This window comes from Aureispira sp. CCB-QB1 (genome assembly GCF_000724545.1).
GTDB lineage: Bacteria > Bacteroidota > Bacteroidia > Chitinophagales > Saprospiraceae > Aureispira.
Genome location: NZ_JHBV01000033.1, coordinates 1 through 57,671 on the forward strand (window position 1 = coordinate 1; position 57,671 = coordinate 57,671).

Annotated in this window: 51 protein-coding genes, 1 pseudogene and 1 riboswitch (1 of these 53 running past the window's edge); of the genes and pseudogenes, 30 read left to right on the forward strand and 22 right to left on the reverse strand. The window is 35.5% G+C overall.

The genetic code is table 11. The features are described 5' to 3' along the window. The first annotated feature begins 644 nt into the window (after positions 1-644). The 3 genes from CG11_RS17695 to CG11_RS17705 all read left to right on the forward strand — a co-directional run bounded on the left by CG11_RS17695 (position 645) and on the right by CG11_RS17705 (position 4,198). Complete coding sequence (locus CG11_RS17695; protein WP_156039818.1) at positions 645-2,048, forward strand: DUF5685 family protein; 1,404 nt, start codon at positions 645-647, stop codon at positions 2,046-2,048. Between the two features lie 157 nt (positions 2,049-2,205). Further along, positions 2,206-2,964 (forward strand): hypothetical protein, encoded by a 759-nt coding sequence (locus CG11_RS17700; RefSeq protein ID WP_156039819.1) that lies wholly within the window; start codon positions 2,206-2,208, stop codon positions 2,962-2,964. A 334-nt stretch (positions 2,965-3,298) separates the two neighbouring features. Beyond that, positions 3,299-4,198, forward strand: a complete 900-nt coding sequence (locus CG11_RS17705; protein ID WP_052598170.1) for a mevalonate kinase — start codon at positions 3,299-3,301, stop codon at positions 4,196-4,198. 60 nt (positions 4,199-4,258) lie between these two features. On the opposite strand, the gene CG11_RS17710 is transcribed toward CG11_RS17705, so the two are convergent. The 5 genes from CG11_RS17710 to CG11_RS17730 form a co-directional block, all read right to left on the reverse strand. Further along, positions 4,259-5,581: an ABC transporter permease gene (locus CG11_RS17710; protein WP_052598171.1), complete on the reverse strand. Its 1,323-nt coding sequence runs from the start codon at positions 5,579-5,581 to the stop codon at positions 4,259-4,261. Continuing rightward, positions 5,574-6,479: an ABC transporter ATP-binding protein gene (locus CG11_RS17715; protein WP_052598172.1), complete on the reverse strand. Its 906-nt coding sequence runs from the start codon at positions 6,477-6,479 to the stop codon at positions 5,574-5,576. Before CG11_RS17715 ends, CG11_RS17710 begins: the two co-directional genes overlap by 8 nt. A gap of 367 nt (positions 6,480-6,846) precedes the next feature. Then, positions 6,847-7,170, reverse strand: coding sequence for a DUF3817 domain-containing protein (locus tag CG11_RS17720; protein ID WP_052598173.1), 324 nt, complete (start codon positions 7,168-7,170; stop codon positions 6,847-6,849). A gap of 2 nt (positions 7,171-7,172) precedes the next feature. Then, on the reverse strand, positions 7,173-7,688 hold the full coding sequence (locus CG11_RS17725; RefSeq protein WP_197043880.1) for a hypothetical protein: 516 nt from the start codon (positions 7,686-7,688) through the stop codon (positions 7,173-7,175). Positions 7,689-7,936: 248 nt separating this feature from the next. Continuing rightward, entirely contained in the window at positions 7,937-8,704 is a 768-nt protein-coding gene (locus CG11_RS17730; RefSeq protein WP_052598174.1) for a leucine-rich repeat domain-containing protein, read from the reverse strand. A 556-nt stretch (positions 8,705-9,260) separates the two neighbouring features. Here CG11_RS17730 and CG11_RS17735 point away from each other — a divergent pair. Both CG11_RS17735 and CG11_RS17740 read left to right on the forward strand, forming a co-directional pair. After that, positions 9,261-11,135, forward strand: coding sequence for a leucine-rich repeat domain-containing protein (locus CG11_RS17735; RefSeq protein WP_052598175.1), 1,875 nt, complete (start codon positions 9,261-9,263; stop codon positions 11,133-11,135). Between the two features lie 150 nt (positions 11,136-11,285). After that, positions 11,286-12,263 (forward strand): MbnP family protein, encoded by a 978-nt coding sequence (locus CG11_RS17740; protein ID WP_156039820.1) that lies wholly within the window; start codon positions 11,286-11,288, stop codon positions 12,261-12,263. A gap of 71 nt (positions 12,264-12,334) precedes the next feature. Here CG11_RS17740 and CG11_RS17745 read toward each other — a convergent pair whose 3' ends face one another. From CG11_RS17745 to CG11_RS17760, 4 genes are all read right to left on the reverse strand, one after another. Then, positions 12,335-12,724 carry a hypothetical protein gene (locus CG11_RS17745; RefSeq protein WP_052598177.1) on the reverse strand — a complete coding sequence of 130 codons (390 nt, stop codon included), beginning with the start codon at positions 12,722-12,724 and terminating at the stop codon, positions 12,335-12,337. A 107-nt stretch (positions 12,725-12,831) separates the two neighbouring features. Further along, positions 12,832-13,749 (reverse strand): hypothetical protein, encoded by a 918-nt coding sequence (locus CG11_RS17750; protein ID WP_052598178.1) that lies wholly within the window; start codon positions 13,747-13,749, stop codon positions 12,832-12,834. Positions 13,750-14,083: 334 nt separating this feature from the next. Continuing rightward, entirely contained in the window at positions 14,084-14,479 is a 396-nt protein-coding gene (locus CG11_RS17755; RefSeq protein WP_052598179.1) for a hypothetical protein, read from the reverse strand. Positions 14,480-14,684: 205 nt separating this feature from the next. Beyond that, on the reverse strand, positions 14,685-16,214 hold the full coding sequence (locus tag CG11_RS17760) for an oligosaccharide flippase family protein (protein WP_052598180.1): 1,530 nt from the start codon (positions 16,212-16,214) through the stop codon (positions 14,685-14,687). Between the two features lie 262 nt (positions 16,215-16,476). On the opposite strand from CG11_RS17760, the gene CG11_RS17765 reads away from it, so the two are divergent. The 3 genes from CG11_RS17765 to CG11_RS17775 are packed head-to-tail and all read left to right on the forward strand — an operon-like array spanning position 16,477 to position 19,209. After that, the gene (locus tag CG11_RS17765) at positions 16,477-17,040 is read left to right on the forward strand and encodes an RNA polymerase sigma factor (RefSeq protein ID WP_052598181.1); all 564 of its coding nucleotides are present in this window, start codon (positions 16,477-16,479) and stop codon (positions 17,038-17,040) included. 6 nt (positions 17,041-17,046) lie between these two features. Continuing rightward, positions 17,047-18,483: a hypothetical protein gene (locus CG11_RS17770; protein ID WP_052598182.1), complete on the forward strand. Its 1,437-nt coding sequence runs from the start codon at positions 17,047-17,049 to the stop codon at positions 18,481-18,483. A 39-nt stretch (positions 18,484-18,522) separates the two neighbouring features. Continuing rightward, the gene (locus CG11_RS17775) at positions 18,523-19,209 is read left to right on the forward strand and encodes an OmpA family protein (RefSeq protein WP_063833143.1); all 687 of its coding nucleotides are present in this window, start codon (positions 18,523-18,525) and stop codon (positions 19,207-19,209) included. Positions 19,210-19,269: 60 nt separating this feature from the next. Here the strand turns inward: CG11_RS17775 and CG11_RS17780 are convergent, their stop codons facing one another. Together CG11_RS17780 and CG11_RS17785 are read right to left on the reverse strand one after the other, a co-directional pair. Then, entirely contained in the window at positions 19,270-20,181 is a 912-nt protein-coding gene (locus tag CG11_RS17780; RefSeq protein WP_052598184.1) for a hypothetical protein, read from the reverse strand. Between the two features lie 12 nt (positions 20,182-20,193). After that, positions 20,194-21,651 (reverse strand): hypothetical protein, encoded by a 1,458-nt coding sequence (locus CG11_RS17785; protein ID WP_052598185.1) that lies wholly within the window; start codon positions 21,649-21,651, stop codon positions 20,194-20,196. Between the two features lie 275 nt (positions 21,652-21,926). On the opposite strand from CG11_RS17785, the gene CG11_RS17790 reads away from it, so the two are divergent. From CG11_RS17790 to CG11_RS17845, 13 genes and pseudogenes are all read left to right on the forward strand, one after another. Then, complete coding sequence (locus CG11_RS17790; protein WP_156039821.1) at positions 21,927-22,535, forward strand: hypothetical protein; 609 nt, start codon at positions 21,927-21,929, stop codon at positions 22,533-22,535. Between the two features lie 151 nt (positions 22,536-22,686). Next, positions 22,687-23,526: a zinc transporter ZupT gene (gene zupT, locus CG11_RS17795; protein ID WP_052598187.1), complete on the forward strand. Its 840-nt coding sequence runs from the start codon at positions 22,687-22,689 to the stop codon at positions 23,524-23,526. Between the two features lie 96 nt (positions 23,527-23,622). Further along, a complete protein-coding gene (recR, locus tag CG11_RS17800) occupies positions 23,623-24,228 on the forward strand; it encodes a recombination mediator RecR (protein WP_052598188.1) in 606 nt (201 codons plus the stop codon). Positions 24,229-24,838: 610 nt separating this feature from the next. Then, complete coding sequence (locus CG11_RS17805) at positions 24,839-26,392, forward strand: YifB family Mg chelatase-like AAA ATPase (protein ID WP_052598189.1); 1,554 nt, start codon at positions 24,839-24,841, stop codon at positions 26,390-26,392. Between the two features lie 285 nt (positions 26,393-26,677). Next, complete coding sequence (locus CG11_RS17810) at positions 26,678-27,481, forward strand: enoyl-ACP reductase (RefSeq protein ID WP_052598190.1); 804 nt, start codon at positions 26,678-26,680, stop codon at positions 27,479-27,481. 255 nt (positions 27,482-27,736) lie between these two features. Beyond that, entirely contained in the window at positions 27,737-28,210 is a 474-nt protein-coding gene (locus CG11_RS17815) for a hypothetical protein (RefSeq protein ID WP_052598191.1), read from the forward strand. Between the two features lie 20 nt (positions 28,211-28,230). Next, positions 28,231-29,592: a hypothetical protein gene (locus CG11_RS17820; protein WP_156039822.1), complete on the forward strand. Its 1,362-nt coding sequence runs from the start codon at positions 28,231-28,233 to the stop codon at positions 29,590-29,592. Between the two features lie 107 nt (positions 29,593-29,699). Next, positions 29,700-30,524 (forward strand): glycosyltransferase family 2 protein, encoded by an 825-nt coding sequence (locus CG11_RS17825; protein WP_081909591.1) that lies wholly within the window; start codon positions 29,700-29,702, stop codon positions 30,522-30,524. A 151-nt stretch (positions 30,525-30,675) separates the two neighbouring features. Beyond that, a riboswitch (SAM riboswitch) is annotated at positions 30,676-30,760 on the forward strand. A 271-nt stretch (positions 30,761-31,031) separates the two neighbouring features. Beyond that, positions 31,032-31,412: pseudogene (locus CG11_RS31060) on the forward strand (OsmC family protein); the annotation flags it as partial. A gap of 78 nt (positions 31,413-31,490) precedes the next feature. After that, entirely contained in the window at positions 31,491-32,642 is a 1,152-nt protein-coding gene (locus CG11_RS17830) for a PLP-dependent aspartate aminotransferase family protein (RefSeq protein ID WP_368667161.1), read from the forward strand. A gap of 5 nt (positions 32,643-32,647) precedes the next feature. Next, a complete protein-coding gene (metX, locus tag CG11_RS17835) occupies positions 32,648-33,688 on the forward strand; it encodes a homoserine O-acetyltransferase (RefSeq protein ID WP_052598193.1) in 1,041 nt (346 codons plus the stop codon). A gap of 19 nt (positions 33,689-33,707) precedes the next feature. Next, positions 33,708-34,826 (forward strand): tetratricopeptide repeat protein, encoded by a 1,119-nt coding sequence (locus CG11_RS17840; protein WP_052598194.1) that lies wholly within the window; start codon positions 33,708-33,710, stop codon positions 34,824-34,826. Positions 34,827-34,969: 143 nt separating this feature from the next. After that, positions 34,970-35,836, forward strand: a complete 867-nt coding sequence (locus CG11_RS17845) for a hypothetical protein (protein WP_052598195.1) — start codon at positions 34,970-34,972, stop codon at positions 35,834-35,836. A 61-nt stretch (positions 35,837-35,897) separates the two neighbouring features. On the opposite strand, the gene CG11_RS17850 is transcribed toward CG11_RS17845, so the two are convergent. Next, a complete protein-coding gene (locus CG11_RS17850; RefSeq protein ID WP_052598196.1) occupies positions 35,898-36,332 on the reverse strand; it encodes a nuclear transport factor 2 family protein in 435 nt (144 codons plus the stop codon). Between the two features lie 191 nt (positions 36,333-36,523). Further along, positions 36,524-36,964 (reverse strand): MarR family winged helix-turn-helix transcriptional regulator, encoded by a 441-nt coding sequence (locus tag CG11_RS17855; protein ID WP_052598197.1) that lies wholly within the window; start codon positions 36,962-36,964, stop codon positions 36,524-36,526. A gap of 375 nt (positions 36,965-37,339) precedes the next feature. Here CG11_RS17855 and CG11_RS17860 point away from each other — a divergent pair, with 375 nt between their 5' ends. Next, positions 37,340-38,587, forward strand: coding sequence for an ABC transporter permease (locus tag CG11_RS17860; protein ID WP_052598198.1), 1,248 nt, complete (start codon positions 37,340-37,342; stop codon positions 38,585-38,587). Between the two features lie 65 nt (positions 38,588-38,652). Beyond that, positions 38,653-39,894, forward strand: coding sequence for an HlyD family secretion protein (locus CG11_RS17865; protein WP_052598199.1), 1,242 nt, complete (start codon positions 38,653-38,655; stop codon positions 39,892-39,894). A gap of 114 nt (positions 39,895-40,008) precedes the next feature. Here the strand turns inward: CG11_RS17865 and CG11_RS17870 are convergent, their stop codons facing one another. From CG11_RS17870 to CG11_RS17880, 3 genes are all read right to left on the reverse strand, one after another. Further along, entirely contained in the window at positions 40,009-40,509 is a 501-nt protein-coding gene (locus tag CG11_RS17870; RefSeq protein ID WP_052598200.1) for a hypothetical protein, read from the reverse strand. 20 nt (positions 40,510-40,529) lie between these two features. Next, entirely contained in the window at positions 40,530-41,555 is a 1,026-nt protein-coding gene (locus CG11_RS17875) for a bifunctional oligoribonuclease/PAP phosphatase NrnA (protein WP_052598201.1), read from the reverse strand. An 84-nt stretch (positions 41,556-41,639) separates the two neighbouring features. Further along, positions 41,640-42,125 (reverse strand): DUF6495 family protein, encoded by a 486-nt coding sequence (locus tag CG11_RS17880; protein WP_052598202.1) that lies wholly within the window; start codon positions 42,123-42,125, stop codon positions 41,640-41,642. A 383-nt stretch (positions 42,126-42,508) separates the two neighbouring features. Here CG11_RS17880 and CG11_RS17885 point away from each other — a divergent pair, with 383 nt between their 5' ends. Then, positions 42,509-42,931: a hypothetical protein gene (locus tag CG11_RS17885; RefSeq protein ID WP_052598203.1), complete on the forward strand. Its 423-nt coding sequence runs from the start codon at positions 42,509-42,511 to the stop codon at positions 42,929-42,931. A gap of 5 nt (positions 42,932-42,936) precedes the next feature. Here CG11_RS17885 and CG11_RS17890 read toward each other — a convergent pair whose 3' ends face one another. After that, positions 42,937-43,395: a hypothetical protein gene (locus CG11_RS17890; protein ID WP_052598204.1), complete on the reverse strand. Its 459-nt coding sequence runs from the start codon at positions 43,393-43,395 to the stop codon at positions 42,937-42,939. A 4-nt stretch (positions 43,396-43,399) separates the two neighbouring features. Next, positions 43,400-44,863, reverse strand: coding sequence for a hypothetical protein (locus CG11_RS17895; protein WP_052598205.1), 1,464 nt, complete (start codon positions 44,861-44,863; stop codon positions 43,400-43,402). A 355-nt stretch (positions 44,864-45,218) separates the two neighbouring features. On the opposite strand from CG11_RS17895, the gene CG11_RS17900 reads away from it, so the two are divergent. Continuing rightward, positions 45,219-47,624, forward strand: coding sequence for a T9SS type A sorting domain-containing protein (locus CG11_RS17900; RefSeq protein ID WP_052598206.1), 2,406 nt, complete (start codon positions 45,219-45,221; stop codon positions 47,622-47,624). Between the two features lie 117 nt (positions 47,625-47,741). Here CG11_RS17900 and CG11_RS17905 read toward each other — a convergent pair whose 3' ends face one another. Then, on the reverse strand, positions 47,742-49,175 hold the full coding sequence (locus tag CG11_RS17905) for a GH1 family beta-glucosidase (RefSeq protein ID WP_081909593.1): 1,434 nt from the start codon (positions 49,173-49,175) through the stop codon (positions 47,742-47,744). 172 nt (positions 49,176-49,347) lie between these two features. After that, positions 49,348-51,414, reverse strand: a complete 2,067-nt coding sequence (locus CG11_RS17910) for a DUF3857 domain-containing protein (RefSeq protein ID WP_052598207.1) — start codon at positions 51,412-51,414, stop codon at positions 49,348-49,350. An 837-nt stretch (positions 51,415-52,251) separates the two neighbouring features. Here CG11_RS17910 and CG11_RS17915 point away from each other — a divergent pair. The 4 genes from CG11_RS17915 to CG11_RS17930 all read left to right on the forward strand — a co-directional run bounded on the left by CG11_RS17915 (position 52,252) and on the right by CG11_RS17930 (position 56,245). Continuing rightward, entirely contained in the window at positions 52,252-53,151 is a 900-nt protein-coding gene (locus CG11_RS17915) for a ParB/RepB/Spo0J family partition protein (RefSeq protein ID WP_052598208.1), read from the forward strand. Between the two features lie 421 nt (positions 53,152-53,572). Beyond that, the gene (locus CG11_RS17920; RefSeq protein ID WP_052598209.1) at positions 53,573-54,166 is read left to right on the forward strand and encodes a M48 family metallopeptidase; all 594 of its coding nucleotides are present in this window, start codon (positions 53,573-53,575) and stop codon (positions 54,164-54,166) included. A gap of 254 nt (positions 54,167-54,420) precedes the next feature. After that, positions 54,421-55,779, forward strand: coding sequence for an NAD(P)/FAD-dependent oxidoreductase (locus tag CG11_RS17925; protein ID WP_052598210.1), 1,359 nt, complete (start codon positions 54,421-54,423; stop codon positions 55,777-55,779). 34 nt (positions 55,780-55,813) lie between these two features. Further along, complete coding sequence (locus CG11_RS17930) at positions 55,814-56,245, forward strand: nucleoside deaminase (protein ID WP_052598211.1); 432 nt, start codon at positions 55,814-55,816, stop codon at positions 56,243-56,245. An 81-nt stretch (positions 56,246-56,326) separates the two neighbouring features. Here the strand turns inward: CG11_RS17930 and CG11_RS17935 are convergent, their stop codons facing one another. Both CG11_RS17935 and CG11_RS17940 read right to left on the reverse strand, forming a co-directional pair. Continuing rightward, positions 56,327-56,623 (reverse strand): putative quinol monooxygenase, encoded by a 297-nt coding sequence (locus tag CG11_RS17935; RefSeq protein ID WP_052598212.1) that lies wholly within the window; start codon positions 56,621-56,623, stop codon positions 56,327-56,329. Positions 56,624-56,791: 168 nt separating this feature from the next. Beyond that, positions 56,792-57,391: a nitroreductase family protein gene (locus tag CG11_RS17940; protein ID WP_052598213.1), complete on the reverse strand. Its 600-nt coding sequence runs from the start codon at positions 57,389-57,391 to the stop codon at positions 56,792-56,794. A gap of 117 nt (positions 57,392-57,508) precedes the next feature. Here CG11_RS17940 and CG11_RS17945 point away from each other — a divergent pair, with 117 nt between their 5' ends. Continuing rightward, a protein-coding gene (locus CG11_RS17945; RefSeq protein ID WP_052598214.1) for a helix-turn-helix domain-containing protein crosses the window boundary here: on the forward strand, positions 57,509-57,671 show its 5' end (the start). Its footprint extends 194 nt past the window's final position; the window shows 163 of its 357 coding nt (coding positions 1-163); its start codon is at positions 57,509-57,511; the stop codon falls past the right edge of the window.

Sequence of the window (57,671 nt, forward strand, 5' to 3'; positions counted from 1 at the left end):
CCTAATTATCCTGTCGTTTCAAATATCTTTTTCTGTTTCTTTCGAAACTTTTTTATCCGCTCTTTCGTTAAGCGGTTGCAAATCTCTAACTTTATTTCCAAACCACCAAATATTTTTTAAACTTTTTTAAAAATTATTTTTCTGTAGGTTTTTCTTAGCGTTTTCAATTTTGCTGTGCTTCTCTTTTGAAGCGGTTGCAAATCTCTAACTTTATTTCCAAACCACCAAATATTTTCTAAACTTTTTTAAAAATTATTTTTCTGTAGGTTTTCATTGTTTTCAATTGCCAATGCCTCTCTTTCGAAGCGGTTGCAAAGGTGCAATGTTTTTCCTTTACTTCCAAATTTGAGGTGTTTTTTTTAGCGTTTTTTTTAAACTTTTTTCTTTCTCCCAACTCTCTCTAATTAACCACCAATTAAAACACAAACACAATCAACATCTTATAAAATCATTCCTTTTTCTGGGACATTTATTTTTTTTCAAAAAAATCATCTCCAAGTTGGGTTAGACCATAGAATATAAAGCAAAAATACGCTCTATTACAATAAAAAAAATTGAAAGTGGCCTCTATATACACAGTCCTAACACAATATTTAGTATTTTCATTATCTCCTATTTGCTTAATATACTAATACCGATTTGCTATGTTTGGACTCATGCATCCCCAAAATACGTGTTCAACGAAAAAAAATAATTCCAATTATTTGTACCATCGCAGGCATTATTGTGGTACTTGTAAAGCTATTGGCAAAAATTATAATCAACAAAGTCGGTTAATGCTGAATTGGGATACTGTTTTTTTATCTGAGCTATTATCACAATTAGAACATGAAAATTTTAAATCATGGAGCGATCGTTTAAAAACAGTGAATACTTGTTTTTCTATACCAAAAGAAAAACTCCCTTTTTCTTTAGAGTATGCCGCAACTGTTTCTGTTTTATTAGGAACGTTAAAGATTAATGACAATAATCAAGATGAGCCAGCTCTAAAGTGGAAATTTGCTCAATGCCTTTATACTTCTTCGCAAAAGAAAGTTCTTTTACAATTTGAGCACTGGGGTATTGATACTATATATATACAAAGCATAATTCAACAGCAATACCAAAGAGAGCGCAAAAAAATACAATTTAAACATTTGCATTCTTGTTTAAACTATTATGCAGAGGCTACTGCTAAAATAACAGCTTACCTTTTTCAACAAGGAGGACTTCGACTGCAACAAAAAACAGACTTATATCAATTAGGTTATTCTTTTGGTCAACTCATCTACATCTTAGATGCCTTTGAAGATTATGAAAAAGATGTTTTTAAAGACCAGTTTAATCCTTTGATAAAATACTTTGGGTCCTTCAATCAGTTAGACGAATCAAATTTAGAGTCTGTCCGATCTATTTTATTAGATATACAAGCAGAAATAGACACACATCTTCAACAACTCAGTATAACAGCAGAGGCAATATCTATTTATAAAGATAGATTAGCATCTAACCTTGCGCTTCGGTTGTATCAAGAACGACGTATTCCTAAAACGATTAATGACCAAATTGCTTTAAGGTGGAATGAGGCAAAGATTTTTGCTAACCAAATTACATGTCAACCCAAAACTTGGTTGCGCCAACTAAACTACTATGTGATTGTCTTGGCTGTGTTTGCGAATCCACAAACAAAAACATATTTGCCTCAAGAGGGTAAATTACAGATTGTGGGCTGGACCTTGTTGATGACAACTATCTTAGCAAGTATTGGTATCGCAGGAGTTGTTAGAAGAGATAGAAAAAAACAAAAGGATCAAAAACGTAAAGAAAAAAGGATTAAGCGTCTAAAAAGAAAAATAAAAAATCTATTTCGTAAAAAGGATTGTTGGTCGGACTGCTGTAGCAATTGTTGCAATCAATGTTGTAGTGATTCTTGTAGTAACTGTTGTGGTGATTGTTGCGAATGGATGTGCCAAGAAGATAACTTAATGATTACAGTAATTCTGCTTATATCTATTGTAGCAATCACCACCATTATCATTCTTATCTTATTCTTCTTGGGGCTACTTTAATATAGTATGACCACCTACTTCCATCTTATTCATTAACCTCTCTACAAATATTAAACTATAAAACAGTTAAAGCAACTTTATTCGCCAATTGAGTTCTTATCATATCTATCTATCCCCCGTCTATAAGTATTCTATTGTTCACAATTAAAAAATACTAATGATGAAAAACTTTGGTTTTATATTTATTTTAATCGTCCTATTCAACGCAGCATGCAAAACAAACTCTACCAATACTCAAAATACACCATCGGAAGCTAGCGATTTTGGAACTGCTGCCTATTATCAAAAATATCAACGAAATATTGATCGCTTGTATCATATGCTTCAAGGAACATTTATCTGTTACTCTCAATCGACAGAGAAAGAAGCTAAGTTGATTCCTTGGAAAGTAAACAATCAGCAAGATAGTGTTATTACTTATTCGGTTCCAATAAAAGAGCCTGCAAAAGATGGATATTGGTTAATTTGTTACCAATTTATAACTAGTTTGCCTGATGAGCCTATATATTGTGCTGTACAAAAAATTACTCCTGTAGATCGAGATACGTTTTTATCTGAATTTTTTGACTCGCCAGCAGAGATTAAATTAACTAAAATGATTAAAGATTTAAAAACGGTAGAGCAATCTATTGATTTAGAACAGCTAACACCTATTGATGAGGTTGTTACTTATTATAGAGAAAAAATCACCTTTTTTAAAGGCTTTTCTAACATTTATAAAGATCACCAAAATCAAAACTTGACCTATAGACAAGAAAACTATGAAGTTCATCCAGAAAACACCCAGTTTGCTACCCGATACTTTAAAGATATAAATGGAGATACTACTATTAATAAAGCATCCAATATTGCCATCGAGATTAGAACTTCCAAACCTGTTTCCGAAATGATTGACCAAACGTTGTTAGGCAAGTAACAAACAGTATGGCACGAAGCATCATTTTTAGTTTTGCTGATTTACTTAAATTTAGTAGTTAGCTACGCTGCTACTTCGTGGTCGTTGCTTTTTTACTTTTTCACAAAAAAGATAAAAAAGCACATTTATATTAGTTTGATAATCATTTTTTTTTTTAACACAAAACACAATAAATACACAACTTATTAATTATCAAACTAATAAAGTTTAGCTTCGCTGCTACTGCGTGGTTTCAACGAACTATTGCAAATTAAAAGCACTTGTGCTTTAGGTTCTAAATTTTCTTTTGATCATTAAATCATTATTACTCAAAACAATCAAATATTTTCACTATATGCCCAACCTTAGTTATCCATCTAAAGTACTTTTATTCGGTGAATATACTATTATTCAAAACTCTGCTGCATTGGCTATTCCCTATGCTCACTACCAAAGCTACTGGAGTGATCACCCTTTGTCTAAAGATTGGGAGAATACAATTAAACCTGCTTTTTCAAAACAAAGTTTGCAAAAAATAGCCGTAGATCTTCAATCTCTTCAATATCCGTTGTTGAACTTAAAACAATTCAAAGAAGATTTAAAAAATGGGCTTTGGCTCTGTACAAATTCTCCGATGGGATATGGACTCGGAAGTTCGGGAACTGTTTGTGCTGCTATTTATGACCGCTACGCTATCCACAAAACCACAAATTTGCAATTACTAAAACAAGAATTAGCTTGCTTAGAACATAGTTTTCATGGCAAGAGCTCTGGAATAGATCCCTTAATTGCATACAACAAACGCCCCTTGTGGGTGCATTCTGATGCCTCCATTGAATCTGTCGAATTGCCATCTTTGCAGAAACTAACTTTTTTCTTAATCGATACTCAACTACCAAGAGTTTCTACACCACTCATTCATTTTTTTGTCGAATCTTGTAAAAATGCTTCTTTTGAAAATGCATTTGTACAGCCTACCAGTCGTGCTGTTGATGATGCGATTCACGCCCTAATGACCAATAATTCTAGCTCCTTAATGCAGGCAATTCATTTGATTTCTAAATTACAGTTCGCCTACCTACCACCAATGATTCCAGAAAGCATGCACGCACTTTGGAAAAAAGGATTAGCATCGAATGAATTTTATTTAAAAATTTGTGGTGCTGGCGGAGGTGGTTTTATGTTGGGAGTTACTCGAAATTGGGAAGCAGTAAAGCAACATTTTCATTCGTTTAAAACATTACAATTGCTCTAATACAACCAAAGCATTCTCCAGTTGGGGAATGCTTTGGTCATTATAATTAATGTTCTATTGTTAATCTTTACGAAACATCCACTTCATAAAGTCCTTTACCGTCGTTTTCTTTCCATACATTAAAATACCAATTCGATAAATACGCCCTGATACCCAAGTAAAAAAGATCCCTGTTAATACTAATATGACTGAGGATATAACAACTTGATATATTGGAGGATCAAAAACAACTCGCACAGGCATCACTACAGGAGCAAAAAATGGAAACATAGAAGCCCATACTCCAAGTGAACTAGTTGGGTTTTGAACTACAGCAGAACCAATATATAATGCAATAATAATTGGAACTGAAATTACAAGCATCAATGACTGCCCTTCTCCCCAATCATCGCCCATTGCAGCTCCTACCGCAGCAAATAATGACGCATACAAAAGGTACCCAGCTAGAAAGAAAACCAAGAAAACTACAATTATATAAGCATAATCAAAGTTTTGTAACTCTTGCCAAATAGCCATTATTTCTGTTGTATCACCAACGGGACTTGCTGTTGATGTAGTCATGCTTTCTTGAAGTTCTTGCAATTTTCCTGCAAACAAGAGTCCCACACCAAGATATAAAAGTGGTAATGTGATTGCCCATATTGCAAATTGAGTTAATCCCACTGCTCCAACCCCTATAATTTTACCTAACATTAACTGGAATGGCTTAACTGAAGAAATTAGAACCTCTACAATTCGATTAGTTTTTTCTTCCATTACAGAACGCATAACCATATTACCATAGATAAAAATAACTGAGTAAATCAATATCATCATAATTCCCCCAAGTACAGTTGCGATTCTTGCTCTATAAATAGAAACCTCTTCATCAGAAGATTTCATATTCGTTGGAATTACATTAATATCTGTTTTCAATCGCTTCAAAGTCAGCTCATCGACTTCCAACTGACGCATTTTGAGCTTTTTGATCCTTTGTTCAATCCCTTCTTTAATGTTTTTTTCTACATTAATTCCTAAGCTTTCATTAGAATAATATTCAACTTTGAAGTTTGTTGTCATACTATCTAATGATTGTTCAGGAACAAAAACAATTCCTTTATAACCATCCTTTTCAAAACTTTCTTTAAGTATTTCTAATTTCTTTTGTGGATACTTGTACATAACCAGACCATCTCTTAGCTTTCCTTTTTCTTTAATTTCTAAGATATTGCTAGGATCTAGTAGAGCCACTTTCTGCGTATCCTGTCCAGAAGACATGATAAATATTAATGCCACCCAAGAAATAACAAATCCAATGGGAGCAAATATAGTTGTCAATATAAAGGTCTTTTTCTTTACTCTTGACAAATACTCTCTTCCTATAATTAACCAAAGCTTACTCATCTGACTTCCCTCCTACTATTTTGATAAAGATTTCGTTTAAGGTTGGTAATATTTCATTAAAAGCCGTTACAACTGTTCCGTGATGCAACAAGTATTTTAAGAAATTATTGGCATGTTCCACATCTCTTAGTTTGACAACAACTTGCCCCATGTCTTTGGATATAATGGTCACATGTTCTTCTATTTGTTCGGGCAAAGCACCTCGATAGTTTACTTGGAACAAGAACTCTTTGAACTGTTCTTTGATAGATGCAACAGAACCGCTCAGTACATTGGTACCTTTATTAATCAAAACGATATGTTCGCAAATTTGCTCGACTTGCTCCATTCGGTGGGTTGAAAACAAAATAGTCGTGCCATTTTTATGCAATTCGTCAATTTCATCCCGAATTAAGTTGGCATTCACAGGATCCAAACCAGAAAAAGGCTCATCCAAAATCAATAATTTAGGCTTGTGAATGACGGTCGTAATAAATTGAATTTTTTGTTGCATTCCTTTCGAAAGCTCTTCAACCTTTTTGTTGCGCCAGTCCTGAATATTGAATTTTTCTAACCAGTAATCCAATTGGTTTTTAGCTTCTTTCTTGGTCAATCCCTTGAGACGAGCAAGATAGGTAATCTGCTCTTCTACTTTCATTTTTTTGTACAGACCTCTTTCTTCAGCCATATAGCCAATTTGGGCGGGGTGTGTATTGTTTAAGGGTTCTCCTCTAAATAAAATGGTTCCAGAATCTGCTCTGGTTATTGTAGTAATAATACGAATCAAAGAGGTTTTTCCTGCACCATTAGGTCCTAACAAGCCAAAAATTTTGCCTTCAGGGATTTCAAAAGAAATATTGTTGCAAGCGACATGCTCTTGATACGTTTTTCGGACATCTTTTAGTTCTAAAACGTTCACTGAGAAAGTTGTTGTTCGATTATAAATTCAATAGTAGATAAATCTTCATTCAATCTATCTTATTTAATTACAAATGTAAAAGTTCTAACTACAATCTCATGCATTTAGTTTCTAAATTCCATTAATAATCTTGTTTTTTAGATCAAAAACTATTTCAAATGATACCAATTCTTGTTAAAATAAGAACCGTTTTGAAAAAAACTTCTAAAAGGATAACCTTTTTTTAATGCCTGTATCTAAAAGTAATAAAGGGTAATGCATATAAAAAATCAGGAAGATAGTTACCCTGTTTTTTTGATTTTTAATAGAAAGAAGTGTCCTTATTTTTAAACAATCTTTGTAACACTTTATTGAGAGCTAACCAACATCAAACTTTACTTTCTTCTTTTTGAATTTTTTTCAAAATCTTATGATCGATGTAAAATGTTCCAAAAGGAATAATACAAGCAATGAGTACTTTCCATATTATTTGGGTAAACTTCCAACTTTGTTCTATTGCTACATTTAGGGTACTCATGACAAATAGCAAAAATAAAGCTCCGTGAATAGGTCCTATAAATTGAGAACCTTCTGGAATATCCCATAGATATTTTAAAGGAACAGCAATAAAAACTAAAAAAAGTAAGGAACTTCCTTCTAAAAGTGCCAATAATCTCAATCGTCCGATAGGACTAGATAAATATTTATTCATAATTAAAATGGTCTGAAATATGGTCGATTTGCAAAGGGGGAAAACGGCCAAGGAATTGCTAAAAATAAAATAATAAGGGCAATTGTAAACCAAACAAGCATGGTTTTGAACTTTTCTCGATCTACTTTTTTTCGTTTGGTTAAAGCAGAACCAATTGTTATCAATACAATCGCTACAAACATAGCGACAGCGTGATACAACCCAAAGAATAAGCACTCTACACTTTTTAATGCTTCTCCTGTATTTTTCATAAAATGCAGTGCAATTGGACTTTTAAAATACAACAACATCCCAACAATAAGTTGTATATGGGCAATCGTCGCTGTCCAATGACGAATAGAATTGTAACTTTCTGAAAATGCTTTTTTTTGCGTATATCCATAAGTCGCCATCAAAATTGCTATGACTAGAGATACAACAACAAAATAACGAGTGGCAGAGTGTACTCCTAAAAGTATTGCATACATACCTAAGTTTTTGTCAGTCAGAATAATGGAGTACAAAAACAAAGTTTTCATGGATGGTCTTTTACGACTTACTTTGTTCTACTACTCAGAATAACAAGTGCAAATTTGTACATTTATCTAATAGCATTCCAGTACTTTTTATGCCTTTATTGACATTAATCTGTCATTTTTCTAACATACGGAAATAGCTTTTGCACAAGACTTGTACTCCAACAGCATATAACTTGCTCAATATAAAAAAGTTAGTAGCCCAAGTGGTCGTTCAAAGAAAATAGCCTTACTCTTTTGTGCTTACTCGCTTAAATATGAATGACGGTATTGGGAAGAATGTTTCGAACTTTCTCTTGTTCAGATTTGTTTAAAGGGTTCTGGCTTAAATATAGAATTTTTAAGTTTTGCAAGACGCTCAAAGCACCAGGTAAACGTTTGATATTGTTCTCGGAGAGATCAAGAATCTCCAAGTTTTCTAACATACATAACTCCATGGGAACTTCACTTAAAGCATTGCCACGCAAAATCAGTTTTTTGAGCTTGTCTAAACGAATCAATCCATTGGGCAAATTGTCAATTTGATTGTCAATTAAGGAAAGTATTTCTAACTTTGGTAATTCTAGAATACAGATTGGAAATTCATTCAAACCACTTCCAACTAAGGATAGTTCTATTATATTTTTTAAATTACTGACTTCTTTGGGGATATGGTTTAGTGTATTATAGTTGATAATTAACCGTTCTAGTTGGGTTAAATCACCTATTGCCTTGGGCAAATCTGATAAGGTACAGTGACTTATAGATAGTACTTCTAAGTTTTTGAGCAGATTTAAGTTTTCTGGTAAATTAGCAATTGGTTGATAACGGAACTCTATTCTTTTTATTAATTCCAGCAATTCCGTCCAGTTATTTTTTAAGCTGCGTAATAAATATTGTGGTTGTGCACTGATCACTTCTGCTAACTCATAGCTAGATATAACACCTAAACTTTCTAACAATTGGAATCCGAGTTCATGATTCGTTTCATCCTCACTTTTTAACAAAGCAATAATTGCTTTATAGTCTAAATTAGACATGACTTACTTTTAAGGGTGGTATATAATTTGAGCATAAATTTATACCATAAATAGTTTGATTTTTATTTTTTAATTGCTAAATACCAAACACTCAATAGGTTTCATTTTTCGCAATACATTTTGGCATCACATAAGCAATAAATTTACTTATTTTGTGTCGATTTTTTCACCTTTTTAAGTTCTTTTTAAAAAAAATTATAAACCAAAGAAAAAAAAAATAGTTTTTATCGTATGGACATTTATCAAACAATACAAAAATTCCAAAATAAGTTTTCTCAGATGGTTGTGCTCTCTCCATAAAACCGCATTTATTACACACTCCATTAGAAATATGACCAAACATTCTAAATTCATTTAATAAAAAAAGATAATATTATTTGAATCCCATACCCCCACTTTTTGCAACAATTGTGTCAACTCCCTTTTTTAGGCACAATCACATCGTAAAAAGAATGGTCTCTTCAATGTATAATAATGTTATCAACTAGATTGGCTTTGCAAAATAGTATGATACACGCTTTTTTTGTTGATCTATGACCTCAATAAAATTACTGATATGAGTATCGAAACAGAACAATATTTGCGTCTAAAGAATAAAATATATAGTGACCTAAGCACTAAACATTTTTCAATCAATTACTGGGAGAAACTAAGAGAAATCCCAAGTGAAATCAACTTATTACAACAATTAGAAACTTTAAGCATTTACAGAAACAAGTCTATCAAGAAATATCCTGCGGAATTGGCAGATTTGCCCAACCTAAAGCACATCTCTTTAAGATTTAATAATCTAAAACAAATTCCAACCGTTTTTAGGGAACTAAACCAATTAGAAACTTTGGTACTGTCCAACAATCGCTTCTTGGCTTCTACCCAATGGGATTATTTGTCCAATATGCAGGCCTTAGAAGTGTTGGACCTGAGCTACTCCTTACAAAATTTATCTATCTTACCTCCCGAAATTGGTAATTTACATAATTTAAGGGAATTGAATATTTCAGGCAACAAATTGAAAGAGCTACCTAGCAGCCTAAAAAACCTGACTAAGTTAGAAAAGCTGCACTGCGAACTAAATGATTTTGAGTCTTTTCCAAGTGTATTAGTGGAGCTTCCTCAACTAAAGGAGCTTCAAATTTCTGCTAAGTCCTTAGAAGGGTTGCCACAAGAAGTTCTACAACTACAACACATTACGTCCCTTAAATTTACGGCTAAAAGCAATACAAAAACAGCCTATATTTTTCCATTTGAGCGATTACTTAAGAACATTAAAAACTACCAATTTAGCCCTGAATTGCAACGATTCTTTTTGGATGTCATTCGAGGTAGTCTTCTTATCAAAGATCTTGACAACAAACAATTACTAACCTTACTGAATTGCGCTATTCCTGAATATACCAATCAGGCTTTAGAAGAAATTGACATCCGCATCAATAACAACCAATTTAGTTCCTTTTCGTTCCCTACGGCTAACGACCGATTGGTTATCAAGGGCAAAACAAAAGGAAAAGTATCTGAATTAAAATCTAGGGTGGCACAACACGCTATTCAAACAGGTGTCAAGATTAATCGATCTACGACGCACCTTCTTATTGGAAGTATGCCTGGTGATATTTATGACCAAATAGAAGCCTACAATATTGCTCTAATCACAGAACAAAGTTTAGTAAAATACCTCAATCAACTTGAGCAACCTTATTTATTGGCCTCTACAGAAGTTACGGATCTTGACAATATTCGGCAACTGCTGCACAGTGATCAGACCGAAAATATTTTGTTGGCATTAGAAATGTTGAAAAGTGGTGGCGTTCCTGAAGAACTGTTAACAGAACTATTTTTGATTTATAAATTGACTAGAGTTCAAAAAATCAAACGTGTCATTTATCAAATCGTTGGTCAATATGCTCCATTGTCTTTTGTAACAGCCATCAAAAGTCGCAAACCAATTGGTCCATTAATTTCCGAAACAGCTCGATCAACGAACTTGGAATACTATTGCAAGACAGGTGCCTTAGATAAAAAATATATTGCTTTTTATTTACTCAAAAAAGGCGGTTATGGTCATTTGTTTGCCTTATTTAATTTGGATACCGAAGACAAAATGGCTTATTTTGAACAAGCTTTGCAAGATGGTCATTTATCCTTGTCTAGTTTGGAACTGACACAATTACCCGATGACTTAGGGGCAATTAAAGGGTTGACGCATTTGGATATTTCGTATAACAAATTCACGGAAATCCCCCCCCAACTATTTAAGTGTCAAGAATTGACACATTTGTACATTAGAGGATTGCATGAGATTCACAAAAAACCTGAAGATCTTTGGAAAATCCCTAATTTAGAAGTTGTCTATGTGGGTTACAACAATAAGTGGGTTGGTGCTGACAATACCAGTAGTGTTGTTATAAATGGAAAAACAATAGTAGGTCGATAAGCAATTGTCACTTAATTCTCTTTCGGATTGAGACAATTCAAAATGGGTAGTTTCTTGATTTTCACGGATAAAAAAGTTAAAGTTTGGCATGACCGTATTATTTTTTGTATCTTTAAAATAGTACAAAAAACTTGCAAAATTTTATTCACGATGCTCAACAAACTACTCTTCCTCTTTTTTCTCTGTTCTTATTGGAGTTTGCAGGCTCAAACCGATGTAGAATTACAAATTCAACATAAATTCGGAAAATCAAACTATATTCCTAATCAACCTTATGTTGATGATGAAAACCGAGTTATTTTAATCAATAGAATTCAGTACTATTTATCTAATATAGAATTAGTATTCGATGGCGGACAATCCACGCTTATCAATCGGCAACATTTGTTAATGGATGGTGAAACGAGTATATACAACCTAGGAACCGTTACTCCTGAAATACAACAGCTAGAAGCAATGCACCTTAATTTGGGTGTTGATCCTGCACTAAACAATACAAGACCTATCCACCATCCCGTTGGACATCCTTTGGCAGACAATGCTATGTATTCGAATGATCAACAAAGTTATATTTTTGTTGCAATAGAAGGTATGATTGACTCTGATGGCGATCAAATTCCAGACAAGCCATTTAGCTTTCGAGCGACCGGTGATCCATTGTTTCGTGACTTATCCATACAAGCATCTACGAGTCGAAATGGCAATAGCCTAAAGATAAATTTAGTTGCCAATATTTCTAACTGGCTAAAGGAAATTGATCTAGAGTTGGTGGGCAATCAAGAAAATGGACATACCGACAATGAAAAATTATGTGATAACACAGACGATCATAAGGTTTTCTACAATGTTGCTACGACCAGTGTTACAACCTTGGTTTCTCCTCAAAATCAAATTAATATTGACTCTAGGCTTTCAACTGCTCCTACCATTTACTACGATTTTTATACCTTAGAACAACTGGATATGACAATTACTAATGTCAATGGCACCTATTTTATTCAACGTTCTAACCTAGATCCTCAAGGAGATTTTTATATGGACAGCGATTTAGCCGCAGGGATTTATATCGTTATTTTTACTACTCCTAAGGGGATTCGTCAATGCAAACGTTTTGTCATTAGAAATTAAATAATTCTTGCTAAAAAACAGGGGCTTTCCATAAAAGAGAGCCCCTGTTTTTATTTGAATAATCTGCTAGATTAAGGGTTTACTTCAAAATTAACTGCGTGGGTAGCTGATTCTCCCGAATGATTGGATGCCGTTGCTGTGATTGTAAACAAACTGTGTGTTCCTACAGACAAAGTAATCGTGCTATCAACCGTGTAAGAAGTCTCATGCGTATGCCCACTCAAATTCAAAACGGCTGTATTTTTATTCTTGTCCCATACCTCAACCGAGTAAGTATGTAATTCTGTCGGGTCTGTAAAAGTCACCTTAACATTTAAGTCATCTCCATTATTCATTACAGTCCCTTCTAAAGGATTGTTGATTGTTGCAGTTACTGTTTCTTGGATTTCAGGTTCTTTCTCACAAGAGCTAAAAGTGATTCCCATTGTAACTAAAGTAAATAAAATTAGTACGCTTTTCATTGTTTTGATTTTTTAAATAATATTACTCCATTGAAACCACGCAGTAGCAGCACAGCTAACTAAAAGCAAAGCGCTCGCGCAGTAAAAACTAAAAAAGCAACAGAGTATTAAAATAAATAATTGATATTGGCTGAAAATCTAGGCTTCGCTTGCACCAAACCATCTGATAAGTTTTGCCAAGTAGGTTGCTGATAATTGATTCCCACTTGAATTTTTTTATAATATACCTCTATTCCAACAGTAGCAATTAATTGATTGCCTCCCGTATTAATTCGCTTATAGCCATTTTTTAGATTATAATTCGCATGCTCAAAGGCAAGTCCTAGTTGGGGCATAATTCCCCACTCTGTATTTTTCACCTTGTGCAAGAAAAAAGCTGTTGCTGCTGTCATTAGTTGGTTTCCAAACTTGTATGTATGGGCATTGGGCAAATTAATTTTATAGGTAGCGTTTACATTTACTCCCCAACGTTTGTAGCGCATGGTATATACTGCCATTGTCAGAAAATCAACCGATCCAGTTCCTAATTGTAAGCTTGGGGTTAGCAATTCTCCTTGCATATCGGTTCGTTGAAAACTCCCTGTTGGTACTTTGACTCCTCCTCCTACTAATAGATTGTGTTTAAGGTCCTTTTCGGCGACAAAGCTTGTATTATAAATATTGTACAATGCAATAACGGATATGTCTCCCAAACCGATTAAATGATTTGCTTCCTCTGGAGCAATTCGGACATTATAACTCAAAGGAACAAAAGCTAGAATTTGTACGCGTCTATGCGGATAAAAACGCCCCATTAATTCCAATGAATGAAAGTGTTCTCTCGAAAAAGCATTGATGCCTTCTCCTTCATGTCCTAAATCTGAACTAAAAGAGCTCAAACGCCATCGAAGTCCTATAAAATTCTTATGATATTGAGGCAACATTCCACTATAATATCCACCAACACCACAACCACAAATATCGCAAGCTATTACTGAAACGCTAAGCCCCATCCACAAGCTGAATAGTATTAAAATATTCTTCATAATATAATCTTTGCAATAGTTCGCTTCTATTGTATATCACATTAACTTCTAGTGATGCCAAGACGTGTTGCTCATAGACAACAACACTTCTCCCCTATTAGGTTAACCTAATAGATGATTACGCTAGAAATCCTAAATAGAAAATAGGCTTGATATAACTTGCAGAAACTGGCGAACTATCAATTTTTATAAATTATAGTCAACTAGACATACGACATAGAAGTTCCTTTATAGATTATAGCATTAGCTACTTTTTCTATGAAAGAAAAAATAAACTACACGCTAACCTAGGTATACTCACATAAGCTACATCGCATGAAATTATGGTTCGTGTCTAAAATTGTGGCGGATGAAAAAGCGCCCTTATCATTTGGTGGGTATAATGAAAGGAATAATTAAAAATAGGTGCTTCTTCCATCTGAATGGAGAGGTGTTTTTTAGGTATAAAAAAAGGTGCCTGTATTGCTTGAAAGAATAAAACAGGGACTTTCAGCTCTTCTAAATTAGGCATAGGATGCTGTTGGTCGGTATGGTTTTCTTTTTGAGCAATGGATAACACTTCTTTGAGATGACATTTTCCATTACACTCTAAAACAGGCGTATTTCTATTCTCGCAGAGATGCTGAATAATATAATCTTTATTTAAGGTAAAGTAGGTATAAATCAGCCCTTGATGTACAGTTTGTACACCTATTATTATTATAAATAAAAGAGCTAATAATTGACGCATTATATTTTCTTTGTTATTAGAAGCTCGAAGGTATCATTTTCGCGAAGGTTATACAAGTTAATAGGTCGCTTATTTTTTAGTTTTTTAGCCCGCTACACTTGTAAAAATGCAAGCTAAGTTGGTAAAAACATAAACTACATGAGTACTGCACAGTTGATAATCAGCCTTTCAAGATTCCCAACACTTAAAAGCTATCATGATAATTTTATTCTGAGGGAACTTGTTTCAACATAAGTTTGATTCTCGTTCCATCAACAAGCCATATTACTCCTAAATAAACCAACATTAAAGTACTACTTACAAGATAAGAGACCAAGCTATTGGGAACTAGATATGGTGCAATTGTCCATGCATACAGCATATAAATGACGACTACGGTGACAATGTATCCTAGCATACGAAAAATTGGGTAGGGAATTGGATAGTGTTTTTGCCCCAACGTATAAGCTAACACAACCATTGTCGCATAGCAAAATAGGGTTGCCCAAGCAGATCCTAAGTATCCAGGATGTCCCAATTGCATCATAAAAGGAATCAATAAAATATTGCCCAAAATAGTAACACTAGCTCCAATAACAGCTATCATTCCTCCATAACGAGTTTGGTCACTCAACTTGAACCAAATTGCCAGATTGTAATACAAACCCAAGCATAAATTAGCTAATAAAAGGACAGGAACAATCATCAAGCCTTCTCGATAATTGGAGGCAACAAAAAATTGTACAATATCCATAAAAAGCATGATTCCCAAAAAGCCAATCGTTCCGATTAAGGTAAAAAGGAAAGCGATATTGGCATATAATAATTTAGAATAGGCTTTATCTGCATTTCGGAAAAAGAATGGTTCAGCAGCATAATTAAAAGCTTGGGTAAACAGGTTCATGAAAATAGCAATTTTATAACAGGCTCCATAAACTCCGAGTTGTTCCAAGACGTCCTTACTATCTCCCACCAAAAGCGCTTTGAGTAAAATTCGATCCAATACTTCATTGATAATACCTGCAAATCCTGCCAAAACTAATGGCATTGAGTAGATAAGCATCCTTCTTAATAAAGCAGCGTCAAATACTGCTGTGGCTTCTTTTCCTTCTTCTGTTTTAGTTTTGTACCAATAGGTGGGCAATAAGAGTAAAAAAGTAGCTCCACTCGCTAACAAATTAGCTAAAAATACGTATCCTATCCCCATAGTTGGGTCAAAATATTGTGGAAAATAATTGGGCAAGAGATACAAAAAGAAAAATACAAATCCTAAATGTATCAACAAGTTGGTCAACTTAACAAGGGCAAATTTTAATGCTTTTCCTTCTAGTCGAAGCATCGCAAATGGAATGGCAACCAATGCATCAAACCCTAAGATAAAAGCAAACCATACAATGTAGTTGCTATGGTCTGGATACCCTAATTGAGTAGCAATGGGGTTAGATAGTGCCACCAACAACAATACAAAGATACTGGTTGTGCCAACTACCGTAGATGTAGCTGTTTTGTAAGCTGTCGCCCGATCTTCCTTTTTAGAACCAAATCGAAAAAAAGCTGTTTCCATTCGATAGGTAAACACAATCATTAAGAAAGCTGCCCAAGCGTATACATCTGTTTGAATGCCCATTTGAGCACGATCATCATTGAAAATATGCGTCAAAAATGGAGTCAAAAAAACAAATGTAAGCAAACGTCCTAGAATGCTACTAAGCCCATATAAAGCTGTTTCACCTGCTAATTTTTTAAGTAGGGACACGTTTTGTAATTGAAAATAAAAAAAACTATTTTAGTAAGAGTGGCTCAAAGATACATCAAGCTTTTAGAATTTACAATACTGCTCAAAATCGATTTATTAATTGGTTGATAATTTATAAAAAGCGGGATAGAACATCCTTTTCAAAATATTTTCTAAGCAAATTTTAAAATAATCGTTATCTTAATAAGGTTACTTTTAAAATTTAAGCCCATTAAAGAAGTAAATATCTAAACCGAATTCGAACAAACAACTTGGGTACTTTATGTCCAAATATTCTAATATACTGACGCAACTTAGGTCTGGAGACAACAAAAAGGCAATTGCTGTTTTGTATCAATCCTTTCCGATGATACGCAAATTAATTTGCAATAATGGAGGCAATGATGCCGATGCACAAGATGTCTTTCAAGATGCCTTGCTCGTGCTTTATCGAAATGCTCAAAAACCAGAGTTTGAATTAACTTGTGCTCCTAGCACGTATTTATATAGTGTTGCGCGTTTTCTGTGGAAAGATTTGCTCAAAAAACGAAATAAAGAAGTTTCGTTGGAATACGATACACGAGACCAAGCTGCCTTAGAATCCGATTTAGAACTTTACCAAGAACAAAATAATAAATCATCCCAACTGGCTTCTGTATTGCGACAACTTGGCGATAAATGCAAGTTATTATTACAAGCCTATTATTACAAAAAAATGTCGATGAAGGAAATTGCTCAAACCTTTGAGTACAGCAGTGTTAATAGTGCCAAAACACAAAAATACAAATGCATTGAGCGAGCAAAAAAAATTGCTAGCAACCAGCTTCCATCAACATCTAAACTGTAAAAAGCGATGCGCCAAGAGTTACAAAACATAGAATATATTGAACGCTACCTAGAAAATGGTCTTTCTAGTATAGAAAAACGTAAGTTTGAACAGCATATGAATGAGGACGAGGGGTTCAAGCAAGCTGTCAATCTGCAACGTCAAATCATTAATCAGCTAAAAGAAGAGGCTTTTCTCTCTGATGTCGCGAATTATCACCAAGAGTTTATTCAACATCATACCAAGCCAAAACGCTTTTCGCCTTGGTGGATCATACTGCCAATCCTTTGCTTAATTAGTATTCCTATTGTTTGGTATAATTTGCCTCCGCAAGAAACAAAATCGGTGGCTATTGTAAAAGAAGTTAAAAACACACCAATCAAAGCAACTAAGGCGGAGGCTGCTCCTGCTCAACTTAAAGCTTTTCAAACTGCTTTTGTTACCAAAAAAATAAGTGCCCGAAAAGGTGCTACCATTCAGCTAAAAGCATCCAAATCGACCTTGCACATCCCTAAAAATGCGGTGGTAGATAAGAATGGAGTGCCTGTCAAAGGTGCTTATGAAGTGCAATACCGAGAACTAAGAGATCGCGTTGACATGGCTTTTTCTGGATTGCCTATGAACTACAAGAACCAAGCTACTGCCGAGGGCGTTAACTCTTTTGGCATCTTAGAAGTTCGTGCTTTTAAAGATGGTGAAGAGCTTCAAATAGCACCTGGCAAAGCTTTAAGTTTAGACTATGAAGTCAACAAACGAGCTAAAAATTTGGATTTGTATTATTTGGATGAGACCAATCAAACATGGGAATCTACCTCTGAGGTTGTAGACCTTCCCAAACGTGGTGCTTATACAGAAGAATTTGATAGCATTGCTTACAAAGCTGCGGTAATTGCACACAATGAAAAATTTAAGAATATGGGACTAAAAGATGGTGTGGAACGTGACAAAGATGCGTTTAACCTACAAACTACCTTGATCCCTGAAGGAATGAAAAAATTAGAAAAAGAGGAACGTCCCGATCCTAACAAATACATTGTTAAACACTACAAAAATCCAAGGCTGGTCGAGGATTTGCGCCTAAACTCTTTTGGCGTTTATAATTGTGGTAAAAAATATAAAATTAAAAACCAAATTGCCGTCTCAGCAGATTATACCGACTTAGAACAAATTGCTATAGACAATGCGCACACATTGTCTATCATTGATATAAATTATAACGCTGCTTATAGTTTTAAACCTGAACAATTTATTTGTAATAGTAAGGCAAATAATGTCTTTTTGTTATGGTCTAAAGAAGGCAAACTTTATGCTTTTGTCAAAAGAGCTACTGTAAAAATGAATACAGGAGATTATTCTTTTCAAATGGAAGATTTGTCGGATAAAATTAAAAATACTGCGGACTTAAAACGCTATCTAAAATTCGTAGAACAAAAAACAAAAGAAACTGTAACTAAAATAGAATAAGTGCATTATACAGAGGAACATAATATAAAAATCCTCCGTATGAAATATGTATTTAGTATTCTTTGCCTCTTCTCTATGTGTAGAGTTGTAGCGCAAACCGTAGACAGTTTAGTTCCTACAGAAGATCAGGCCTTATTATCCGTGATTGTTCTGGACATGGAAGAAAACCCAAGACCTAAAGATAAAATTATCTTTCAAGGTAAACATTCTCAATTAACCTTTGAAGGCATCGCCGACCTTCATGGCGCCTTCTCTATTTTATTACCAGAAGGAGATACTTATTTCATCAAAATTCAAGGCTTGGGCAATAGTGTTGATTTTGACGAACTGTCTATCCCTAAGCAAAAGGGTAAAATAAGTGGTGAGATTGCCATCCGATATCGTCCTGCTCGCACATTCAATTTGGATGATGTACATTTTGAAACAAACAAAGCAACATTGCTCCCCCCATCCTTCGCTTCACTTGATGAGCTTGCTGAAGTATTATTATTAAAAAAGGATTTGTATGTAGAAATAGCAGGGCATACCGATAACGTTGGTGATTCATCTAGCAATCTCTTGCTTTCTCAAAAAAGAGCAGACGCTGTTGTCAAATATTTGATACAAAAAGGGGTACCTGCTAATCAACTAACGGCCAAAGGCTATGGTGAATCAAACCCCATTGCCGATAATAATACACAAGAAGGCAGAAGAGAAAACCGCCGTACAGAGGCGAGAGTTTTATAAGCTATCTTGTGAAGGTGTTTCTTATTATTTACAATACGAATCTGATTTTATACTCTTTTATTAATTTAGCTTTTTCCAATTAGAATAACCAAAAATAGTTTTTCTTCCATAAAATACATTCTCTATCCAAGTCAGCATTTTATATTTGAATTTCTCGTGCTTCATTTTAGGGCGATTGAGCTTGCCTTTTTGAGTATAATTGAGTTTAGATTTCCAAAACATCTTCGAAATCAAATGGCTCATAACCGAAGGGTGTTTGCCTTCAAAAGTAGGGATTGCTCCCAAATAGCCGTAATCAAACTCATGGGCTTTTAATTCATATTCGTTCTGAATTTGATCGGAATCATGATGCATTGACTCTTGTTCTTTCCTTTTGGATTGCATTACTTGCGGAGGACGCACCCAACCATAATGATAAATGTACGGTTCTATTTCGATGACAGTTAACTTTTCATCCTTATTTTTTCTGAATGATTGGGCATCTTTGTACGAATAGATGTGTTTTTTATTTCTTACAATTCGTATCTCATTTTTGTACCAACAATGTACTGGCAAATGATGCTTGTAATCGCCCCAAAAATGATAGTAGTTAAATAAAAAACCATCTACACTATCCTCCGTCAAATATTGTTTGCAATAAGTGGTGATTGATTTCAAATCTTTTTCGTGAACCACCTCATCAGCCTGTAAGTAAAAACACCAATCTCCCGTACATTGAGAAAGAGCAAAATTAGTTTCAGTGGCAAAAATTTTTCCATCTAGGAACTCTTCTTCATCCCAAACGCGATCTATTATCACAATTTTATCAGAGTTAATAGACTCAATTAAAGCTCTGGTTTTATCTTCTGGATCACAATTACCCAAGGCCACAATAAATTCGTCTACAATTGGTAAAATAGATTCAATAGATTCCTTAATAGGAAAATAATACAAATCCGCATTTCTTACCATTGTAAAACCACTAATCTTCATAAATCGTCTATTTTAGTCCTTCGAAGTATCAAAGATAATATCTCCCAAGCTACTATCGTCCTTTTTTTCTAATCTTAATTTATCAATTGCATTTAATTCCTGTGCAATTAAGTCAAATTTATAGACAATTTCAGCATGGTCATTCACATATGCTTCTCCTCCCAAATCAGCCAAAGTATCTTTCATGACACGCTCAACCGTAGCGGGATCTAGTTTTTCTTCTGTTTTCCGCTGGCGATTAGCTACTTCTGTCAATGTAGACAATGGAATTTCGTGTACGTGTTGCTCCCCTTGGTCATAAGTTTGAAAGACAATCCGCATCAATCGCTTTCGAATATTCAATTCGCGTTGTTTTTTGCGCAGCGGGCGCAAACGAATCCATCTAATCATAGGAATTAAAAAGAATAAACTAGAATACACCAATGGAAAACCTCCTAAGAAGAACTGTCCCCAAAAACCCAAATTTAAGCCCATTGGTCCCAACCAACCACCAAAAACGAGCATTAAGGACATGATAAGGTTAAAAGTATTCATAGCAATAATTCCTGCATTACGACCACCAGAGTTTCCCGTCAACTCATATTCTGGTTCGTACTCATCCCAATACCAAACAACAGGTTCTTCCCCTGTTCGGTCTTTGGATCGAATCAATTGAGAAAAATCGCCATACAAAGTTCCATTGTCAGAAACATGCCCTTCTCCATCAAACATTCCTAGGCATTCGGTCATAAAATTCTCGGCTTCTTCTCTTCTCCAACCAGCCAAAGCCTGAATCTCTGAAGTTGTAATCAGTCCTTTTTGTTCTCTCAAAAAAGTCGCTACTTCTTGATTGTTTGCCAAGGGATCCAACTCAACTCTTGGCGGACCAAAGATAAAATCATAGATGGAAGCCACATAACTTTTTTCATCTTTAGGGTTTTTAGGTTTCTTCTTTTTTCCTAAAATGCGTTGTTTTTCTTTATAATGTTGATAATTATAACCATAATCGTCTCGCTGATAATAACGATTGTTATACCCCATAATTGTATTCCATTCAAAAATGGAAATAAACAAACGTAGCATAACCGCTATCAAATCACCAACACCATCTCCATCTTCAGAAGCAATAGCCGCACCGATTAGCAGCACAATAAACACAACAAAATAAACGACTAAAAAAATAGACGTCAATAGTTTATACCCTATTTGAAACCCTTTCCAAAGCAAACGCATCAAGTCGGCGACATATTCAGAAAAAGGCTTTTTGTCTCGACGCTCCAAATGAGGACCAAAATCATAAATTAAATCCCCATTCTCTGTCACTTTTAGTTTACAATCGTATTTTTCCATCATATTTTTGATGGCTTCATCGGTTTCGATGATAGGCATTCCTGTAACAGAAACTGCATCTTCTAATGTGAAAGAAGTTGTATTTTGAGTCGCGTACTTTTCGAGTACGACTAAATTATCCTTAGGATTTTCAAATGCCATTTTGTATATTTATTGTGAGTGTTTGATTGTTTACAACAAAAAAACTTTTTTATATTTTTTACTTTGTGAGCCTATAGGTTCGTGGAAAAACTAAAAAGCAACGGAGTATTATTATTTATAACCGTAACCTAAGATAGTTTGTTCCTTGTGAAATGTTTGTATTTTGTTATCATTATAAATCTATAATAAGCAATCGTTCAAAAAATAACAAATCTTTACGAAATGTAAAGCAAAGCAACTTGGATGCCTTATTATTAACACCATCAAACAAATACATGCATTACTTCTACAACTTGATGCTCATAATTATCATTTGGGGCAATAACTTTAATCAAGCTGTTGCACAAACAGAGAGTAGTTTTCAACTAGAAGCTATGACCGAGGGCAATTATTATTGGCAACAGTTTGATTGGTCAGTTACTACTGGCTTTGGTTTTAACTACTGGTTTACAGATCATTTTGCGATTAACTACGAATTTCAAATAGGCTACGACAAACGATATGGCTTTACGATGAATAGTGGCTGGGGACAAGTAGCGGCTGGTTTTTTGTACTCAGAATTAGGTGGTACTTTTACAGGAGATTTTTTAGGAACAGTCTCTATTTTAGCCTTATTAATTCCCGAAGGGGTAACATTTGCTGCCAATCCTTACGATGATTTGGTCTTTATGCCTTACTTAATACCTTTTGAAGCACAGTATTTGGCTAGTGACTATCCACGGGTTCGATGTGCAGGAGAAGTTGGCTTAAAAATGCATTACAAATTGGGCAATGGCTTGGCTTTGCGTCCTAAAATAGGATTGCGTTATTTATACAGCAAACAACGTTTGGGGATTGAAGTAGGCATTGGAATGGTTTTGCTAGACACAGAAGAACAGCTGTAAAATTACAACAATTTATCCCCCAAAAAGCTTCTTTCTCTTTGAGCAGTACTTTAAATGCAACTTTGTTGCTTTAATTTTGCTTATTAATTGTACAACGTATGATTTTTTATTACCTTCGCAGATTCAAAAAAATAAGCCAAGGATTCTAATCATGGAAGAAAACGTACAAACTGCCTTTATGCTCACTATTCTTGCGGGGTTATCTACAGGAATCGGTAGCCTAATTGCATTCTTTATCAAAGACAAGAGCATTAAGTTTTTGGCATTCTCCATGGGCTTAGCAGCTGGGGTTATGCTCTATCTTTCGTTTATGGAAATGTTGCCACATGCTGTACATTCCATTGGTGCTACCTTAGAGCATGCTCACAATGGAACTTGGTATGCCATCATTGCATTTTTCAGTGGCATGTTACTGGTAGGGGCTATTGATCGGCTCACCCCTCATCACCATGGCCCTCACGAATCAGATACCTCCTTGGATGATGGAGATATTGTTATTAATAACAAAAAGTTAATGCGGGTAGGAGTGATGACCGCCATTGCTCTAGCCATCCACAATTTCCCTGAAGGTTTGGCTACTTTTATTTCTGCCTTAGAAGATCCACACTTGGGAATAACCATTGCCATTGCCATTGCGCTGCATAATATTCCAGAAGGAATTGGTGTCTCTATGCCTATTTATTATGCAACAGGTAGTAGAAAAAAAGCCTTTTTATACTCTTTTTTCTCAGGTTTGGTGGAACCTCTTGGCGCAATATTGGGTTATTTTCTATTCATGACTTATCTTACACCATTCGTCATGGGAATGCTTATTGCTGCTGTAGCAGGAATTATGGTCTTTATTTCTTTAGATCAATTGCTCCCTGCTGCGCATGAATACGACGATCATCGTTTATCTATTTATGGAGTTGTTTTAGGAATGTTTGCGATGGCAGTTAGTCTTGCTTTATTGGTTGGACATCATTCTCACCACGTACATCATGTACATTAGACCTTGTGATCTTCGCCATTATTATTAATAAAAGTAAATTACCTTACCACTTGTTTTCATACTTAGAATTTCGAATAATCCAAAATACCATTCATTATGAATCTATCTTCCAAATTACTCGAAAACACTGTTGAAGTTTTTGCCACTCTTCCAGGTATTGGAAAAAAAACAGCTTTGCGTTTAGCTTTGCATTTGCTTCAAACAGAAAGCACGGAAGTGACGCAGTTTTGTGAAGCCATTCTAAATATGAAAAAACACATTCAGTTTTGTTCTTCTTGTCATAATATTGCCGATGACGAAACTTGTAGTATTTGCTTGTCTCCAAAACGAGACAAAACGACGATTTGTGTTGTTGAAAGCATAAAAGAGGTCATGGCAATTGAAAACACACAACAATTTAATGGTGTTTATCATGTATTGGGTGGTGTCATCTCTCCTATTGAAGGCATTGGTCCCAACCAACTTAACATTGATAGCTTATTGGATCGTATAGAAAGAGAACAAACCAAAGAATTGATTATGGCCATCAGTCCCACAATAGAAGGAGAAACGACCATCTTTTATATTTCCAAACAGTTAAAAGAAAGTGCTGTCAAAATCTCTACGATTGCTAGAGGCGTTTCTTTTGGAGGAGAGTTAGAATATGCCGATGAGTTAACACTAGGTCGTTCGATTTTGTCAAGAGTTGCTTATAAGAAGTAATCATTTCGCTGGGGCTTATAGCTCCTTTTTTCTTTTTGGGGTATTTTTGACAACAGTTTGTTAAAAAACTATTATCTTGATAATCAACAGGTTATGCTTTTATTACATTTTGCATTAAAATCTTGATTATCAACTGCGCAGCACTCATGAAGTACCACGAAGTAGCAGCGAAGCTAACTAAAAGCAAAGCGCTCACGAAGTAATCTAATATAAAGGTGCTTTTTTATCTTTTTGGTAACTAAGCTTGCGCTCTCATGAGCGTAGCGAATAATAATCAACGACCACGAAGTAGCAGTGTAGCTAACTACTATTTGATATACTTTTCTAAATTCTAGCATTATGCAGGGTAGCTTCTTGAAAAAACAGCTACTAAAACTCTTTAATACCCACTTAACTGTATTTTTTTTAAAATTTAAGACCTTTAGGTCTTCTGATTTGCCCTACTCAAAGGAAGTCCTTTTTTAAGCATTCGTCTGTAACAAGACAAAATCTTTCGGCGTAAAAAGCCCTTGTTGTTCTCTCAAAGCCAACAATCCTAAGTATGACGTTATTAACTAATTGTGATTTCATACTTATTTCTCTCATCTTTATAATAACCGTTAATATAATTATGCTAGTAAAAACATTTGCCAGTGCAGTAGAAGGAATTGATGCGCAAACCATTACCATAGAAGTGAGTGCAGGAGGTCAAATTGTTCAAGGAAAACCAGGGTACTCTTTAGTAGGGCTTCCAGACAATGCCGTCAAAGAAGGTTATTGGCGAATCGAAACAGCACTCAAAGAAATTGGCTATAGAATCCCTCGCATTAAGATTATTATCAATATGGCGCCAGCCGACCTAAAGAAAGAGGGGTCTTATTACGATTTGCCGATTGCCATTGGGGTTATGGCTGCCAATAAGCAATTGCCTCACGAACAATTAAAGGATTATATTTTGATGGGTGAACTCTCTTTGGATGGAACACTTCGACCAATTAAAGGTGCCTTGCCGATTGCCATTCAAGCTAGAAAAGAAGGCTTTAAAGGAATTATTTTGCCAAAGGCGAATGCAAGAGAAGCTGCTATTGTTAACAAAATTGAGGTTTTTGGGGTAGAACACCTGCGAGATGTGATCGAATTTTTTCAAGGAAGCAAAGAACTTTCTAAAACAGTTGTCGATACTCGTGAAGAATTTGCTTACAATCAAACTATTTTCTCTGTTAACTTTTCAGATGTAAAAGGGCAACGCAGCATCAAACGAGCCATGGAAATTGCCGCAGCGGGTGGTCACAACTTGATTTTAATTGGTCCCCCTGGTGCAGGCAAAACCATGCTGGCGAAACGCTTTCCAAGTATTTTACCTCCTCTCAATCTAGGCGAGGCATTAGAAACAACCAAAATTCACTCTGTAGTAGGGCTACTTCCCGAAGATTGCTCTTTAATTCATCAACGCCCATTTCGCAATCCTCATCATACCATTAGTGACGTGGCTCTGGTAGGTGGCGGCAATTATCCTAGACCTGGTGAAATTTCCTTAGCACACAATGGTGTCCTATTTTTGGACGAACTTCCAGAATTTAAACGCTCGGTACTAGAAGTGTTGCGACAGCCCATGGAATCTAGAAAAATAACTATTTCCCGCTCGAAATTCACGGTCGATTATCCCGCCAGTTTTATGTTAGTAGCATCCATGAACCCCTGCCCTTGTGGTTATTATACACATCCTGAAAAAGAGTGTGTTTGTTCTCCTAATGCGGTTCAAAACTATCTTAACAAAATATCGGGTCCATTGATGGATAGAATTGATTTACACATTGAGGTAAAGCCTGTCAATTATGATGAACTGTCAGATGAAACGGCACAAGAAAGTAGCGAAGAGATATTAAATAGGGTGATTGCTGCAAGGCAGCTACAAACAGAACGTTATAAAGAGGATCAGCATACTTATTGCAATGCACAAATGGAATCGAAGCATATCCAACTGTTTTGTCAACTCAACAAAGCCAGCAAGTTATTGCTAAAACGAGCCATGGAACACTTTCAATTATCCGCTCGTGCTTATGATAGAATCCTAAAGGTAGCCCGAACCATTGCCGATCTAGATGGTCAAGAAAACGTCCATGCTCAACATATTGCGGAAGCGATCCAATTTAGAAGCTTGGATAAAGAAAATTGGGTACAATAGCTTTAAAAAGTCTTCTTTGCTTACCAAAATACGCCCCTTCTATTTATTTTTTCATACAAATAGCTTGTTCCTAAATAGATTCTTAGTAATATTGCAGCAATAAAAAGACTTAGGCGAATGGTTATTATAATAAGACTTCGTGACTTTTTTAGTTTTTTTGTAAAACGCTAAAAAAAACTCTTTACATCCTATTGATAATCAAATGGATGCAATTTCGCCGCGAAGTAATGCATACATAACCAGACACTTAATATCCAATTAAAGTAAAAATAGAAGCATAACGTTATGATTTTAAAAGGAAAAAAAGGAATTATCTTTGGAGCATTAGATGATATGTCTATTGCATGGAAAGTTGCCGAAGCTTGTGTTGCGGAAGGTGCAGAAATCGTCTTAACCAATGCACCTGTTGCTTTTCGTATGCCAGGTGATTCCAACATAAAAGTTTTAGCTGAAAAATTAAACTGTCCAGCCATTCCAGCGGATGCCACTCGTTTAGATGATTTAGAGAAATTGATTGACAAAAGCATGGAGCATTTTGGTGGTCAATTTGACTTTGTTTTGCACTCTATTGGTATGTCCATCAATATTCGCAAAGGGAAGTCATACACAGATTTAAATCATGACTTTATGCAAAAATCTTTTGACATCTCCTCTATTTCGTTCCATAAGTTGATGCAATCACTATGGAAAAAAGAAGCGATTAAGGATTGGGGTTCTGTTGTTGCCTTGACTTATATCGGTGCACAGCGTGTATTTCCACATTATAGCGAAATGGCAGAAGCAAAATCATTGTTAGAATCATTTGCTCGTTCTTTTGGTTATCACTTTGGAGAACGCAACAATATTCGTGTCAATACAATTTCTCAATCGCCTACTATGACGACAGCAGGTACAGGAATTGACGGATTTAAAGAATTTTTGGATTACTCTGAAAACATGTCTCCGATTGGAAATGCTCCTGCCGAAGCTTGTGCTCAATACTGTGTTTCGTTGTTCTCTGACTATACTCGTTATGTCACGATGCAAAATTTATATCACGATGGCGGTTTCTCTAATATGGGAATGAATCCTGCTATTTTGAATAAATAAAAAACCACAAAGAAACAACTCTTATTCACTTGAATAAGAAGAAGTTTATAAATCATACAAAAGTGCAATTGCCAAACATAGCAATTGCACTTTTTAATACCAATATACCCTATATTTCTTGCTCTAAAATTCACTTGCAATACAAATATTTTTTTCAATTATTCTTCTACATTCAAACCTAAAAAGATTATAACACGTCTCTTTTATAGAAGTTACCCCACAAGCTGTTATTCGCAATTATTATAATAGAATAACATGTTAAACAAAATATTATTAATCTCTACTTGCTATTTTTTAATAGCATGCGCTGGACCTCCTCCAGCTAACCACATACGAGCCAGTGGTTTTTCTCCCAGCAAAATTTTATTAAAAAATTCAAAAAATCAATTTGTAAGACTTGCCTCAGAGCCTCCCTATTATCTAATTGCCGATGCTCTACAATCCAGTGACGCAGATACATTTCAACTTTGCAACTTAGGTCATGATATTATCGCTTTAAAAGCTAAAGATCAGTATGTGACGGTACATCTTCAATTAAACAATCAAGCGATTTTAAGGCAAAAACACATTGATCACTGGGAAAGGCTAACGTTAGAAAAACACCATAGATTGGCGAGTTTCAAAGGCTGTAATGGCAAATATTTATGCCCCTCTAACGAGAATATTCTCGCTGCCATTGGCTCTAATGTCACAACTCAGTGTCTCTTTCAAATTATCGAATTGCAATAACCTTCCCCAACATTTTACATATGAAAATCACATACCCGCCAAATAAATATTCGTTGCTAGCTATTTTTTTATTCCTCACAATAGCGTTAACCCATCGAGACAGCTTTAGAGTTTATCTAAAACCATATAAAGTAATTTCTTTTGATATGGGAGGATACTATGTTTACTTACCTGCTTTTTTCATTCATCAGTCAACCGATTTTTCATTTATTCACCAACAAGCCAAACAATCAGGAAAAGTATACATCACTAGTCGTGATGGGAAAAAAGTTGAGGTGAATAAATATAGCATGGGACCTGCTATTTTGTTAAGCCCCTTTTTTTTGTTGGGACATTTAGAAGCCTATTATTGGCAAGTGCCTAGAGACGGTTTTTCGTATACCTATCTTTTTTGGATGATAACAGGTACTATTTTCTATACTAGTCTTGCACTATTTTTGTTGCGAGCAGTTTTATTACGTTATTACAAAGATGTCCCTGTTGCGATCACCCTATTAATTTTAGGGCTAGGAACCAATTTATTTTTCTACACTGTTTATGAATTTTTAATGTCCCATGCTTTTTCATTTTTTCTTTTTTCTTTAGCCTTATTTTTAGCTATCAAATGGCTGGAACGTCCTACTCTACTGCCATTATTAGCCTTATCTTTTGTGGCAGGAATGTTAGCAATGACTCGATTGCCCAATATGATCTTTTTCTTAGTATTAGCTTTTTGGAATGTTTGCTCTATAGAAAGCCTCAAAAATCGACTGCTGCTCTTTAAGACACACTGGAAAGCACTAGGTATTGGGTTGTTATTCTTTGCACTGCCCTTTGTTCCTCAACTATTGTATTGGAAAACTGTTGTAGGGTTTTATTTGATGAACGGCTATACTACCAATGGAGAAAACTTTATCTTTAGCCAGCCTCACATATTTGAAATATTATTAGGATACAGAAAAGGTTGGTTAGTTTATAGTCCTGTCCTACTTTTAGGCTTTGTAGGGCTTCTGGTTTTATTAAAAAAACATAAAAATCTATTTGGCTCTCTCGCTATTTACATTGTTATTAATATTTATGTTGTGTCTTGTTGGTGGTGCTGGTCATATGGAGGCAGTTTTGGTATGCGAGCATTGGTAGAAGCCAGTGTTGTTCTTAGCATTCCGCTAGCAGCTCTCCTCCAAGAACTTTCTAAAAGCCCATTGATTAGTCACTTTTTGACTATTTTTATAACCGCTTGTCTTTGTTTGAATATGTTTCAATCGTATCAATACCACCATGGAATCATCCATTGGTCGAGGATGACTCAAAAATCCTACTGGGCTGTTTTTGGCGTAACACATCCTGCTCATCCTTATCATATCTATGAACGAGATAAGTATCTTTTGAAATCTGGACATTAATTCCCTATTTTTAACCATAGATTACTTCACTGCCAATACATAACAATCGTTACTTATGTATCCAAACATATGAAGTATTTATTTACAAATCGTTTTACTCAATCATAATGCAACTACCAACTATCAATACGTTATCCATTGTTATTCCTGCTTATAATGAAGGGGCAACCATTCATTTGATTCTAAACAAAGTAAAAGCAGTACATTTAGCCCAAGGCATTCAGAAAGAAATTTTGATTATCAACGATTGTTCTACCGATAATACAGAAGCAGCTATTCAACAATATATAAAGGAAAATCCAACACTCGACATTCAATATTTCAAACATCAAAAAAACAAAGGGAAGGGGGCTGCCTTACATACGGGAATATCTAAAGCTACAGGAGAATATCTTGTCATTCAAGATGCCGACTTGGAATATGATCCTGAAGAGTACAATATTCTGCTCAAGCCTATTTTAAATGGAAATGCAGATGTCGTTTATGGCTCTAGATTCATGGGAGGCAACCCACACCGCATTCTATTCTTTTGGCATAGTATCGGCAACAAACTATTGACCTTTTTATCAAATATGAATACCAATTTGAATCTAACAGACATGGAAACGTGTTACAAAATGTTTGATACTAAAATGGTTCAAAGTTTGGATCTGAAAGAAAAACGATTTGGTTTTGAGCCAGAGGTAACGGCTAAAATGGCGCGTATTCCAGATATTAGAGTGTATGAAGTTGGCATTTCTTATTATGGGAGAACCTTTGCAGAAGGCAAAAAAATCAATTGGAAAGATGGCGTTCGAGCTATCTATTGCATTGCTAAATTCAACCCTGTTAGAACTATAAAAAATGTATTTTTTGTAGGAATTTTGTTTCTACTTTTTATGATGCTAATTGCAGGCTCTTTAGCCTTCTTTAAGCTAGTCTTAGGATTATAAGTCCTATTACAATTCTATATTAGGTTAAACCTATTTGCCTTCATTGGCATGACAATTAACCATAACCTATACCTATTATCCTGTGGGAGATTTGCTATTTTCACTCCAATAACTTGGTAGTGTCACAACTACTCCTTAGCTTCGCATTTATTACTTATCGAGAAAGGTGGAGGGACTTGCCCTTAGAAGCCTTGGCAACCTGCTTTAGTAAGGTGCTAACTCAAGACAGATAAGTTAGAAAGCTTGATATCTACTGATAATCTACTATACCAAACGCTTCTAACTTTATCTGTTGGAAGCGTTTTTCATTTTCTCGATAATGATGATATTTCTATCGTTACTAAACTTAGTACTTCGTGGATTTTTTAGCTTTTTTGTAAAAACCTAAAAAAGCATCTTTGCATCAGTTTGATTCTCAAACCTTTAAGAAATTAAGCAACAAAAAACATACTCTATTGATAATCAAACTGATGCGATTTTCCCACGAAGTAATGTAAACTTTTTTTTATGAAAATCACATTAAATCGACAAAATGATTTTTATCATTTTTTAGCACAAAACGAATCGGGTGCTCGCTTAGAATTAGATGCAGCGCCTTCTATTGGTGGTCAAAATAAGGGATTCCGCCCTATGGAATCTTTACTAGCAGGGCTCGGTGGTTGCTCTGCCATTGATATTATTAGTATCTTAAAAAAGCAACGTCAAGAAATCATAGACTTCCAAATAGAAATTGAAGCCAATAGAGACACCGAAGCTGTTCCTGCCATTTTTAAAGATATTGAGGTAAAAATTATCATAACAGGAACAGTTGATGAGAAAAAGCTTCAAAAGGCAATTGATTTAACCGTAGATAAATATTGCTCTGTCTATCATATTTTAAAAGAAACGGCTGCTATCAATTACAGCTATGAATTGGTTCCTGCCTCCCCTAAAAAAGTAGCATCAACAACTTATAAAGCAGAAACGTTGGCAATTCGAACACAAACAGCACCAACGCACAACAGAGAACACTCAGCTCCATTGTACTTGACTTCTAGCTTTACCTTTGAAAATGCCGAACAAGCTAGAGCCGTCTTTGCAGGAGAAGAAGAAGCACACATTTATTCTCGTTTTTCCAATCCAAATGCTAGTGAATTCATTCAAAAAATGTGTTTGTTAGAAGGTACTGAAGATGGGTTTGCAACTGCTTCGGGAATGTCTTCTATCTTTGCCTCACTCGCTCCTTTTCTCAAAAAAGGAGATCACTTAATTGCTTGCCGCTCTGTTTTTGGAAATACACACCGTATTATCACAGAAATTTTACCCGAATGGGGCGTGGACTATACTTATGTAGACATTGACCAGCCTGAAACATGGGAAGCCGCAATACAGCCCAACACGAAGATGTTGTTTGCCGAAACACCCTCTAATCCCGCCTTAGATTTTATTGATTTAGAATGGTTAGGGAAATTAACAAAAAAACACAACATATTGCTTAATATCGACAACTGCTTTGCTACTCCTTACTTACAACGACCTAGCGACTATGGAGCAGATTTAGTCGTTCACTCTGCTACCAAATGGATCGATGGACAAGGAAGGGTTTTAGGTGGTTTGGTATTGGGCAAAAAAGAACTGGTTGCCAAAGTTTATGCCTTTGCTCGTCGGACAGGACCTTCTATCTCACCATTTAATGCTTGGATATTATCCAAAAGTTTAGAGACACTAGCTGTTCGAATGGAGTGCCACTCTGCCAATGCCTATGCGCTGGCTAGTTATCTAGAACATCACCCAGAAATAGAATCGGTTAAATATCCTCATCTCCCTTCACATCCTCAGTTTGATTTAGCCAAACGCCAAATGAAGTTAGGAGGAGGTCTATTTACTTGTATTGTAAAAGGAGGCTTAGAACGTGGTCGCCGATTCTTGGACGCTTTAGAACTGTTGTCTTTAACAGCCAACCTAGGGGATACTAGAACCATTGCCACACATCCTGCGTCTACCACACATTCTAAGCTCAGTACAACTGATCGAGAAGCCGTTGGCATTTTAGATGGTTTGATTCGCTTTTCTGTAGGCTTAGAACATTTAGATGACCTTATTAATGATATTAATCAAGCTTTAGAAAAATCTAAATAACCAGTATGATTTATCCAAAAAACGTACAAATTTACAAATATCAACAAGGTTTTAACCTAGAACAAGGCGGGCATTTAGTCGAACTAGAGATTGCCTATCATACTTTTGGGACACTCAATGCAGCCAAAGATAATGTTGTTTGGGTTTTTCATGCTTTAACAGCAAACTCTGATCCTACGGATTGGTGGCAAGGTGTGGTAGGAGACAATACACTTGTCAATCCTGACAAACATTTTATTGTTTGTGCCAATGTCTTGGGTTCTTTTTATGGCACAACGAACCCTCGCTCTATTAATCCTACAACTGGCTTAGCTTATGGCATTGAATTTCCTTCATTTACGGTTCGAGATGTCGTACAAGCACACCATTTACTACGTCAACATTTAGGTATTTCTACCGTAATGATGGGGCTTGGAGGCTCTTTTGGAGGACATCAAGCTTTAGAATTTGCGCTTGCGGCTCCTAATGTGGTCAAAAGTTTGGTCTTGTTGGCAACTAGTGCACGAGAAACGGCTTGGAGTATTGCCATTCACGAAGCGCAACGAATGGCATTAGAAACAGATGCTACTTGGCAAGAGGACAGTCCATCAGCTGGCTCCATGGGCTTAAAAACAGCGAGAGCCTTAGGGCTTATTTCTTACCGAACCATCAATGCCTATATCCAAACCCAAACAGATAATACGCCCAAACTCGATCAACATCGTGCCGCTTCGTATGTCCGTTATCAAGGCGAAAAACTAGCCCAACGCTTTCACGCACATTGTTATTGGCACCTTTCTAAATGTCTAGATACGCATCATATTGGTCGAGATAGAGCTCCAATCGAAACTGTTTTGGCAAATCTCAATATTCCTGTGTCTGTTATTGGGATTACGAGTGACTTGTTAATTCCTGTATCTGAACAGCAGTTTTTAACGCAGCATTTGCCCAAAAGTGTTTATTATGAAATCGACTCAAAATTTGGTCATGATGGATTTTTAATTGAAGTCTCACAAATTAATACTATTTTGGAAGAACACTTTAAACGACTGAGGACAAACTATTAAGTTTCCTAAAACCATTCTTATGAAAATCATTCTATTATTTTTTATCCTAACAGGACTCTTTGCTTGTTCTAATTTTGTAACAGCTGACGAAATTCTAAATCAAGGCATTGAAAAAGTCGAGCAACAAAACTACAAAGGGGCTATTGAAGATTTTACCAAGGTCATCGAGGCGAATCCTGAAAATGCGACAGCGTATACCGAGAGAGCTTTTGCACATTGTGAATTGGAAAATTACCCAGCAGCACAAAGTGACTTAGACAAAGCACTAGAGTTAGTTCCAAACTCCTTTAGAGCATACAATTGTCAAGGCATTCTTTTTTCTGCTTTGGGGCAAGAGGAAAAAGCCATTGAAAGTTATTCCACTGCGATTCAATTGCAAGCTAATTCTGCTACCTTGTATTATAATCGTGGTATTTCTTATAATACAATAGCCAATTATGAAGCAGCATTGGCCGACTTTGATGCAGCGATTGAGTTAGAAGAAGATAATACCGATTGTTTTTACCAAAAAGCAGCCTGTTTTTATGATATGGAGGCTTATGATATGGCCATTGATGAATTGGATAGAATTATTGAGTCAGTCCCTAATTATGCAGATGCATTTATCAAACGTGGCGATGCCTACGAGATGAAAGCTGATTATGAAGCGGCAATTGAGGACTACAATCGCTTTATTGAACTGCAAAGCGATGATCCACTAGGTTATAACAATAGAGGATATACGTTTAATAAAATGGGAAAGTATGAGGCAGCTTGTCAAGATTTTGACAAAGCAATTGAATTAGATGTTGATTATGAATTGGCTTATTTAAATAAGGGAGATGCCAAACTAGCTACCCTACAATACGATGAAGCAATTCAACTTTACCAAAAAGTTTTAGATATTAATCCCGTGTCATTTGCGGCCTTGAGTTCGCTAGCAGATGTCTACGAAGCAACCAACAATTATTCGGCTGCCATTGAGCGTTATCACCAAATAATAGCTATAGATTCTACTTACGGAGAGGATTATTTAGCTAGGGGAATGCTTTACATCAAGGAAAATGAGCGGCAAAAAGCCTGTATGGATTTCAAAACAGCTATCGAGTTGGGAGAAGAAACAACTGCTGTTGATGCTTTCAATGAATATTGTAGGTAATTTTTAAGGTTCAAGGCATATCTTCCGCCTTATCTTGGCATATGTTTTGGATTCATAATAAGTATACTTTTAAGGTTGGATCAATAGTACCTTGCCAAAACCTAGCGGTCTATTGTCCCAACCATTCTTAGAAAAATACACACATGAGAATTTTATTATTGCTTTTAAGTACTTTATTTATTTCCTTGTCTATTCACGCTCAAGGTACTTGGAATGATTATGTAATTGGGCGTCCAATGCCTGGTTATTTTGAAGCCAAACAAACGGTTGCCAAAGCCTGGGGCATCAATTATCAAGCTACTTTTGCTGGCTGTGTTTTATCTGATGAGATGTCTGATAAATCCAAGCAGTACCAAGCTACCAATAAAGCCTACTTCAAAACCTTGGCCATTAAATATGGGGATAATTGGATGGAGGAATTTGAATTGGAAGTAAAAAAAGAAATGCATCGTAATACAAGCCAAAAAAAAGGGATTTGGTACGAACTAGTTGATAACAATAAAGACAAATCCTTTTACGCTGCCAAACAAGTTGTTGCTCAAACGTGGGGCATTACCTACAAACCTCAATTTTTGACAAAAGACATGAGTGCAACCGAAAAAGCTGCCTTAACAGAGCTTTTTCTCGCTAATAACGATTACGTACAACAACTAGAAAATACCTTTGGTAAAGGTTGGCAAAAAATACTCGATCAAGAAGTAGAGTTTGAAGTAGCCAAGCAGCAACATTTAGCCAATAATACAGCTACTTGGGTGGATTATGTGGTTGGCAAGCCTTATATGACTTATTTTGAGGCTAAAAAAATAGTAGCCAAAGATTGGGGAATTGCTTACGAAGTAAAATTCCAAGGTTGTGAACTCACGCCCAAAATGGAAAAAGAAATGGCTAAAGTAGAAAAATCAAACGCTCGCTATTTCAAAACCTTAGAAAAGCTTTATGGGGAAGATTGGAAAACGAAATTTGATAGGGCAGTACAGAAAAAAGTCGCTCAAGCGCATTTGTCTCAATAGTTTTGCTCTATATTAGACAACCGAATTCCAGCTAAAATAGGAACTCGGTTGTTTTTTATAATTATGACTCCACCTTTTCGATTACAGGCATATCGTTGACAATCTGCCAAGTGCCATCCTCTTGTTCTACCAACAATAAATAAGTATTAAAAATCAGCTTTTTGCCAACAAATGTTGCGTGAACATAAGCATTAACACCTTGAATGTTGATGCTATTTATACGAACAGCCCTATCATCGCCTCCTATCTTTTTTGCCTCTAACAACGACAGGTACGTTTCTTTATCCGTTACACTCAAATCTTTACTTCCAAACATCCGATTGACCAAAGCACGAAAATCTTTGTGTAAAACTTTCTTCATTTTGGTAACGTTCTGTTGGTCGGCACTTTTGGCAAACATCTCTACAACGTCTACAATTGCTTTAGCAGAATTGGATTGCCCATAGTTATCGGTAAGCGATAAACATAAAATCGTTCCTAATAATAATGTTTTCATAATAATCTTTTTTATAGTAATTAAAATCAATGATTTCTGTGTTTTTAAATTCGATAAAATGCACCTAACGATTGACTAAACAATTATTGACTTATCAATGATCAGTATAAAAAAATAGCACTAGTTATTGCATCTCGCTATTCCTCTGGAAGGGCAGTACTTAAAACAATTGCTCTTTGCCTTTTGTCTTGCTAAAGTTTGTCAAAATTATCATGAATTTTCTTGAGCAATCGATTCAAAGTAACTTTCTCTTCATCACTAATTCCATCCAATCCTTTAGCTCTCATTTCAACGGCTACTGGCAAGACTTTTTCGACCACTCCTGCCCCTTTTTCTGTCAGATAAATACCAAAAGAGCGGCGATCGGCCCCACCTTCTCTTTTTATTAGCATTTGCTTTTGTAACAAGTCCAAAATTCTAGTAATCGACGCTGGGTCTTTGTAAGTAGAAGTTGCAATTTCTCGTTGAGTGGTTCCTGGATACTCACTGATTCGTTTTAAGACGACCCACTGTTCGCTAGACAAATTGACTCCAATGTTTGATAATTCCTTTTTAGCGTACTTTTTGAACCTTCTAGAAACTCGTTCCAACAAAAAAACATAAACATCATCTAATAGTAAATCTTTGCTCATAGAATATCAATTATTGATTTATCAACAATAATAATAGAAATAACTTAGTAATCCAAGTTTTTGATTTAGAAATGTACAAATCCATCCTTCACTTGTTCTCCTATAAATGAGTGACATTAAAGCTAGCCCTATATTTCTAACATAAAAAAAAGTTGTTGTTTAGGCGCTTATCAAAATGAATCGTTAAAATAAGTCTATTCGTCTTTTTAATTTTTGCACTTTTAAATTTTCTCTTACTTTTGTAGCTTCAATTCATTTATACCCAACTTGGCTTAAATATTGTTTAAAATTTAGTTTTTCCTAGAAAAACAGCTATCTCCTAATACAATAATACCCTGCTGTTTAAAAGGCTACCATAATAAAAATTACATCAAAGTGTTTGATAGAGATAAATGGCAAGAAATATTCGGAACCATCCGACAAAACAAACTACGCACTGGTTTAACAGCAGCTGGCGTGTTTTGGGGCATTTTTATGCTTATTTTTATGCTAGGTATGGGAGATGGCCTCGAAAAAGGTATTTTGAATGAGTTTGGAGGGCGTTCTACCAATAGTTTGTACATCTGGCCCCAAGAGACAAGTCTTGCTTACAAAGGCATGCCTGTTGGTCGCTGGGAATCGTTTAATATAGAAGACATCAATGCCTTGAAAGAGCATGCGCCTTATATTGACATTTTAGCACCTCGCCATGTTACTCGTAATATTGTCGCTTCCTACAAAACGCAATCTAATAATTTTGATGTTCGAGGGGAATGGGAAGGTATCTTTAAAGTAGAATCGTTGCTTCCTACTCAAGGGCGTGTTTTGAACCCAAAAGACGAAAAAGAAGCACGAAAAGTAGCTGTGATTGGTCGAACCGTGCAAGAAGAAGTTTTTGGCAATGAGAACCCAATTGGCAAATACATGATTGTCAAAGGAATTCCATTTCAGGTCATTGGCGTTGTCAAATTTGAGGGAGAATCAAGGCGATTGCAAGAAGCTGAGGAAACAATTTTTATTCCATTGAGCACCTCTTTACGCTTGTTTGGCAATGGAAAAGATATTTCTTGGTTTGTATGCACGATTACTGGTGAAACCAAAATCAGTGATGTAGAAGATAATATCATTCAATTTTTAAAAGCAAGGCATAGAATTTCTCCAGAAGATCAGCAAGCTATTGGTTGTTTTAATTTGGAGAAAGAGTATCGAAAAATTACAGGATTATTCAGTGGCGTTCGTTGGTTTTTGTGGATTGTAGGAATTGGTACGCTAATGGCTGGTGTTGTTAGTGTTAGCAACGTCATGCTGATTACGGTCAAAGACCGAACTAGAGAAATTGGTGTCCGCAAAGCTATTGGAGCAACTCCTTGGTCTATTATTAGCTTAATTCTGTTGGAATCTGTGTTTATTACGACCCTATCAGGGTATATTGGATTACTTTTGGGAACGGGCATTATTTCTTTTATCAATTACTCTATTTCTGCAATGGATATGTCAGGGCAAATGTTCATGAATCCTGAAGTTAATTTAGGTGTCAGTATTGGCTCTTTAGTTGTTCTAGTTTTATCTGGCTTGTTGGCTGGGTTGCTGCCCTCGCTGCATGCGGCTAGAATCAACCCTGTGGAAGCTTTACGTTCGGAGTGATTTATTATTTATAATATTCCATACTATTTACTAACCTACTAGTTTGTTCACACATATAGTTTAAAATGAAAAACATCATACTTGGAGTTGTACTAACCTTATTTTTATTTCTAACAATTTGGCTGGTTTCCTACTTTTATAATGGTTCTGGATCAGGAAGTACGGTTCATGAAATCACAACTCCTTATCAAACTTCTATCACTTTAAAGTCAGTTGCGACAGGTACTGTAAAACCAAGAATAGAGATTATGATTACCTCACAAGTCTCTGGTATTGTAGACGAGATTTTTGTAAAAGGAGGTGACATTGTCAAAAAAGGAGATCCTATTGCTCGCTTGCAATTGGTGCCTAGCCCTACCGCACTTAACAATGCTAAAGCTAATGTAGAACTGGCTCGCATTCGTTTGGAAGAAGCGAAACGTCGTTACCAACAACAAAAAAATATTAGTGCTAAAAAATACGATATTCAACAAGCAACAACACAGTTTGAGAATGCTAAAATTCAGGAGGAAAAATATCGAAAACTGTTTGAAGAAGGCGTTGTTCCTGAATTAGAATATCTACAATTTAAAACGGCTTTGGATGTTGCGCAGACAACCTTAGAAAACACAAAAATTGGTGCCAATAGCTCGGTTATTGAGTTAAAATCAAATGTAGAAGTGCTTACGCAAGAACTAGAATCGGCTATTAGTAATGTTCAATTGTTACAAAAAGGGGTCGCTAGTAAGTCTGGACAAATTGCCAATATGGTTCGTGCTACGGTTGATGGGATGGTTTTGGATGTTAGTGTTGAAGTTGGGGATGCTGTTATCGAACGAAATACGTTCAACGATGGTACAGAAATCGCTGAGGTTGCCAATATGCAAGATTTAGTTTTTGAAGGGAATATAGATGAGTCGGATGTAGGACAACTCAAAAAAGGAATGCGCTTGGAATTAACCGTTGGAGCAATTGAAAAAGAGAAATTTGAAGCGGTCTTGGATTATATTTCTCCTAAAGGAGTAGAAGAATCTGGTTCTGTAAAATTTGAAATCATTGCCGATGTCATTCAAAAAGAAGGTATTTTCCTTCGCGCTGGTTACAGTGCTAGTGCCGATATTATCTTAGACAAACGAACCAATGTCATGGCCATTCTAGAGCGTGATTTGATGTTTGAGGACGATGGTCGAGTTTATGTAGAAACAGAAGTGGGCGATCAAGAATTTGAAAAGAAATACATTCAAGTCGGTCTGTCGGATGGAATTAATATTGAAATCTTAGAAGGCGTTGATACTAGTACTAAAATCAAGGTGCAGGGGGCTATGTAACTAACCATACTTCCAACTTTCTACCTAGGTAGATTACCTAAAAGCTCCATTTTGAAATTTCAAAATGGAGCTTTTAGGTTCTTCATTACTTCATAAAAACTATATATCCACTCATCAACAGCAAGTAAATGGAAAAGTAGGATGCAACTCCAAATCGACATAAGCAGAATAGCCTGTCATAGAAGTTTCTGTTCCCTTAAAATCAATGGAAAATTGAAAGCCCCAAGCAACCCCTTCCAAATTTGTGGTCAAGTCTTGTTTCAACCGATCGGTCATCGGATAAGCTTGGATGTAGAGTTGCTCTAAAGCAAGCATCGCTTTGGAAGTCTGTGGTTGTTCTTCTTGTAGTTGAGCAGCGATGCCTTTTTTCGATTCAAGCACATACGCCTCTACATTACCTACAATTTGATTAAAAAGTGTTGTTTGTTTAGGATGTGGTGCCTCGTTCTTGTCGCCCCATATAATTAGCGTAGTTGGGCTATCTCCCATCAATTGCAAACGCCCTTGCCAAAAGCCAGGAAGTACGGTTTTGTTCGTCGCCCGATTGGCTCTATAAACCAACTCACCAAACAAGGGATGCTGTATTTTTTTATTTTTTCTAAAAAGAGAGAACATAGGTTTTAGTTTTCGAAGCTTTATAATTCTACCACCAGTTCTTTGGTTAATTCCTCTTTGTATTCATTTTGAATAACATGTTTGAACTGCTCAATTACTTCTTGGAAAGATTTTTTGCTGGCACCTCCTGAGGCATTTTTGTGTCCCCCACCATTAAAATGTTCCGAACAAATTTTTTGAACAGAAAAGTCGCCTTTAGAGCGTAAAGACAGTTTGACAATGTCACGGCGTTCTGTAATCAGAGCTGCACAACGCATCTTTCTTATTTTTAGAATAAAATTGACCACGCCTTCTAAATCGCCGCGTTGAATGTTGTATTTTCTATGATCGGCATGAGAAAGGGTTATAATTCCAGTATTGTATTCGTCCATAATTTCTAAACACTCAGAAATACAATAGGCCAATAAATTAAAACTCTTAACAGTATACGAATTGAACACTAAGTCTGTCAATTTATTATTATCAACCCCTTTTTCTAACATATTGGCAACAATCCGAAACAACCTCGCAGAAGTTGCATAGCGAAACCCTCCTGTATCCGTCAAAATACCAACATACAAAGCATTTAAAATATCCGCATCCAATTGATCCAAATCTCCCATCATTTCGATAAATTCGTAAATCAACTGACAAGTTGAGCTTGCTGTAACATCGGACAACATAGCATGACAAAAATCTTCTGGATCTATATGGTGGTCAATCATAGCTTTGTAGGCTTTGCTATTACCAACCAACGACCCCATGCCTTCTATTCTTCCCAAACCATTATAATCTAATGCAAAAATCAATTCTGCTTCTTTTAGTATTTGGGTAGAAAACGTACGTGTATTTTCATAAACCAACACATTGTCAAAATCCTTCATCCAATTTAGAAATTGTGGCATTTCGGTTGGCATAATGACAGTGATTCTGTGACCTTGTTTTTTTAGATAATGATACAAGCCCAAAGACGACCCCAAGGCATCACCATCTGGATTAGCATGGGAAGTAATTACAATACGTTTGGGGCTTGATAACAGGTCTTTTAATTGTTCAAAATTTTGCATAAGGAGGTATTAAAGGTCTTGGTTTATTTCATTTTGGGGTATATGAATGATAAAATAAAAGGGACAAGAATATCGTTGACACGATTAGGTGGTTGTTTCATACATTTTTACCAATGCATCAAACATAGATTTACTTGCAGGTTGGCAACCATCTTTGTACAACATACTGAATACTTCGTCAGCGCGATCCTGAGCATAAGCCTTATCCATTTGAAAGACTTTTACACTTCCATTTAGATTATTGGGATTTGCCAAAACGTTCAAATCCTCTGGATTGGTCAAATCTTTGGTAGGATCGTTAATTTGTAAGCCTGTCATTGTAATTTTATCTTCTTGGCAATAGAACACTCGAATGGTATCTTTGGTTCTATGTTGCAAGCAATCAATTTTAGAAAACACCTTTTCTAATACAATATCGCTAAACAAAGTGATTAACTCCTCTACTTTGGCTGGATGATTCTCTTTTAGGCTAACCCACTCTTTGGCTGTAATTTGATTGGAAGCTAAAAACTGGACGAAATCTTCTTCCAATGTTTCCAATTCTTCATTTGTCAGTCGTCTAAATCTCATGTTTCTGCTAATTAAATTCAGAAATGTTATCTATTCCTTTTGTTAATGCAAAATTAAGCATTTTATTGAACTTTTTATTGAACAAGCCGTTCACAGCTTGCTTATCAAGGCTCAAAAACAACCTAAACAATTACTAATCAAATACATAAAAACAAAGCGTGTTCTTAAAATTAGCCTAAGTTGAAACACCAAAAACTACCATTAAGCGCAATTTTAAGTTTAAATAGCTTCTCTAATATTTTTTTGGCATCATTCTAGAATTATAGATTCCCAAAAGCAGATTACACTGCCCAATCACACTCAATTGCAATAATAATAGTCCATTACTTAGCTTGGCTGCTACTCCTTGTTTTAATCGGACTAATCAATAAAATACGAATACTATGACAATGAAACTTTGTTCCCTAATTCTTTTTATTGCGCTTAGTCTAAACTACAGTTATGGACAAGCCAATTTCAAATTCAATCAAACATTTTCATCGATGAATGCGACCAACATAACCATGGATGTAGACGATAGTGAAATCTTAGTTAAAACAATTAAGGGCTCTCGTATAGTAATTGAAATGTTGATTAACGTTTCCTCACCCAATACTCGTTTACTAGAATTTATAGCCAAAGGAGGACGTTATGACTTAGAGAAATCGTATGATGACAACACACAAACATTAACTTTAAGTTCTAAGAAAAACAAAAATATTATTACAATCAAAGGAGAAGAAATTGAAGAACAAATAAGCTATGTTATCTATGTTCCAGAAAACATTCAACGTGTTAATGATAGCGTTGCTGTGCTTCATTTATAAGAACATTAATCCTCTTCTAACTCTACCAAATGCTGTTCTAAACTATGAAATGTTTGGGTTGGCGCAGGAGGATACTCTGTTATTAGATAAATTATTCCTGTAACAATAGCTAAACTCGCCCAAGCTATACTTCCCCACTGCCAATTCATTTGCTCAAATAAAAAGGGGTAAGTCACTAAAAAAGTCAAGACAAGTACCAAGCCCCTGTTTAACAAACTTTTGTCTGTATAAAGGCTCAACCAACGATGTATTTCTGGTACTCGCGACCAATACAAAACCAACAAAAAAGTAGTTACCATCCATCTAATACTCCATATCGTAGCCAAATCGGTATCTGGAATGTTATCTGCAAAAATAGAGTGCCACATCTCAAACTCTACCTCATACCCTGATAGTCGGTCTACAAAAGGTAATAAATAACTCAACAAGTAAAAAAGTAGAGACAGATTAAATACATATTTCATATTTCTAATATTTAGAAGCGTTTTGAGCCAACTCCTCAATGATTTCTCTGATCCAATCAGAATTAGACAAAGGACTCAACTCTGCATACAACAGCTGCAATTTTGTTCGTTCTTTTTCAAACTGCTTCTCTGCCATAAAAGTTGACTTTTCTTTTAATTTTGCCACTTTTTTGACAATTCTTAACATATTTAGGTTGGCTTTTTTTCGGTAGTCGGATTGGGTTTTGTGACGCATGACATACAATCGGAATGTATCGACCAAATTAATCAAAGGTTCCATTTCTTGCAATTCATAATAAATTTGTAGTTGTATTGTTTTGGCTCCAACACCATAAGATATATCTGTAAATAAGATCGTCATCAACAACTTTAAAGCTTTTGAGTATTGTTGAGTTGCATAATAAAAAACAGCCAAATTGTAGTTAAAGGCATTTTCTTGAACTTCTGGTCGAAGTTTCTTTTTGTTTTTGTGAATAAAAGTTTCTGTCCACTGATAATCTTTCGTTCTTACCCCTGCTGTTACAATATTCTTGTAATCACTTTCTGGCAAATAACCATCTTCTAACAATAAGTGCTTTTCTAACTTTTGTTTATAAATCGTCAAAAACTCCTTGTAATAGCTCGTAATACCATTGTTAATTTTCCGAATACAAAAATTCTCTGCATAATCGTAAAGTAAAATCAACTCTTCTCGCAAAAAAAGCTTGCCGTAGTCCTCTATCAACACTTTTAACTGTTGGTAAGCCTTATCATCACTGTTCTGAAGCGTTTTTAACACTTGATAATACACATGAATTAAAGGATGTTGCTTTTTATCAAAATCCGCTGCTTCCAACCAAGACAACAAATCTTTGATATAATGCGCTTCATAATTTGCCTGAATTACAATATTCCGACTCAGCATATCACAAGCTATTTTTAATTTTTGAGCGATGTAAAAATAATCTAGTTGATTGTTTTGTTCTTGCAAATGTACATCGTACAACCGCTGCTTCTTATCTAAGTGAATTTGATTGAGTAAAGTGTGATAATGATATTTTTGATAATAAAAATCAACCGTTTGAAAGGGATATTGCTTTTGCAACAACTGATGTTGCCTGCTATGGCTTGCAGCTTGTTTGGGCACTCCCAATTCATGTACCGCCTTCAACGCATTGGATTTTTGTTGAAATGCCTGTGTTTCATATTCTTGATAAGCTAAAAAACCACTCAGTAACTCTAACAATTTAGAAACAATATAATTGAATTGGGTATCACTAAACTTTTTGTGGGGATATATCGCATAAAATACCTGCTCTTTGCCAACCGAACTCAAATCAAATACAGGAGCATACTGCATCAAAAAATCTAACAACAAAATGGTAGGCTTATGCTTATTAAAAAAAGGGGCGTGTACATATTCACTAAATCGATGTTGTGCTCGGGTAGATAAATTTCTTAAAACTTCTAATAATTTGCTATTATTCAAAACAAAATAGTTATTTTATAAAAATTACAACAAAATAAAAACCTGATTATCAATATAAAAATAACAATTAAAACTATTTTTCATGTTATTTTAGTTCAAAAAAGTACTTTTTTTATAAATATAGATGAAGTATGTTTGTAACAATGAAAAAATAGGGTTGGGTTATCGCTTCCCTATGTATTTAGATTTTTAATACTCTGTTGATTATTATTCGCTATGCTCATGAGATTACAAGCAAAGCAAGTAACAAAAACTCCTAAAGTAAAAACATAAAAAGCATCTTCCATTAGTTTATTTCAACGGAGTAATAATTCTAACGCAGACGCTTAATCCTCCAACTTTAAATAAACATTTTATGAAACGTTACAACATACACTCATTTATCTCTATACTACTATTTTTATTAAGTAGTCACGCTCATGCAAGCCACTTCTATGCTGGCGAAATCACCTATCGCTGTATCAACAACAATCAATATGTTGTTCAATTAGAAACTTTTCAAGATTGTGCAGCAATTGCCCCTCCTACTTCTGTATCGATTGCAGCTAGTTCTTCTTGCATTGGGAATTTAACATTCAACTTACCTCAAATTTCACTAACAGACATTTCGCCAGTTTGCCCCAACGGAACAAGCCCTTGTTTGTCTGGCAACTATGGGACTTACCACGTTATTTATTCAGATACGGTCAGTCTTTCGAGTTGTACCGATTGGATCTTATCCTATACCAACTGTTGTCGCCCGGCTAGTATCGTTAACTTAGCCAATTCGAACACGACAATTCATACAGAAGTAAGCTTAGACAATAGCACCACTTGTAATAATGCTGCCTTGGTAACAACACCAGCCTATATCCATGTATGCATTGGACAAGTCCACACGCATAGCCTTCAAGCTTATGACTTGGATGGAGATTCTTTGACCTTTTCACTAACCAATCCATTAGGAAGCAATGGTTCTCCTGAGCCCTATGTTACAGGATATAGTGTTAACACACCACTAGGCAATAGCTCTCCTTTTAGTTTTGACAGTAGCACAGGAACATTTACATTTACAGCCAATACAATAGGAGGCTATATCGTAGGTATTCAAATTAACGAATATCGTAATGGAACGTTAATCTCTACTTCCAACAAAGACGTTTCCATCGTAGCGTTTAATTGTTCTAATAGTGCCCCTAACTATAGTATTTCTAATGTACAAGGTGGTTATTTAGATGATAATATTTTTTACGTTACCAATCCTAGTCAATTAAGTTTTGATATCACGACCATCGACACTGCTGATGTCAACGATACCCTTACCTTTTATAGCAATATCAGCTCCATTGGAGGAACATTTACTAGTACTGGAGTAAATCCTGTTACAGCCAACTTTGTTTGGCCAACTTCAAGCCCCACTCCACAAAACTTTATGGTAGAAATAGTAGACAATGCCTGTTTTCCAACTCCTGTTGCAGGGCAACAACTCTTTGGATTTGCTATTGTGTTGCTAAATCATTGTGTCCCTGACTCTGTTCTTGGCATTGTTGCCCCTGACTCTATTTTTGAAATTGGAGGAAATTGTCACAATAACAACGGATTTCCAATTACAGCCATTACCTCTCCTACCACCACCACTTATGGCAGCTTAAGCATTCACCCTAACCAAGATCGCTTGCTATATCAAGCTGGTTCTAGCTACGAAGTACAAGAAAGCTTTTGGGTACACTTTGAAATGAATGGAGGTCTTCAGTCGGATTCTATTTGGGTAGATATAACAACAACGTCTTGTGTTTGGGCAGGCGATACGGATACCAATAACATCGTCAACAACTTTGATTTGCTACCGATTGGTTTGGGATATGGCGAAACTGGTGCTGCCCGCCCCAATGCAGGAATAGATTATGATTGTGAGCCTGCTCTAAACTTTCTTAATAGTACCCCTATTACTGGAATTAACTACAAACATTCTGACACCAATGGAGATGGCATTGTTAATGCCGATGATACAACAGCCATTTTATTAAATTGGGGACAAATACACCTCAAAAACAATCCTGTTGCTCCTCTAAATGCGATTCCTTTTTATGCCGAACCTACCACGGGCTTGCCAGGACAAATGCTGCAAATTCCAATTATCCTAGGCGATACCACTGTACCAGCCGATAGTATTTATGGTGTTGCTTTCACTATTAATTACGATGAAACAATGACAGATACCAACTCTGTTTTTGTCGACTTTAATACATCGTGGCTAGGCACTCACAATACGGACATGATTTCTGTTCAAAAAGATTTTTATTATCAAGGAAAAATAGAGGTGGCTGTTGTGCGTATCGACCACACCAACAGAGATGGAATGGGACAAATTGGCACTTTAAATCTGACCATCAAAGATGATATCCTAAAAAAAGCAAACAACCAGCGATTAGATTTGTCCATTTCTGATGTCAGAATAATTACCAATATAGAAACAGAACGGTTAGCTAGTACACCTCCTACAGATGTTTTGGTTAGCATTATTTCTTCTACTCCCCAATTGCCTCTAAATTCTTATGTCAATGTTTTTCCTAACCCTGCGAAAACAAATCTCAACATTCAATCTAACCATGAAATTCAATGGGTTCGATTGTATAATTTGAATGGGCAAGAAATTAAATCAATGTCCTTACAAGACTTGCATACAACTATAAACATTCAAAACTTAGCTACAGGGGTCTATGTTCTCCAAGTTCAAACCCAACAAAATATTACTACTCAAAAAATACAAATTGCTCGATAATAAAGAGAGCATACATTTTTATAGTAGTTAGCTACGCTGCTAATTATTATTTTTAACGATCATTCGTTTTAGCTTTTTCGCAAAGAAAGTCTCACTCCTTCCTAGTGAGGCTTTTTTTTATTTTAAAAATTCTTGAAACCAAAGCCCAGAGTCTTTAATAGTTCGTTCTTGAGTCTTATAATCTACGTGTACCAATCCAAAACGAGGATCGTACCCTTCTGCCCATTCAAAATTATCCATAAAACTCCATGCAAAATAGCCTCTAATATCAATACCTTCTTGTTGGGCTTGATACACATTTTTTAAATAGTTTTGATAAAATTTCACGCGTTGCACATCGTGTATGCGGTTGTTTTCTTTAACATCTTTAAAAGCAGCACCATTTTCAGTAATAATAATTGGTGGTAAGTTTTTATAAGCCGCAAACTGTTTGAGTATTTGATAAATACCTTGTGGATAAACTTCCCAACCCATTTCAGTAATTTGGCTAGGCGCTACGCCTCTATGCTTAGCTTTTTCCTCCAAAAGCCAAACATAAGGCAAGATGTATTTTTTCACAACAGTTTGTGTATAATTTTGCAAACCAATAAAATCAAAATCAAAGGCAACTACATCCATATCTCCAGCCTCAACATATTTTTCAATCCCTTTCATAAATTGAAACCCCTCTGTAGGATAACCCATTCCTAAAAGAGGCTCTATAAAAAGTCGATTGAGTAAGATATTAGCTCGATGTGCTGCTTTAGCATGTGCTTTTTTATTCCCCTTAGGGCGTACAGGCGAACAAGAAAGTGTGGTTCCAACGTTCGCATTGGGAACATTTTGCCGTATAATTCGACCTCCTTCGGCTTGCACCATGGTTGTATAGTGTGCTGCTCGTAAAAACTTTTTGGGAGCAATATAGCCTGGTGCGTGTACTCCTGCAAAATAGCCTACCGCCGTAAAAGCCATGGGTTCGTTCAATACCATCCAATTTTTAACCTTACTTCCATATTCTTTGGTAATAAAATTCGTATACTCTTTGAACCACCCCACAATAGAACGATTTGCCCAGCCGCCCTTATCCTCTAGTGCTTGAGGCAAATCCCAATGATAGATCGTTATCCATGGTTCGATGCCCAATTCCAAACAACGATCAATGACTCGGTGATAAAAATCTACTCCTTTGGGATTTGGTTTTCCTGTTCCTTCTGGGAAAATACGAGTCCAAGCAATTGAAAATCTAAAAACATCAAAATTCATCTCCTTAACGAGCAAAAGATCATCGTAATAACGATGATAAAAATCGCAAGCAACATCTCCATTCTCTCTATTTTTAACTTTCTTCGGCTTTTGATGTGTCATATGATCCCAAACAGACGGTCCTTTTCCATCTTCGTTCCACGCCCCTTCGATTTGATAAGCGGCAGTCGCCACACCCCACTTAAAGTTTTCTCCAAAATCTTCTTTGGTTAAAGTAGGGTTAGAAATAGCCAACACATTAAAAGGATGGGATAAATAAGTAGCTCCCAACAAAGAGGAGGAAAATTTAATAAAGTCTCTGCGATTCATAATTTTTTTTTATAAAAATAAACTATTTACAGCATCCAACAAAAATCTAGACAAATGATTAGAACAACCAGTTTCTAATACTCCAACCATCAAAAAAATCCTCTTCCTAGCAACTAGAAAGAGGATTCATTATGCAACACGGTATACTGGTTGTTACGGGTATTGTTTTGTTTTATGCTCGTTTGGTTTTAAACGAAAATTTAGCGTTTCTAACATCCTTATACGCTTGGTTAACTTCATCCAGCTTCATCACCTCATCTTTAGGAATAAATAGTTTTTTCACTTGATAAGTAGATTGGATGCGAATCATATTTGGCTTCATTTGAGTTACCTTCATTTCATAAGAAGCATATTCATTGTCCACTTTTTTCTCTAGATCACTAATATTTTCTAACTCTACTTCTTCATCAAAAACCAAGTAGTACTCCTCCTTATCTGTTCCCAAATAAGGAACATGATAATCTAAAGTACGTTTTTCAGCGTTCACGACATTTCGAATAGAATGCCCTAAAAATTCATCTGCATTGACCTTAAACGTTCCTTTTTCTTCCTTTAATAAATTGTCAATTTTGACATCATAACCATATTTGAATGCAAAATTTGCCAAAGGCGATGTTTCCATTTTTTCAACCTTTGCATTAGACACTTTTGTTTTAATCTTATCATAAGCACGGAAGCTATAATCGTAAGATTCTTGTAGCGTTTTATCTAAAGTATCTGCTTTGTGTCCATTCATAATTCCACCTCTTGCACCTCTTGCATACAATCCAGAATACGAACTAGAAACTTTTTGAGTAATGCTATTATTTTTAAGATTGACTTGTACTTGAGCACGAATCAAACGTTTATTATTTTCGGCATCCATTAACGGTCCATTGCCAAAGTTAATTTCTTGAAGTTTAGCATTTCTATCCGTAATATCTCTCATATAACATTTGGTATCGTAGAAATTCCATGGCAATTCATTCAAACCACCCATGCCGTTGATAGACAAAAAGCCGTCACCGTTTTTGAATACAAAGAAATAATCTCCAATTTGAGTATTAGAAACAAAGCCCAAATCAATTGGTCCACTAAAACGACTTTTGGCAATTGCCACATAATAAGGAATATTAAAACGCTCAAAGAAATCTCTATAAATACGCACTAAGTTTCTTCTATCTGTTTTGCCATTCAACAAGAAATAATCAATCCCCTCACTTTTTTCAAAATCCTCCAATTCTTCATTGATAATTTGCATTTTTTTAGCCACATACTCATTTAATAAATATACCTTTTCAATGGCTTGTAAATCTTCTTGTTTTTTGCCAAACGTTTTGGCACCTTCTGCAAACATTTGCTCATAAAACTCTTCTAATTTCTTTTTCTTACGAACACGTACTTTTAAGAAATCTTCTGAGTATTGCAAAATTTGATCGGCATAGTTTTTAACTTGAAAAGACAGTTGATCTTGGCGGAAAGCATCAAAGTTCAATTCATAGATAAAGTACTCCAAGTCATTCTGATAAATTGTTCCTTGCGAATTAGCCTCTGGTACTCCTTTTAGGTTTTTCATCTCCCAACTCAAAATTTTGTTGGTTGACGTTGTACGAGTATCTGGTTTGGGCATATTATTATAAATACGACCATCAATTTTTACTTTAAGTGGCACCGAAATACCAAAAGAAGCTCTTAATGTTGGATACTGGCTGTACAAGTTCACCGTACGACCTTGATCCAAAAACTTAGACTCAATAATCGTAATTGTTTCTAACTCATCTCCTACTTCTAAGTCCTCCAATTCGTAAATAAACAAATCATCTTTACTTGCATACAAGTTGTCTTCTTCTGTCAATTTTGCAAAAGGTAAATCGCGAACATTGTAATTTTTAACTTCTCCATTCGCTTTGCGAATACGGACATCAACGGTTTTGTATTGTACATAGTCTGCAATACGCCCTTTGAACCGTTGTATAATTAGTCGATCATAATTTTCTAAAGCATCTTCTTTTTGTATTTTAACATGCATTTGTGTTCGATAGGTCGCTAACTGCTCTATGTATGGAAACGTTCCAGAGAATGTCCCACGACTATACGTTTCATTATTGATAATAACAGCATCTGCATCTGCATATTCGCTTGGAATTTCTGGCACAGGTGCCATTTCCTCTTTCCAGACATGGTCGCCAAAACTTTGAGCCGATAGGTATCCATAGGACAGACTCAATAAAAGAACAATTAGGAAACAATTTTTTTTCATAATGAATTTTAATTTAAGTTTATGGTATTTTGATAAAGAATGCTAAGGAGTCAACTTATTTTCCCTGTTGTTGTAATAAGTTAGTTTGAGACGACCCACATAGTACTTAGAGTATATTGAAATTATATCTTCAAGCTACAAATGCTTGATTTAGGGACTACAGTTGCTTTTTCAAAACAAAGTGAACTCTATCAAACCTGACTAATCCTTAACCAACTGTTCTGAACAAACTTTATCAAGTTATTAAAAAGCTGCTTTGACAAAACTACAGGATATTCCCAAAAATTTAAGCAAAGATTCTTCGTAAGTTACTGTAAAAATACATATTTAAAGTCAAAAAAGGTTCCAGATTTTAACTTTGAGTTTAATAATTCGACAAAAATAAATAGTTCAACGATAAATCTGGCTAGTACTAATTTTTAGTTATAATACATAAATTGTATCTTTACAATAAGTTTTACGATCAGACAATAATACGTCGTGGATTATTTATTTCATGAACTTTGTTTCATGAAGGCACAAGCTTAGTTTTTTAGTTTTTTTATAAAAAAGTCAAAAAACACCTTTGCATCAGCCTGATTATCAAATCTTAAAAAATCCAAACAATAAAATCACATTCAATTGATAATCAACTATGCAACTCCACGAGGTAAGAGACAATAGTCTACTAAAAAAGTGCATTAGGTTGATTCAAAATCTACTGACAACGTTATACGTGTTTAGCACAATACCTATGCTTATTACTACAACACTAAAGTATTGATAATTGACCTAATACACTCCAAAAACCTACAAAATATTATACTAGTACCACATATATAAATATAAGATATTGTAATGGCAAAACGCAAAAACAAAGGATTAGGAATTAGTGCCTTATTAGGTAATATTGATGCAGATATAGAATCTTCAAAAAAGAAGCAAGCTATTGTAAATGACTTATCCAATACGGTCGCTTTCATTCCTTTGACTAGCATTGAGGTAAATCCTTTTCAACCAAGGGTAGATTTTGACCAAACTGCTTTGAAAGAGCTGTCTGATTCGATTGCTGTACATGGTCTTATCCAACCAATTACGGTACGTCACCTTGGTAACGACAAGTTTCAATTGATTTCAGGAGAACGTCGTTTGAGAGCGTCAAAAATGGCTAATTTGGAAGAAATTCCTGCTTTTATCCGTTTGGCAAATGACCAAGAGATGATTGAAATGGCTTTGATTGAAAATATTCAACGCCAACAACTAAACCCTATTGAGGTCGCCATCACCTATGGTCGTTTGATGAAGGAATGTAACTTGACGCATTTGCAATTGGCTGAACGTGTCGGCAAAGCTCGTACAACAATCACCAATTTCACACGCCTACTTTCTCTGCCAGAAGCCATCCAAAAAGGATTAAAAGAGCACGACATTACAATGGGGCATGCCAAAGCTTTATTAGGAGTTGATGATTATGCTTTTCAAATGGCAACCTACAAAAGTATTATAGAAAAGGAACTTTCCGTTCGCCAAACAGAAGATTTGGTAAAGTTGAAAAAAAGTGCTGGTACGGGCTCAAAGGCTAAAGGCAAAAAAACGCTCCCTCAAGCTTATCAAAAAGTTCAATCGGAACTAACTTCTATGTTAAGCACAAGAGTTAATCTCAAAGCTGACGCCAAAGGAAAAGGACAAATTGTGATCAATTTTAGTAATACCGACGATTTGAATCGCATCTTGGATTTGCTAGAAACCAACAAATAAATATCCTTTTTAAAGCTTCTACCAACAAGCTTTAACTCATACGGAACCTATATTTTGATCTTGAATAGAATACTTTAGCATGCATTTTGATTTGTAATGTATGAGATTTATTTTATTCAAGATTTTTTATTTCAATAGTTCGTTGAAACCACGCAGTAGCAGCGAAGCTAAACTTTATTAGTTTGATAATCAACAAGTTGTATATTTACTGCGTTTTGTGTTAAAATTTTGATTATCAACTGCGCAGCACTCATGAAGTACCACGAAGTAGCAGCGCAGCTAAACTAATATAAATGTGCTTTTTTATCTTTTTTGGTGAAAAAGTAAACAACTAAGCGATAGCGATCTCACGACCGCAGGGAGCTAATCAACGAACTACTATTGTTTAATACCTTCTCGTATATTTTTATAACTTTTTCTCATGCGCTACCTTCTCTTCTTTTTATCCATTTGTTATTACACTACCTCTATTACAGCTCAAGATAAACTAGTAGAACAGTTTGAAAAAGGTATTGCAGCTTTTGAAAAAGGCAATTATGCCAAAGCAGAGCGCTTGTTTGATAAATTACTAAAAGAAGAACCTAGTTATGCCGCAGTATACGTCTGGAAAGGTAAGTGTTTACAAGAATTTGAGGAATATTCTGCTGCATATCAGGCGATTCATACAGCTTGCAACTTAGAACCTACAGAGGCTAGCTATTGGTTCGAATTGGGTTATTTGAAATACAATCTGGCGATTCATAGTATAAAAAAGCCAGAGCTTTGTGGAGATTGTGGTAAATTTTTGTTGCCTGAAGGAGAAAGTATCAATACAACGGATTATTATAAAAGTGCTCTAAAAGATTATCAAAAAGCCATTCAATTAAACCCACAATATGCAGACGCTTATTACCAAATGGCAGTTGCATATACTGCCCTTGCCGAAAAAGAAAAAGCTTGTTTGCAACTTCAAAAAGCCATTGACCTAAAGCACCCCAAAGCTTCAGAATATCATCTTGAAATTTGCTCCAATTAGCCTTTTTTACAATTTATTTGTCGATATTCGTCAAAAATTCAGTATTGTTCTTTAACTCCTTATGTGATCAATCACATTAATCACTAAATTATCATCTAAGCATACTCTCAATACAATTGGAACAAATCCATTGGAATCATGCTTAGCCCTTGCTTCTATCCGTAGCTGCAAGGCGATTCATCTATTTTATAATTATTGAGATCACATAATTTGCAACAGAACTGTATCAAATTGAGACTATAATCGAATAAAACATGGAAAAAGCACCCGTAATTATTGTTGGAGCAGGACTAGCTGGTTCATTAATGGCTATCTACTTGGCTCAAAAAGGCTTGGCAGTTGAAGTTTTTGAAAGTCGTCCAGATATGCGAACGACAGCTATTAGCGCTGGACGCTCTATTAACTTAGCCTTGTCTGATCGAGGAATTTTACCATTAAAAGAAGTTGGCATTCTAGACAAAGTAATGGCTGAAGCTGTTAAAATGCCTGGTAGAATGCTGCATTCTGTAGAAGGGCAACTTCAATTCGCTCCTTATGGCAAAGATAGTTCTCAATACATCAATTCTATTTCTCGTGGAGGATTGAATCAGTTGCTAATGACTGAGGCAGAATCCTACCCTGATGTAAACATTCATTTTAATCAAAAATGTATCGATGTTGATTTTGAGAACAGCATTGTTACCGTAGAAGATCAAGCTACCCAACAACAAACAACTGTTCAAGGTTGTACTATTATTGGCGGAGATGGAGCTAACTCAGTAGTACGCAATGCTATGGAACAAGAAATCGAAGGCTATCAAGCTCATGTAGATTGGTTGGATCATGGTTACAAAGAACTTTCTATTCCTCCGATGCAAGACGCAGGTTTTGCCTTAGAAAAAAATGCTTTGCACATTTGGCCTAGAGGCAATTATATGTTGATTGCGCTGCCCAATGCAGATGGCAGTTTTACCTGTACCTTATTCTTTCCTTATAAAGGTAATCCTAGTTTTGAAAGTTTGGATACCCCTGAAAAGATTCAAACATTTTTTGAAGCCCAATTTGGCGATGCTGTACCTCATTTGGTGCACCTCCAAGAAGAATTCGCCAACAACCCTGTTGGCAAGCTAGGTACCTTAAAATGCTACCCTTGGATACATAACGATAAGGCGGCATTGATTGGAGATGCGGCACACGCCATTGTTCCTTTTTATGGGCAAGGTATGAATGCTTCTTTTGAAGATTGTCGAGTACTAAATGCTTGTATTGAAACGCATGGTGTAGGCAACTGGGCAGCAGCTTATAGCGCCTATCAAGATTTGCGCAAAGTTAATGGAGATGCTATTGGCGATTTGGCTGTAGAAAACTTTTATGAAATGCGTGACCATGTTGCCGATCCGACCTTTCGAAAAAAACGTGCCCTAGAGCATATCCTAGAAAACACCTATGATGATTATCATTCAAAATATTCCTTAGTTACCTTCCAACCTGATGTGCCTTATGCTGTCGCAAGGAATTTAGGAAACCAACAGGATGCCCTATTGATGAACTTATGTAAAGAGGTAGAAGATATTAAAACTCTAGATATTCCTAGTGTTTACCAACAGCTTAAAGCTCTAAAGACACAAGTTTAAGTATAAAAATAGTTAATACAAATAAATCGGAACGATGGATAAATTTATGCAAGCGGCTATTGATGAGGCAAAAAAAGGACGTGATACGGGTGGAATTCCCATTGGTTCCGTCTTAGTTAAAGGAGAGACTGTTATTGGAGCAGGACACAACCAACGTGTTCAGCAAAATGATCCAATGGCACATGCTGAAATTGACTGCCTCAAACAAGCTGGGCGAGTAGGTTCCTACAAAGATATGGTGCTTTATTCTACCTTAATGCCTTGTTATTTATGTGCAGGTGCAGTAGTACAATTTGGGATTAAGCGTGTTGTCGTAGGAGAAAACACAACATTTCCTGGAGCAGAGGCTTTTATGAAAGAACATGGGGTGGAAATCATTAACCTGCAAAACCAAGAATGCATTGACCTAATGACAACTTTTATTGAGCAATACCCAAAGCTTTGGAACGAAGATATTGGTGAATAACAACGTTATGGTATCCCCAAAGTGATTTGATTACTCAATGTATAATCAAATCACTTTGAGGAAAACTCTAATAATATTACCTTATCCAATTTGTGTCATTTCATGCACTGCAAACTCCTCTAAAGCACCCTCTGTTGCTTTCTTGTACGCTTCTAAATGGCTGTTATTAATATGCTGCTCCCACAATGCTCTACTTTCCCAATTTTCATAAAACAAAAACAAGTTTTTATTGTTGTTATCTTGATGCAAATCATAATTAAGGCAACCTTCTTCTGCTCTTGTCACCTCAATGAGTTTTAATAATTCCGCTTTCACCAAATCTCTTTTCTCCTCTTTTGCCACTATTCTGGCTACAATTGTTAATTTTTGATTCGTCATTTTTTTTAGTTTTGTTTAGAAGTTGTTTAAAATGGCATCTTTTTTAAATAGGAGTACACCTTGAAGGAACAATGAAGCTAATAGTCGTAACTATTGGACGAAAATCCAACGCAAAGGAGCGCAAAAAGTGATTCCATATTTGATGATTACTTAATTTTAAACATCTACTTAGATTGTTTCTGTCACCAGATCTATTGCCCTTCTTGATTTGGGCTGTTTGCTAGGTTGATTAAAATCATCGTTGTCTCTGTATCCAATAGCAACAGCTACAATTGTTGCATAATCGTTGTTTTTTAGTATTCTATCGTAATTTTGAGGTTCAATCCCTTCCATTGGTGTCGCATCAATCCCCATTTCTGCACAGGCACTTAAAAACACCCCCAAAGCTAAGTAGACTTGTTTATCAAACCAAGCCTTTATTTCTTCTTCAGGTTTATTTTTGATAAATTCTTTGTAATAATCCACTGCTCCCTTTGGCAATTCACTTTCAATGACATTTTCAAATAAGTTAATATCATTAATACGGCTGAACACGACAACCCAATCGCTATCAAGAACTTTATTAGTATTCAACCAAGAAACTTGAGATAATTTTTCCTTGGTCTCCGCATCATTTACAAACGTAAACTTCCATGGCTGACTGTTAATAGAAGAAGGACTTAATTGTAAAATTTGTTTCAATTCCTGAATTTTCTCCGCTTCTATTTTTTTAGAAGCATCATACTTTTTGGTTGTATACCGCTTTTGCATTGATTCTATAAAACTCATACTTTTTATTTTTAGTTAAACTATATTTTTTATAGTTGCAAATTTATGTATAGTTTTCTACCTTTGCAATAACGGTCAAAAAGGATAGTATAAAGTTTATGAAAAAAGGAGACTAAAATGATTGAATTTAAAGGCGTACAATATCCCTGTTGTACCAGCTTAACAATGGGTATTATTGGAGGTAAATGGAAAGCTGTGATACTTTTTCACTTGATGAATGAAAAATTGAGATACAATGAGTTGCGGAAACTGATGCCAACAGTTACCGAAAGAACTTTAA

Coding starts and splice junctions, on each gene's coding strand:
- recR (WP_052598188.1), top strand. CDS start 23,623: ATGAATCTATCTTCCAAATTACTCGAAAACACTGTTGAAGTTTTTGCC.
- CG11_RS17905 (WP_081909593.1), bottom strand. CDS start 49,175: ATGAATCGCAGAGACTTTATTAAATTTTCCTCCTCTTTGTTGGGAGCT.
- CG11_RS17705 (WP_052598170.1), top strand. CDS start 3,299: ATGCCCAACCTTAGTTATCCATCTAAAGTACTTTTATTCGGTGAATAT.
- CG11_RS17810 (WP_052598190.1), top strand. CDS start 26,678: ATGATTTTAAAAGGAAAAAAAGGAATTATCTTTGGAGCATTAGATGAT.
- CG11_RS17920 (WP_052598209.1), top strand. CDS start 53,573: ATGCGCTACCTTCTCTTCTTTTTATCCATTTGTTATTACACTACCTCT.
- CG11_RS17700 (WP_156039819.1), top strand. CDS start 2,206: ATGATGAAAAACTTTGGTTTTATATTTATTTTAATCGTCCTATTCAAC.
- metX (WP_052598193.1), top strand. CDS start 32,648: ATGATTTATCCAAAAAACGTACAAATTTACAAATATCAACAAGGTTTT.
- CG11_RS17725 (WP_197043880.1), bottom strand. CDS start 7,688: ATGAAAACTTTGTTTTTGTACTCCATTATTCTGACTGACAAAAACTTA.
- CG11_RS17915 (WP_052598208.1), top strand. CDS start 52,252: ATGGCAAAACGCAAAAACAAAGGATTAGGAATTAGTGCCTTATTAGGT.
- CG11_RS17815 (WP_052598191.1), top strand. CDS start 27,737: ATGTTAAACAAAATATTATTAATCTCTACTTGCTATTTTTTAATAGCA.
- CG11_RS17785 (WP_052598185.1), bottom strand. CDS start 21,651: ATGGCATTTGAAAATCCTAAGGATAATTTAGTCGTACTCGAAAAGTAC.
- CG11_RS17940 (WP_052598213.1), bottom strand. CDS start 57,391: ATGAGTTTTATAGAATCAATGCAAAAGCGGTATACAACCAAAAAGTAT.
- CG11_RS17880 (WP_052598202.1), bottom strand. CDS start 42,125: ATGAGATTTAGACGACTGACAAATGAAGAATTGGAAACATTGGAAGAA.
- CG11_RS17875 (WP_052598201.1), bottom strand. CDS start 41,555: ATGCAAAATTTTGAACAATTAAAAGACCTGTTATCAAGCCCCAAACGT.
- CG11_RS17930 (WP_052598211.1), top strand. CDS start 55,814: ATGGATAAATTTATGCAAGCGGCTATTGATGAGGCAAAAAAAGGACGT.
- CG11_RS17925 (WP_052598210.1), top strand. CDS start 54,421: ATGGAAAAAGCACCCGTAATTATTGTTGGAGCAGGACTAGCTGGTTCA.
- CG11_RS17865 (WP_052598199.1), top strand. CDS start 38,653: ATGAAAAACATCATACTTGGAGTTGTACTAACCTTATTTTTATTTCTA.
- CG11_RS17805 (WP_052598189.1), top strand. CDS start 24,839: ATGCTAGTAAAAACATTTGCCAGTGCAGTAGAAGGAATTGATGCGCAA.
- CG11_RS17750 (WP_052598178.1), bottom strand. CDS start 13,749: ATGAAGAATATTTTAATACTATTCAGCTTGTGGATGGGGCTTAGCGTT.
- CG11_RS17845 (WP_052598195.1), top strand. CDS start 34,970: ATGAGAATTTTATTATTGCTTTTAAGTACTTTATTTATTTCCTTGTCT.
- CG11_RS17780 (WP_052598184.1), bottom strand. CDS start 20,181: ATGAAGATTAGTGGTTTTACAATGGTAAGAAATGCGGATTTGTATTAT.
- CG11_RS17720 (WP_052598173.1), bottom strand. CDS start 7,170: ATGAATAAATATTTATCTAGTCCTATCGGACGATTGAGATTATTGGCA.
- CG11_RS17820 (WP_156039822.1), top strand. CDS start 28,231: ATGAAAATCACATACCCGCCAAATAAATATTCGTTGCTAGCTATTTTT.
- CG11_RS17710 (WP_052598171.1), bottom strand. CDS start 5,581: ATGAGTAAGCTTTGGTTAATTATAGGAAGAGAGTATTTGTCAAGAGTA.
- CG11_RS17855 (WP_052598197.1), bottom strand. CDS start 36,964: ATGAGCAAAGATTTACTATTAGATGATGTTTATGTTTTTTTGTTGGAA.
- CG11_RS17870 (WP_052598200.1), bottom strand. CDS start 40,509: ATGTTCTCTCTTTTTAGAAAAAATAAAAAAATACAGCATCCCTTGTTT.
- CG11_RS17910 (WP_052598207.1), bottom strand. CDS start 51,414: ATGAAAAAAAATTGTTTCCTAATTGTTCTTTTATTGAGTCTGTCCTAT.
- CG11_RS17730 (WP_052598174.1), bottom strand. CDS start 8,704: ATGTCTAATTTAGACTATAAAGCAATTATTGCTTTGTTAAAAAGTGAG.
- CG11_RS17765 (WP_052598181.1), top strand. CDS start 16,477: ATGTCCAAATATTCTAATATACTGACGCAACTTAGGTCTGGAGACAAC.
- CG11_RS17935 (WP_052598212.1), bottom strand. CDS start 56,623: ATGACGAATCAAAAATTAACAATTGTAGCCAGAATAGTGGCAAAAGAG.
- CG11_RS17825 (WP_081909591.1), top strand. CDS start 29,700: ATGCAACTACCAACTATCAATACGTTATCCATTGTTATTCCTGCTTAT.
- CG11_RS17885 (WP_052598203.1), top strand. CDS start 42,509: ATGACAATGAAACTTTGTTCCCTAATTCTTTTTATTGCGCTTAGTCTA.
- CG11_RS17695 (WP_156039818.1), top strand. CDS start 645: ATGTTTGGACTCATGCATCCCCAAAATACGTGTTCAACGAAAAAAAAT.
- CG11_RS17850 (WP_052598196.1), bottom strand. CDS start 36,332: ATGAAAACATTATTATTAGGAACGATTTTATGTTTATCGCTTACCGAT.
- CG11_RS17900 (WP_052598206.1), top strand. CDS start 45,219: ATGAAACGTTACAACATACACTCATTTATCTCTATACTACTATTTTTA.
- CG11_RS17790 (WP_156039821.1), top strand. CDS start 21,927: ATGCATTACTTCTACAACTTGATGCTCATAATTATCATTTGGGGCAAT.
- CG11_RS17735 (WP_052598175.1), top strand. CDS start 9,261: ATGAGTATCGAAACAGAACAATATTTGCGTCTAAAGAATAAAATATAT.
- CG11_RS17745 (WP_052598177.1), bottom strand. CDS start 12,724: ATGAAAAGCGTACTAATTTTATTTACTTTAGTTACAATGGGAATCACT.
- CG11_RS17890 (WP_052598204.1), bottom strand. CDS start 43,395: ATGAAATATGTATTTAATCTGTCTCTACTTTTTTACTTGTTGAGTTAT.
- CG11_RS17770 (WP_052598182.1), top strand. CDS start 17,047: ATGCGCCAAGAGTTACAAAACATAGAATATATTGAACGCTACCTAGAA.
- CG11_RS17775 (WP_063833143.1), top strand. CDS start 18,523: ATGAAATATGTATTTAGTATTCTTTGCCTCTTCTCTATGTGTAGAGTT.
- CG11_RS17740 (WP_156039820.1), top strand. CDS start 11,286: ATGCTCAACAAACTACTCTTCCTCTTTTTTCTCTGTTCTTATTGGAGT.
- CG11_RS17840 (WP_052598194.1), top strand. CDS start 33,708: ATGAAAATCATTCTATTATTTTTTATCCTAACAGGACTCTTTGCTTGT.
- zupT (WP_052598187.1), top strand. CDS start 22,687: ATGGAAGAAAACGTACAAACTGCCTTTATGCTCACTATTCTTGCGGGG.
- CG11_RS17755 (WP_052598179.1), bottom strand. CDS start 14,479: ATGCGTCAATTATTAGCTCTTTTATTTATAATAATAATAGGTGTACAA.